Here is a 57,671-nt window from a genome sequence, read left to right as displayed (position 1 = left end):
TACCGGCAGACAGCACCCACTCTTCCGGTAATTGACTCACGACTTCATCGAGCTGCTGTGGCGCTGCAGCTAAATCAATATGCAATCCATTAACAGGCAGATTGACGATTGTATCTAAGGTGTCTGTCACCGAATCGAAGTACGTGGTTAATAACAGTTTCACATCACCTTGAATGACTTGATAAGCCAATTTAAATGAATCGACCCATTGTTTTTCAAGCTCAAGGGCAAGAATCGGCTCATCGATTTGAACCCACTCAACGCCCAACTTGGCTAACTTAGCCAAAATCGCTTGGTAAGCGGTCAACAGGCGAGGCAATAGGGTTAAGCGGTCAAATCCCTCTTCCACCTCTTTCCCTAGATACAAATAAGACAGTGGACCAATAAGGACAGGTTTCACCTTATGCCCTGCTTGAACGGCTTCATTCACCTCATCAAACAATTGAGGCCAGCTCACCTCAAATGAGTCACCTTTACTGAACTCAGGAACGATGTAGTGATAGTTGGTATTGAACCACTTAGTCATGTCAGACGCTGCTGAACCGTTTTTCGTACCTTCAGAAGCGTGTTTCCCACCACAACAAGCGACTTGAACTTGTGATTGCCCACGCCCCACTCGGAACAAGGTATCTAAATCAGGGATAGCTTTTTCCTCTTCGCTACCACCAGCATGACGCTTTGGTACGTGCCCTAAAAGCAAAGTCGTTGTCAGTACATGGTCGTACCATGCGAAGTCACCCGCAGTTGCAAAGCTAAGATTCGCATCAGCTTGTACATTCCAGTTACGATTTCTCAACTCGCTGCCTAGTTGTTTGAGTTCAGATTGATCAATTTCCCCACGCCAGTATTTCTCTAGTGTGAATTTGAGTTCGCGTTTTTCACCGATACGTGGGTAGCCAAGAATATGCGTTGTTGTCGTCATGAACCGATTCCTTATTCAATAATTATTAGTATCTTTTCAGACTGCCTGTTGAAAATTGCGCTTTCTCAAAAAGGCGTCTGGATGGCTAAACTATCTACCGAATCAGCTCAACGAACAACGTCCAAATATTCATCTTGTTTATTAAAAATATTCATCATCAAGCAGTCTGAGATCAATTTAATTAAATCCATCTGGACATCTAGACGTTTACAAATGATAAAAAACCCCGTAGGGTGATTATTAAGAAATATTGAATTGGCTTAGGGAATATGAGGAATACTCATGATAGAGCTTAAACATCTGCGAACATTGACGACCTTAAGAGACAGCGGTTCACTCACCGCAACAGCGACCTCTCTTCATCTGACTCAGTCGGCGCTTTCTCATCAATTGAAGGACCTAGAGGCGCGTATTGGTGGGCAGTTGTTCCTACGCAAAACTCGGCCAGTAAAGTTCACCTCAGAGGGTGAGATCTTGCTAAAACTCGCTGATGAGATTCAACCAAGAATCGCCAAAGCAGAGAATGAACTCGCGAGTCTGAAAGAGGACGTGAATGGTCGCCTACATATGGCGATCGAGTGTCACTCATGTTTTCAATGGTTAATGCCTGCTCTGAAGGAGTATCAAGTTGCTTGGCCAAGCGTGACTCTCGATTTCTCGTCCGGTTTTGGCTTTGAGCCCCTACCTGCGCTAATGGCTGGCGAGTTGGACCTGGTGATCACCTCAGATATTCAGCCTCGCTCCGAGATCCACTATGAGCCACTTTTCGATTTCGAGATGCGATTGATCACAGCAATTAACTCACCTTTGGCTGAGAATCCAAGCATTGATCCACAAGATCTTAGCGATCTCACGATGCTTTCGTACCCAGTTCAAAAGCAACGCCTAGATGTGGTAAAACACTTCTTGCAACCTGCAGGTATAGAACCGAAGAAATGGAAGCAAGCAGACAACACCTTGATGTTAGTGCAAATGGTATCAGCCGGGTTAGGAGTGGCAGCCTTACCAAACTGGGCAATCAGTGAGTTTTCAAGACAAGGGTTGATTGCTAGTAAGCCGCTGGGTAAAGGACTTTCAAGAAGATTGTTTGCTGCGGTGAGAAATTCAGAGAAAGACAAGCGGTACCTGCAAGCATTCTTCAGCACGGCAAGGCAGCAGAGTAAGAGCCACCTGGATGGAATTGAAGTTGTTTAGCTATATAAGCTATTAGAGCTGTACGAAAGTACAAAAACAAAAAAGTCACAGATTACCTGTGACTTTTTAGATTCCGCAGCATTGGTTTCGCGATACCTGTTCATTCACGAAACATAGATTACCTTGCGTATGACTTAAATTGGTTCGTCAGTGGATCGTATTGATAGCCAAGCATGTCTAGCTTACCTACGACACTTTCTATATCCATTTCATACATGCTAATCAGCTCTTCAAAACTGTCGCATTCTAAGCGCAGTTTTTCATTCACTATTCCCAGCAAGATAATACTATCTAGGCTTTTGACGTTACTTAAATCCATCTCGTACTCCTTACGAACACTCTGACTAGAATTAAGTTTAGAACGCTTAACCGCCCCACGCTAAAAAACAGATCACACTTCTTAACACACAGAAATGCTTACAGCGCCCAAATTGGTGTTAGGCCAACGACAGCGGCTAACAACATCAGTAGTGACACCGTAAGTTGGACCTTCTCTGGCGTTTTAACAAACAGTAGGTGCCAACACCACACCACGATTGAAGAGATAAGTAGTGCGAAGCTAAACAACAATGCTGAGATAACAGGTTCTAACTGAGCTTCAGAAAGTGAGTAAACGTTCACAACCGTCGCAAGTACTACCAGCATCCCTGTTAATACACCTACAACTGGCAAAACACGGTGAAACGCTTGTAAGCGCGTTCTTGCGATAGTCAGCAATAGATGAGCAAACGCCGCACCTAACAAAACCACCAACAATAATGTCGCAATAATGCCGACCACCGTTGGTTGTTCAAATGCTTGGATAGCAACGTAAGACAGCGCTAAACCACACGCCAGATACATCACCCAAATCGGACCCGAATCACGTGTTTTCTTAGTCTGAACTTGAGAATAGAAATAAAAGATTGCGAACACGACAAGAAACGCTTCGACCTTGACTGAAGCCACGGCTAACCAAAGTACGCCAATCGCTGGTAGCATTTTGTGGATACGACCACGTTGCCCAGGGCAAATATCACCCTTTACCAGGATCAGAGTTAAGATCAGTTGAGCTCCTAATAACATTGGAGCAAATTGCAGTAATAATGTTTCGACCATTGTGGATCTACTTATCTAGACTTATTTTCGCGAATAATATCAAAAACTGCTGTGAACACTAATCAAAATCACAAATTAGCGACGTTATTCAAGGCTTCAACTATGCTGTTGTTTGACTCTTTTGTCGTTTTTATCAGCAAAATGGAGAAAGACACCAAAACTAACAGGGGCATGTTCTTCTGGCTAGTCAGGGCGCATGCCGCTATAATTCCCGCCTCAAAAATCAGAGGTCGAAATATGTACAGCGATATCACTCCTATTCACGAACACAAAAAATACTGGGCCGAGTGCTACGGAACAGCACCCTTTTTGCCTACCAGTAGAAAGGAGATGGATGCTCTTGGATGGGATAGCTGTGACATTATTATTGTAACTGGTGACGCTTATGTTGATCACCCGAGCTTTGGTATGGCTATCATCGGCCGTCTTCTTGAAGCTCAAGGTTTCCGCGTGGGCATCATCGCTCAGCCAAAGTGGGACAATAAAGATGCCTTCATGAAGCTAGGCAAACCTAACCTATTCTTCGGCATCACTGCGGGCAACATGGACTCCATGATCAACCGCTACACCTCTGATCGCAAATTACGTCACGATGATGCATACACACCAAATAACGAAGGTGGTAAGCGTCCTGATCGTGCAACTCTGGTTTACTCTCAGCGTTGTCGTGAAGCCTACAAAGGCACACCTATCGTATTGGGTGGTATAGAAGCGAGCTTGCGTCGTGTAGCGCACTACGACTACTGGTCGGATAAAGTTCGTCGCTCTGTACTGTTTGATGCAAAAGCGGACATCCTACTATTTGGTAATGCAGAGCGTGCTCTAGTCGAAGTAGCACACCGCCTTGCTGATGGCGAAGATATCTCTAACCTAACCGACATTCGTGGTACAGCAATCAACCTGCCTGCTGCACCTGAAGGGTACAAGATCATCGACTCTTCTCGTATCGAAAAGCCAAACAAAGCTTACGTACCAGTAAACCCGTACGAAGTGGAAACGCAATGCGATACCAAAAAAGACGAAGAACCAAAAGCGCAGCCAATTACTATTCGTCCTTCTCGTCACGATGCGAAGACGACAGCAGTGCGTATTCCAGCGTTTGAAAAGCTTAACAACGACCGTATCCTTTACGCTCACGCAAGCCGTATCTTACACCTAGAGACAAACCCGTATTCAGGTCGTGCTTTGATTCAACGTCACGGTGACCGCGAGCTTTGGGTTAACCAAGCACCAATCCCTCTAGCTACAGAAGAGATGGATTACGTGTTTGGTCTTGCTTACAAGCGTGTGCCTCACCCGATGTACGGCAAAGCAAAGATTCCAGCCTACGAGATGATCAAAACCTCGGTCAACATCATGCGTGGCTGTTTTGGTGGTTGTTCTTTCTGTTCAATCACAGAGCACGAAGGTCGTATCATCCAGAACCGTTCGAAAGAATCTATCTTGGATGAGATCGAAGACATCAAAGATAAAGTACCTGGCTTTACTGGTACCATTTCTGACTTGGGCGGCCCTACTGCGAACATGTACCGTTTAGGTTGTTCAGACCCGAAAGCAGAAGTGAACTGTCGTCGCCCATCGTGTGTGTTCCCGAAAATCTGTGAGAAGCTAAACACAGACCACAAACACACCATCGACCTGTACCGTTCAGCGAGAAAAGTACCAGGCGTTAAGAAGATCATGATCGCTTCTGGTGTTCGTTACGACTTGGCGATTGAATCACCAGAGTACGTGCGTGAGCTTGTAACGCACCACGTAGGTGGCTATTTGAAAATTGCTCCGGAGCATACTGAAAAAGGCCCTCTGGATCTGATGATGAAACCGGGTATGGGCACTTACGATCGTTTCAAAGAGATGTTCGAGAAGTACAGCGCTGAAGCCGGTAAGAAACAGTACCTAATTCCTTACTTCATCTCAGCTCACCCGGGCACAGAAGATGAAGACATGCTTAACCTGGCATTGTGGCTGAAAAAGCACAACTACGAGTGTGACCAAGTACAGAACTTCTACCCATCGCCAATGTGTAACGCAACGTCGATGTACTACTCAGAGACAAACCCTCTGAAACGCGTTAAGTACAAAAAACGTGAAGATATTCCTGTGCCAAAAGGTGACCGTCAACGTCGTCTGCATAAAGCACTGCTTCGCTACCACGATCCAGAGAACTGGAAACTGATTCGTGAAGCACTGATCGACATGGGCAAAAAGCATCTAATCGGTGATAAACCAGGTTGCTTGGTTCCTGAGGATGACTTTGATGCTCAAACACCAGCGCAGCGTCGCAAGTCTGGTCGCCACGGCTCACAACGTTTTGCTACTAAGCACAGCAAATCTCAACCAGGATTAGGCGGCGAGAAGCCACGTAACCACTCTAAATCTGGTGGCAACAAACCTAAGCCAGGTGGCAAGAAACCTACTGGTAACAGAAATGGTGGCCAAGGTAACGGTGGCGGTAATGGAAACTCTCGTAAGCCAGCAACGGGCTTCATCAAGAAAGGACCGGGCGGTCAATCGCAAGGCAATGGCAAACCAAACCGCAATAAAGGTGGTAATGGCCAAGGTGGAAAACCAGCAGGTAACGGAAAGAACCGTCAACGTGCCGCACAACGCTAATCTTATAAGCCGATACCATTAGCGAACACAAAAACACAAAGCGCAGCTAATTAGCTGCGCTTTTTAATGTCTGTTATCCATAACTAATCAAGGTTTCACTTGGCTATATGATTAGAAGGGGTTTAACGAGTAAATACCCAATATTGACTAAACAGGTAGTTAGTCACCATACCGACCAAGATACCAACTGCCATTGCGATAAACACAGCGCCAGTAAACACTGGTAGTAGTTCTACCATCAACTTAAAGCAAATTAGGTTAGGTACCGCTGATATCGATGCGGAGAACATGAATTTTTGCCACTGAATCAGTTTATCAGACCAACGCCCCTGCCCCTTGAACCCAAAAGTCAGCACGCGATTACCAAACCACGTTGTCGTTGCAGCAGCAATGAACGAGCCTATTCTCGCCGTCATTAGAGGCAAACCAACAATGTAATGCAGCAAGGCAAATACCGCACAATCAACAACAAACCCACCAACACCAACCACAGCAAATCGAACCATCTTGTGATGGGATTGGAGCTTTTGACTGTGTGCCTGAAGCTTGTTGTTGACCATTTGCAGTCCTGAGTTAACGCTGAACATCACTTTCACTTCGGATGTGGCTCAACGACAGATTGGGTTTGATGTTTTGGCTATGACAAGTGAATAAAGCACGCTTTATTTTCACCGTTGGTTCCAAAATACAGGTCAACGCATTTTCTTTTATCTTGGTTTCTACTTCTGCCCTTTTACCAATCAAGTAGAACTTGTCGATGCCATCTAGTTGCTCGATATCAAGCAGTTTCTTCGCTTGCCCGTGGCTATAAAATTGACCGGAGAATGGTCGCTTCCCCACATAGAAGCTTGGCGCAGAATCCGTAATCTGTTCAAAGATGATACGGTCACTCTTCTCGTTCGCCTTACCTAGGTTTAAGTAAACCATCGCAATCATCAGCAACACTGGAAGAACTAAGGCCACGCTCGAGAACCACTTCTTGTCTTTTTCCACCACTAACATCGCCACTAGCAAACCAAGCGCCGGGATCCCCGGGAGAACATACGCAGGAAGAATGTTACCTGCCATGGTAAATAGAATCAGAGGTGAAATTAACCAACATACAAGAAATGAAAACAGCCCACGATTCTCAATGTTGATTTGAGCGATTTTCTGACGGCGAACGAACGCTAATATCGGTAAAACAATCGACCAAGGCGCCGCGGCTTGAATCCAGAATACCCAAATCATGCCTCGCGTCTGGTCGTGTGCAGAGCCATAAAGATCCCCTTCCCAGCCACTCACAACAAAACGCTTAAAGTGTTCGCCAACAATAAAGTAATCAATAAAGCCCGGTGTCGCCATTTCTGCCATGATGTACCAAGGCAAGGCAATCGCCAGCATCACACCTAATCCAGACAACAGTGGAAAGCGTTGCCATAACACTTTGAATGCACCAAATAAGCCATGTTGTAATACTAACCAAGGAAAAACTGCGATACCCATAATGACAACGGCCACAGGGCCTTTTGCAAGTAAACCTAATGCCAAGCCAATGAAACCGATATATCCCCAATTTCTATTGGTCTTGTCACTGCCTTCTCCCTGCCAACACAAATAAAACCCCAGCATCGCAATCGTCATAGATAAAGTTAGCGCCATATCCGTCATTACAGCACCGGCAGCAATCGAGAAAATGCCACAGGTCGCCAATACCACTGCCGCAACCAGAGCACTTTGTCCGGTACGCTTTGCCATATACGCGACCAATAAAATTGTCGCGAAACCTGCCAACCAATGCGGAGCACGGACAGCGAACTCGCTTAATCCAAAAAGCTCAATGCCAATCGCACTCATCCAGGTAAACATCGGAGGCTTACCCCAGAAAGGGATTCCGTAATCGAACTGAGGGGTTAACCAATTGCCGGTTTCCACCATTAGGCGTGCCATTTCCCCATAGCGAGCCTCAGTGGTATCCATCAACGGATATGTCGCCAAAGACAAGAGCCTCAGAACCAATGCAAAAGCCAATAAATACCATAGGTGTGTTCTATTCAGGCTCATGCCGATTCCTCTAATTTAAAGTGTGTTTTTAATGCGGGTGTATCAACCACAGACTGGATCAAATACAAAGGACGATTCTTGGTTTCAATGAAGATACGACCTATGTATTCCCCCATTAAACCGATACTCAGAAGTTGAATGCCGCCGAGGGCAAGTTGAACCACCATCATGGATGGGTATCCTGTGATTGGCTCACCAAACATCATAGTTTTGAAGACAATAACCATCCCGTAGATAAACGCGCTCAGTGCGACCAAGCCACCGACTGCCGTAGCAATACGCAATGGTCGGATAGAGAATGACGTAATGCCATCCATCGCCAACCCGATCAGCTTAAGGTAATTCCACTTCGTCTCCCCACAGAAACGCGCATCACGATTAAATTGAATGGTCGCTTGGCGGAAGCCCGGCCATGAAAAAATGCCTTTCATGAAGCGATTACGTTCTGGAAGTTGGTTAATATGGTCGACAACTTCACGGCTCAGCAGTCGGAAATCCCCCACATTCTCTGGAACGTCAATCTTGGCAGCCGCATTCATCACTTTATAAAAGCTCGCCGCAGAGAACTTCTTAAACCAAGTTTCTCCGTCACGTTGGCGACGTTGCATGTTCACCACGTCATAGCCTTCACGCCATTTGGCAATAATCTGAGGAATTAACTCAGGGGGATCTTGCAAGTCTGCATCTAATAAGATCACCGCTTGCCCGCGACAATGCTCTAAGCCAGCACTCATCGCCGACTCTTTACCGAAGTTACGGCTCAGTCCGATAACAGAAATAGAACTATTGATAGAGGTAAATGAGCACACCACGTCTAAGCTGTTATCTTTACTGCCATCATCGACATAAACAATCTCACTGGTAATCGGCAGGCTATCTAACACCTTGGTTAAACGTGAATGAAACTCTTCCAACACCTCTTGTTCGTTATAAAAAGGCACAATGATAGACAAAGATATCGCAGGGTGAATCTGCGAAGGGGAAACTTTAGGTCGGCTAATATGAAGTTCAGACATAATACGTTCTTCTATTTATTAATCTGATTTCAACTTACGCGCCCATAAGTGAAAGTTATGTTATTGACATATTTTTCACGCTCACCCAGGATAATGTTACTGTCTATTGCTGTATGAGAATCAAAATGAAACGAGTTCTATTAGTCGAAGATAACCGTGAAATTGCAGGTGTCTTGTTTGATTATTTTGAGTGTATTGGGATGGAACTCGATTATGCAGACAACGGGGAGCTTGGACTGCAACTCGCAATGGACAACTCATTTGATATCATTATTTTAGATCTCATGTTGCCACGAATGGATGGCCTTACCGTTTGCAACAAGCTGCGAAAGCAAGGTAACTCAACGCCTATCCTGATGCTGACTGCACTCGATAGCCGTGAAGATATGTTGAAAGGCTTTGACCACGGTGCGGATGACTATCTCACCAAGCCCTTTGACTTAGATATTCTAGAAGCAAGAATGAATGCACTGGTTCGCCGTTACCGAGGAAAAGTGGCGTCCTCTAAACTTCAATTTGACGAGCTCACCATCGACCAGAAAACCCGCAAAGCTTACCGTCAAGACAAGCTGCTGGCACTCAACCCAACCACCTATACTATTCTTGAGATGCTATGCCAGAAGGCACCTGAAGTGGTAACGCGTGAAGACATCTCGTACAAGCTATGGGAAGAAGACGAACCGAACAACGATGTGCTACGTAGTCACATCTACCAACTGCGTAATCAACTCGATAAGCCCTTTGATACCCAGATGCTAATTACGGTTCCTAAGGTTGGATTCCGCCTGGAGTCTTACAATTGATTCTCAATGTTCTCACTAGTACAAAAACCCTAACAGGCCGCTTAGCGCTTTTCTTTGGCTTAATGGCGGTGATTGTGACGGCATTTGTCTATGTGGTCTTTATATCAGCACTGTTTTTATCTGAAGACAGCGTCGGCGAAAGGCGAATCCTGATTGACCGCAACTACGCCATCAGTCAGTTTCAAGCTGGGGAGAATGGTGAATTAAGAATAGATGAACTGACCACGGCCTATAATGACCCAACCCTCATACCGGAAGAATACTCTAAATTTATAAAAGGCAGAGAAAACTTCCTTGGCGAAGTGGGTCAAGAACCAAACTCGCGCATGGTCTATGTTGGTGAGTACACACACCAAGGAAAAACCTATCCTATTATTCTACTGTCTGAAATAGACCTTATCGAACTGGACCAAACAGAATCAGTGTACGCGACAATGTTTATACTCACGTTGCTCTCTATCCTAATTTTTTGTTTTGGTTCAATACTTTATCGATTATCCAAACGGCTTATTGAACCATTTAACTCTCTCTCTGCACAGCTTGAGTCGAACAAACTCAACCTCAACGAAGAATTTGGAGTAAGTGACGATGCTGCGATTGAATTCCGTCAACTGACCGATCAACTCAATCAATATCGACGTGAAATCAACTCTCTCGTTAAACGTGAGCAAGCCTTTGCACGCTACGCAAGCCATGAATTGAGAACACCATTAACGGTTGCTCGTGGCGCCAATAAACTTCTGATCCGAAGTGAAACGACCGAGTTTCAATCTCGTCAGGTTGAGCGTATTGATGACGCCATCGTGCAAATGTCTGAGATGGTCGATGCCTTGCTTGGCCTTGTGCGATATGAAAGAAACAGTGACGACGCACCACTGCGCTTATTTAGCCAACAAGAATTAGAAGCTATTGTGTCAAAAAGCACGTCGCAGGCCTCTGAAAAAGAGGTCGAGATATCGTTAATCGTTGAGTCAGAGCCAACCATTCAAGCCACCAGCGCTATCATGAACATGTTGATTGGCAACCTGCTAAGAAACGCTATTGCGGCAACTAATCTCGGCACTGTGACCATTACTCTGTCTCAAAACAGCATCACGATTGAAGACCAAGGCGAAGGCCTACAAGATCAATACAACCCTAACGGCCACGGTTTAGGGCTATTGATTGTCGACGACCTGTGTCAACGCTATCACTGGGACTTCAAACTGTTCAACCGAAGTTGCGGTGGATGCACGGCTCAAATCACCTTTTAGAGCGATCGATATTCACTAGGGCGCGTTGACCTTTCATGGTTAAATTTTGTTCGAGATAAAAGCGTTTTAATCGCGGCGAGGGGGAAGTAGCCTAGTCATTCTAAGCAAATCTCCCTCAACAAAGAGTAAAACGCTTTTTGCGGGGGCGCCCAGCTCGAACCCTTCGGGCAGCGTTTGCTGGTCATTTCTACTGCGTTATCGGCTTCTCATGTAGGCTAGCTACACATCAAAGCCTCTGCCTTGTATAAATACTCAGCAACTCGCTGCAAAAATCAGCTCGAAAGATCAACACGCCCTAGTATCTATTGGACTCAATATCGAGTGAAAACTTGATGTAGTTGGTTTACATAGCTAATAACCTGCTAGATACTCGTTAGTCCAATTTGATTTTAAAATGCTGGCTTTTTAGTCAGCATTTTTACTAAGCGCGATGAAACTAAATAATAGCCCTGTAACTCAGCATCAATACAACGACCACACCTTTTTCTTAAAGCGTGATGACCAGCTACACTCCCACTTTTGTGGCAATAAAGCTCGCAAATTTATGAAGCTGCTAGAAGACGATCATCCGAATACTACCACCCTAATCAGCTACGGCTCCGCACAAGCGAACTCTCTGTTCTCGCTCGCGGCATTGGCAAAGATTAAAGGTTGGACGCTGGAGTTTTACGTCGACCACCTACCTCAATGGTTACAAGAGCGCCCAATCGGCAATTACCGTGGTGCTATTGACCTAGGCGCTAAAGTCATTTCAGTTAAAGAAACAGGCTCAGAACTTCATCCACAACAGTATATTGATCAAGTGAGACAACCAGACTCACAGTGCATCGTGTTACCTGAGGGTGGTCGCTCTCAACTTTCCGAATATGGTGTGAAGCAACTGGCAATGGAAATACTCAGCTGGACGCGCTTTGAAAACCAATACGACTTTGTTGTGGCACTACCCGCAGGGACTGGCAGCACTGCACTTTATCTTCATAAGCACCTAAAGTTACACAATATTCCTGTGCTAACCTGTGCTTGTGTCGGTGGCAGCGACTATTTGGCGCAGCAATTTAATGAGCTAGGTGAAACCGAACATCCACAGATATTGCCTCTCCCCAAAAAGCATCACTTTGGTAAACTGTACAAGCAAGACTATCAGACATGGCTAGATCTTCAGGAGCAAACTGACATTGAATTCGATCTGCTTTATGACCCATTAATGTGGCAATGTTTAAAGCAATGGCAGGCAGATAACCCGACCAAAACCATTATCTATATTCATCAAGGTGGCATCTTAGGAAACGAGTCGATGTTACCGCGCTACCAACGCAAGTATCCTGATATCAGAACAAGTCGTTCTAGCAGCGATAACAGCACAGCCCCTGCTTGGTAACTGTTTAAACCTCCTAAACGTGTTATTCGAACAATCACAGTGACGGTTTACTGTGATTGTTTCTTCCGTATAAGTTTCTTCCGTTTAATACAGCAATCCTTCTTGCTTTACCCATCAAAGCCAAACTGACAATCTGGCGAGAATCATAACGTTATCTATACTTTCCATTGGATTGCCACTCGTCACCTGAAGGATTAATGTATGCGAGCACTTACTACACTAGGTCTGTTTTCGGTTTTGCTTCCTTTTTCTGCACACTCTGGAGAAAACGTCATCTACCAGGTGGATGGCATAGAGTATGAAGGTTATTGGAGTGAAGCCAGCGATCAAGCCCCCCTAGTACTTCTAATACACGATTGGGATGGTTTGACCGACTACGAGAAAAAGCGTTCTGAGATGCTCAACGAACTCGGTTACAACGTGTTTGCTATCGACCTGTTTGGCAAAGACATTCGTCCAACAGAAGTGAAAGATAAAAAGCAACACACGGGCGAGTTGTATAAAGATCGTGAAAAAATGCGCGCACTACTCAATGCTGGAGCTATGGAAGCGCAAAGACTTGGCGGTAACTTAGATAACAATGTGATGATGGGTTATTGTTTTGGTGGCGCTGCCGTATTAGAAGCCGCGAGAGCAGGAATTCCATCCAAAGCTTATGTCACCTTCCACGGCGGTCTATCGACACCGAAAGGACAAGACTACTCACAAACCAAAGCGCCAGTTGTCGTGTTCCATGGAACTGCTGACACCATGATATCAATGCAGGATTTTGGCAGCCTTGCCGCTGAACTGGAATCAGCCAAAGTACCTCATGAGATGATCACCTACAGCGGAGCCCCTCATGCGTTCACCGTGTTTGGTTCCAATAATTACCAGAATGAAGCTGACCAAAAATCGTGGCAGCGATTCACGCATGTGTTAGAAACCACCACCAGATAAACTGAAACACTAAAACCTAGTAGCCCATGTTTATGGTTAAGCATGGGCTAATTGGTCTGTACACGTTTTTTGATGAGTTACATGTAGCGGTGGATGCTCAAGTCGTCTGATTGAATATCGCTATTAGAGCCACTAACTACACTCGCTAACAATTTTCCTGAACCACACGCCATCGTCCACCCCAACGTCCCATGACCAGTATTGGTAAACAAATTCGTAATTGGCGTCTTGCCGATAATAGGCGTGCCATCTGGCGTCATTGGCCTCAAGCCAGTCCAGTACTCTGCTTTAGAGAAGTCCCCAGCCTGCGGGAACAGGTCTTTTATCACCATATCAATCGTCGCTTTGCGCTTTTCAGGAATCATGTAATTGAAACCAGCAAGCTCAGCCGTCCCAGCAATCCGAATCCGATCATCAAAACGCGTCATCGCCACCTTATAAGTTTCATCCATAACGGTTGATGTTGGTGACTTATCCGCACTAACAATTGGCAATGTCAAAGAGTAGCCCTTCACTGGATAAACAGGAATCGACAAGTCGACTTGTTTAAGCAGATCTCGAGAATAACTTCCCGAAGCCACCACGTAAGCGTCCGCTCTAAACTCTCCTTGAGTCGTGGTAATGCTCTGAATATCTTGATTTTTACGGTGCAGCTTGAGTACTTCCGTATCAAACACAAACTGAACACCAAGCGCCTTAGCTTTCTCTGTCAAAGCTAAACAGAATTGGTGACAATCTCCCGTTTCATCATGAGGTAAGTATAAGCCGCCCACCAGCTTGTCTTTCACGTCAGCTAATCCCGGTTCAACCGACAAACACTGGTCAACACCAAACAGCGAGTGCTCAATGCCGCTTTCTTTTAATAGCTTCATATCCTGCTGAATCGCATCCAGTTGTTTCTCGCTTCTGAAGACCTGCAAGGTACCTTGCTGCCGGCCCTCATATGCCAAATTTTCACTGGCTCGAAGGTGGGTTAGACAGTCTCGGCTGTAGTTTGCCACTCTCAACATGCGAGACTTATTCACAGCGTATTTGGCTTCGTTACAGTTAGCGAGCATCTTAGTCGCCCAAGCCACCAACTCTGGAGAAAGTGATGGCTTCACTTTCAAGGGAGCATGTTCTTGAGTGAGCCATTTCATCGCTTTCAACGGAATACCCGGCGCTGCCCAAGGTGAAGAATAGCCATAAGAAATTTGTCCGGCATTCGCGAAACTGGTCTCTTTAGCACTGCTATCTTGGCGGTCGATAACCGTTACTGAGTGACCCTCTTTCGCCAGATACCAAGCACTGGTCAAGCCAATAACACCGCTGCCAATTACAATTACTTCCATTCTATATTCCCCTTCACTCGCCACACAGCCGAGCCTTACTGCCTGTTTGAAACATCTGTCGTTAATAGTTTGTAACGTATTCATCAAGCGTTGACTTAACAATCCAACATGCGTTGATAAAAAGTCAATTTAGTGGAAAGTCGGGAGAATGAGTTTTGGAAGTGTGATGTTGAAGGGCTTCCGAGCACAAGACATTGAGTGGACCCACAGAGTAGCCTCACCCAACAAAGAAGCTCACTGGTAGTAACAAGTTGAGCCAAGAGTAGGACTCTGCGTTTCACCAACCCTGATCTATTTAGATATTGTGAGCATCATGACTTAAGAATGTGGCGTTCTCGATGAGAAAGTCTAAAAAGGTTTCGGCTTGCAATGAGAGTGCACGGCCTTTGAGAGATTGAACTTTCACCGTCGCTTTAGAGAAGGTGTCTAGCTCGGTCGCAACCACTTCAATTTGTCCCGATTTGATCTCATCAAGCACAGTGAGCTTAGGCATAAAGGTCACGCCTAGGCCTGCCGAAACAAAGTTAGTGAGTGCGGTAACAGAGTTAGTTTGAAGCTTAGGTTGCAAAGTGAGATGAGAGTTTTGTTCGGCTTGCTTTACTAGCCTCCCCATACCTGTCGAGTTGTCGATCAAAGCAATAGAAGCCTCTCTAATGTCTTGTAGTGTCACCGGTGCTTGTTGGGTCGTTAGTGCGTGCCCTTTGGGAGCGATAAGCTCTAAAGGGTGGCTACGCTCGACGTGTGAATGCAGTTTAGGGTGAGGAGCAGACGCATAGGTAATCGCAAAATCAATCTGTTGATCTTCCAACATTTTCACCGCATCCAATGCACCCGCTATCTCAATCGATAAATTGATATCAGGGTAACGAGCCATGAAAGTCTGCATAGGTTTAGAGACCAAGTTTGTGATAAACCCTTCCCCAATCGCGATACTCACGTTACCACCCTTGAGGTTTTTCAGCTTGGTTAGGCGAGCCAGCACCGCCGTTTCACTGCGAACGATGGAGCGGTAATAGTTCAATAACTCATTGCCCGCCTCAGTCAGCAGAGATTGGCGATTGTTGCGTTCCCACACCTTCATTTCTGCTTGTGCTTCAAGCTGCGTCAGCATTCTACTCATTGCCGCAGGGTCAACGTTCATCATCTTAGATGCTTTACGCAGTGACCCATATTTTGATAACGCATTCAGATACTCAAGCGCACGAAGATTAAAATGGTGCATGCAACTTCCTTGTGATTCGACTGACACAACACAAGCGTCTCATAGTTTTCTCATTTGCCCATCTAGGAATTGAGATACCGACAGAACAAGTTTGCAAGTTGTGGGCTGAGTCACCAACACAAGCCCCTAAAGTGCGATAGGCGTTATATAGAAGAAGTATTTATTCGTCTCTAATAAAACAAAAACACAGCTCAATCCAACGAAGGAAAGAGCTGTGTTTGATATTCACTATGGGCTGTTTGAAGCAGAGAGACAGTCGCTATTTTAAGGCAAGTAGCTTATCGACAAACTCTGAGAATCCATATCCGCCGGGTTTGCTCATAACCACTGATGGGTGATGCTCTAATCGATCCCAGTAATGCTGAATATTGGCCACACCGACACTGTTCGGCAAAATTTCAAACATGTATTGATCGTTCATCGAGTCACCGACATAGCAACTACGCTCGACTATTTCTTGGTCAGACAGCCCCTTCTCTTTGAGAAAAGCGGTCGATGTTGCTTTCTTAGAGTGCTCACCATACCAAGCATTAATGTGAATAGAGCTTGCTGTGGCGTGTGCACCTAACGCGTGAATCTTAGAGACAATCTCTTCAATAATCGCATCGTCGACTTTTGGACGGTTTTGACCGATGTCTATCGCAACTTCACACAAGCGGTACGACTGATCCAGCGTTAAACTGAGCTCTGGATAATCGCTCAAAATAGCTAAGACTTGTTCTTTCAGTTTGCTCTGATTAGCACTAACTTCTGGCAAAGGAATATCTGAGCGCAATGTCAGATAACCGTTTTTCTTTTCCATAATGAAAGCGCCATTCTCGCCGAGAACCGCATCAACAGGCCACAGCTGAGCAATGTGATCACACCAACCAGCACAAGCGCCCGTTACCGCAACCACTTTCTTGCCCGAATCTCGAAGCTTACTTAAAGCGATCAAGGTTTCAGGCGGCAATTGACCTTGCCACGTTAAGGTGTCATCCACATCGGTTAACACCCAATCTATCTTTTTCCAATTTTGGTTCAATTCATTCGATACCGAATTCATTTCTACACCTCTAAATAATCAATCACTAAACAGTGTTAAAGCAAATTCGGTAAAAACATCACTAAGCTTTCAGAGAAAGTCAGCAACATCAGAACCGTGAGTAGTGCTAGCAACAACGGAGCCACTTCTCTTACGAAGTCGACCATACGAACTTTTAAAATCGAGCAAACCGTAAACATCATCGAGCCAAATGGCGGAGTCACACCACCAATCATGATATTCACAATCACAATAATGCCGAAGTGAACCGGGTTAACGCCTAGGTTGAGCACGGCAGGAAGCAGCAATGGCGTGAGTATGATCATTGCAGCACCGCCTTCGATGAACATGCCAACCACTAACAGCAACACGTTAATCAACAACAGCAAGACGAGCTTGTTGTCGGTAAGTTCAATCAAAGCAGACGCAACATTGTGTGGGATCTGCTCTAGCGTCATGTAGTAACCAAACACCATGGCACCGATAATGATGAACATAACGCTACTGGTGCCCTGCACCGTCTCACGCATGATGAGCGGGATGTGTTTCAAACCCAGTTGACGATAAACGAAGATGCCGATAATCGCACAAAGCAATACAGCGATAGCGCCTGCTTCTGTTGGCGTGAATAAACCGAAACGCATGCCCAGAATAATGCCAAATGGGATCAGCAGTGCCGGAATCGCCTTCAGGAAGTAATGAAAACGCTCTTTGGCAGAAGCAGGCTCAGAGCGCGACGGTTTGTAGCGGCGTTTACGAGCGATGAACGCGATCGTCACCATCAGCGACAACGCCATCAAAAAAGCTGGAACGTAACCCGCAATAAACATTTGATGAACCGACACGTTCGCCAATAAAGCAAAGATGATTAAGTTGATACCCGGTGGAATCACAGGGCTGATACTTGATGACGCAGCTGTTACCGCGGCGGTGAATGGCAAGTCATACCCACGCTTAGTCATCTCGGGAGCAAGAATCTTCGACTGCATCGCCGCATCCGCGTTTGCAGAGCCAGAGATACCCCCCATAAGAGTACTCAATGCCACATTCACTTGAGCAAGACCACCGGTTTTATGCCCAATCATTGAATCGGCAAAGGCGAGTAAGCTCTTACTGATCCCCGCATAGTTCATCACCGAACCCACCATGATAAAGAACGGGATGGCCAACAACGGAAAAGACTCCGCAGAACTAATAAAGCGCTGCATCACCAAGCTCACAGGAATAGAGTCATTGATAAAAAGAAAGTAAACCATCGCCGATGCAATCAAAGAAAACGCGATGGGGATGTTCAAAAGAAATAGAACAAACAGAATAAGGATTGGAAGATAGCTTTCCATGAATCGTACCTACTTAGAAGAGCGCTTTAGAGAATCGACATCGTTCGCGATAAATCGAACGGTGTGGATCGCCATCAATGAGAAACAAAACAACAACACGCCATTGATAACAAAATATGATACGCCCATGACTGGCGTTACCTTGTTAGATAGCATGAGATATTGATAACTCAGAACTGCCATTAAAATGTTCAGAGCCAGTAGGAAAACGGAAACACACAATCTAAATGGGATTTTTGCTTTTTCTGGCAACATGGCAACCACCACATCCACACCCATGTGAAGCTTGTGTTTGTAACAGGAGCTAATCCCTAAGTAGACAGCCCAAATGAAGCAAATAACCGACAGCTCTTCACTCCACGGAACAACAAAGCCAAATCCATAACGCAAGACGACGTTAACGATAACAACCAAAACGGTGATCGAAATAGCGATAGAAGCGAGGATTTCTTCAATATTTTTCAATAAAAACAAAAGACTTCTCCAGCGAAATACCTAATACAACGTGGGTATTTCAGGAATAAAACGGCCTAAGAATATTTAGGCCGTAATCATTAACTAATTAATTTATGCAGAACTACTGTGCAGCTCGGATCGTTTCTAGCTCTTTCATGATCGTCGCGTGTATGCCTTCACTCCAGCTTGGGAACTGGTTGTACACATCTGCCGTTAACTGGTTGAACTCTTCAGAGTTCACTTCATTGAAAGTAACGCCTAACTCTTCAAGTTTCTGAGTGTATTCAACATCCAGTTTGACTAGCTCAGCAGTGTTAGATTCAGCACCCGCCTCTAGCTCTTCGTTGATGATCTGCTGTTGCTCTGGCGTAAACTTGTCCCAAAGCGTTGGTGAAATGTAGATACCCACTGTGCCAAGGAAGTGCTTAGTCAAAGACATGTTCTTAGCCACTTCGTAGATCTTGGTTGAGTACATTGTCAGGATAGAACCTTCAAGACCGTCAACAACGCCTTGTTGAACGCCTGCGTAGGTCTCAGGGAATGGAAGAGAAGCTGGAGCTGCACCCATTGCTGAAAGTGTGCTGATGAACAGCTGACTTTGTGGAACACGAATACGCATGCCTTTCATGTCATCAGAGTTAACGATCTCTTTATTGGTGATCATGTGGCGGAAGCCAAACATGTAGTCTGCATTCAATACTTTGATGCCCTTCTCTTCCGCTTTAGCTTTAAGGCCAGCGACGAAATCAGTGTCCATCATTGCTAAATATTCATCGTAGGTGTTGTACAGCATTGGACCTGCCAGTGCAGCAAAGTCAGGCACGTAATCACCTAGATAAGTCAAATCCTCTACGGCAATCCAGTTGGCACCGTTAACCACTTGTTCCAAGTTATCTTTGTAAACAGGCAATTGACCACCAGGGAAAACTTTAATGTTTACCGAGCCATCGGTTCTTTCTCGAATTTTGTCGGTCGCTTTGATTAGCTCTTGCGTAAGCAGCTCATTTTGAGTGAACACAAGGCTCATGTTGATATTGATCGGCTCGTCTTTAGCTTCAGAACCAGCCTTGTCAGCTTCACCACAACCAACAAGCAGCGTTGCCGCCATAATTACTGTACCTAATAGCTTTTTCATTTTTAATCACCTTTATGTGGCTATCGTTTTCTAAATATAGAGGGTGTTATTAAGTTTTCGTAGAGTATGTGAGTGAATTATTACATTCATATGAACATTTATCTTAGCGATTTGAACATAGTGAGTATAAGGTCTCACTATTGTACAAACTCTATCCAACTCTTTTTAACTAGTTCTCATTTAAAACAGCGCAATATGGTGGAGAGTTAATAAATCTGTAATAAAGTGGAGCTACTGTTTCCTGAATTTTCAAATGAACATCGAGATTGAATTATGATCACAGGCCACCGTGGTGCCGCTTCTTTAGCACCTGAAAATACGTTAGTGAGTATTGAACACGCAGCGAAAGCTGGTGCTAAATGGATTGAAATTGATACCCAGTTGAGCGCTGATGGCATCCCTATGGTTTTTCATGACAAGACAGTCAATCGTTGTACTAACGGAACGGGCAATATCGCCGATTTAGACTTAACCACACTCAAGACGTTAGATGCTGGTAGTTGGTTTGGTAGCGAGTTCGCGGGGACCACGATTCCTACTTTGAGCGAAGCGTTCGATAAATGCCTAGAACTTGATGTAACTCTGAACCTTGAGATCAAAATTTATGACGATAAGGCTATTCAGCCACTCGTTGAAACAGTGATCGCACTGATTGAGCAAAAGCAGTTCCCTATTGAAAAACTGCTCATCTCAAGCTTCAAAAAAGAGGCGCTAAGTCTTTGCCAGCAAATGATGCCTGAGGTTAAACGTGGTTTTATCTGCGAAGTGTGGAACGATTTCAGCCTGGAGTCCCTTCAATCACTTGATCTGTACAGCATTCATATTGATCACCGCATCCTTGATGAGAAAACAGCAAAAGCGATTAAAGCTTCAGGCGCAGTTCTGAAAATATGGACCCTGAACGATCCACAATTGGCGGCTAAATATTTCAACCTAGGCGTCGATAACATCATCACTGACGTACCAAACCAATTTTAGTGGGCTTCTATGGAACTGAACCATCGCCAGAAAGAAATACTCGCAACGCTTAAAGCTAACCAAGATATTCAGATCGACCACCTAGCCGAGTTGTTTTCTGTTACCACTCAAACCATTCGTCGTGACGTAAACCACCTGTGTGAGCAAGGTCTAGCGCGCAGAGTGCACGGAGGCGTCAGCTTACCCACTACGCTCACGAACACGAGTTATCGATTCCGCGCTGGCGTTGAGTCAGAAACAAAAGACAGTATTGCTATAGCAGTTGCCGATGCGATACCTGAAGGCTCAACGGTCATGATGGGCATTGGTACGACCGTCACTCGAATCGCACAGTACTTATTAGCAAAGCCAGCGCTGCGAGTGATCACCAATAACCTTCAGGTCGCTCGTATCCTTGAGGCAAATGACCAGATTGAAGTGTATTTGGCAGGTGGTTTGTTCAGACAAGAGCATCAAGATATGGTGGGAAGTAGCGTGGTCCACTTCTTTTCTGACTTTGAAGCTGACATTGGCATTTGTGGTTGTGGCTCAGTAACAGACAGCCATTTCGCTATGGAACATGAACAAGTTGAAGCTGACCTATCCAAGTCAATCATAAAGAACAGCCGTGAAAGTTGGCTAGTCGCAGATGCCAGTAAATGGGGCCGCTTTGCTGCTCTGAAGGTAGCGTCACTGAATGATTTTGACCGCATCTACACCAACAACACTCAGCTGCCATCGGAATTGAACATACATTTGGTCGAAGACGAAGCACATCAATAAAGATGAAAAACATAGATTAAAAAAAGCCTAGCTTCAACGCTAGGCTTTTTTGATTTAACAAGATAGACCAGAGAAATACTACATCCCAACAAAGAAACTGATCACCAGCGCATTAATCAAATCGACAAAGAAGCCACACACTAAAGGCACGACGATAAATGCTTGTGGGCTCGCACCGTAACGATGAGTCACGGCAGTCATGTTTACAATCGCTGTTGCAGTCGAACCTAAAGTGATGCCTCCGAAGCCAGAACATATCACCACTGAGTCGTAGTTTCTTCCCATCAAGTAATAAACCACAAAGATGGTAAACAGCAGTGAAAGTAGAATCTGGATACTCATGATCACCGAGATGTAACCAAACAACCCATCAAGATCCCAGATTCGTAGCCCCATCAATGCCATGGTTAAGAACATGCCCAAGCAGATATCAGAGATCATTGCCAAACCTTTCCGACCTTGGGCGATTTTTTCTTGCGTGCGACGCTTCTTGAACAAAGCCCGGCCAACGTTTCCGATTAAGATACCCGCGATTAAACAGCTCACGAATAACGGCAGTTTTAGACCCATTGAGTCGATAACTTCACTCAAACTATAACCCAGCATAAGTGTCAGGTTTAGAATCAACCATGCCCATAGAACGCCGTAGTGGCTGAGCTCGGTTTTAGTTTCACTCTCTTGGAATGCACCAACCGTCACCTCTTCTTCATTTGAAGGGCTCACTTTGTGTTTATTAAGAAGGTAGTTGGCAATCGGACCGCCAATGACACAGGCTGCAATCAAACCCACCGTGTTGGACGCCACACCCAGTTCCAACGCGTTAGAAATACCAAACTCTTCCACGAACATTGGTGCCCAAGCTAGAGTTGTACCAACACCGCCAATCAAGCTAATTGAGCCTGACAACAAACCCGCTTTCGCATCCATACCAAAACCCGAGGCGACAGCCATACCAACCACGTTTTGAAGAACAATAAAAGTCGACGCGAGACAGAGCAGGATAAACAGCGGCCGCCCACCTTTTACCAGCGTCTTGATGTCCGCTTGTAGCCCAATACCAGCAAAAAAATAGAGAAGCAGAAAGTCTCTGACATCAAGGCTAAAAGTGATCTGGATTTCAAAGAGATAGTAAAGCGCAGCGACGGTAGCGGCACAAACAAAGCCACCAATAACTGGCTCTGGTAGTGAATACTTCCTTAGTACTTCAGAGCGCTCGATTAAGCCTTTACCAATAAACAGTAATGAGATCGCTATAGTAAAGGAGAGCATTGGAGAAACGAGGGTTTCTGTCATGATGCGGTAGATTCCTAAGAGTTAAGATTATTCATAATGTTGCTTACTCTAAATCTTGTAGATTCATGACAATAAATCAAGCGCTTATCGGTGACATCAATCGCTAATCTGGATCAAAATGCTTCAACATAAACAGTGGGGGTGACGAATACTAAAAGGATTTGAGAAAGTAATGTTTCGAAAGGCAGAAGGATATAAAGATTTAAGTGCCCAAGAACGAGAAAACCCCAGCATTTCTGCTGGGGTTTAGAATAGTGGTGGAAGGATGGGGATTTGAACCCCAGATACGCTATAAACGTATACTCGCTTTCCAGGCGAGCGCCTTAAGCCACTCAGCCATCCTTCCACAAATTGTGTTGAGCTCGTCACTCAACGAGGCGCTACTTTATTGATTCTGCTTGCTTTGGTCAAGGGGCATTATCAAAAAAAGTGCCTTTTTAAGTTTGTTCGATTACAAATTAACTCATTAGATCAAAAACAAACCAAATTTGATGCTATCGCTATTTTTAAGCTTGTTGCTTTTCTTAAGCTTGTTGATAGTAACCTGGAACTCTAAACCACTTACGACACATATCTAAGAAGTAACCGTACAATACGCCCATACCACAAGAGATCACCGCGTTACTGGTTACCGCAGTCACGATCTGGTCACTTGAAGCACCAACAGCTAACAAAATACCAGCATACACTGGAGACTGGAATAACACGTAAGCCATTAAGTCAGAGAGGTTTTTCATCAACGAGCTTTGTGAAAGTTTTGCACCATTACGCAAGAACCAATCACGGAACACGCCATAAGGCCATGCAATCGCAATGTTTACCGGAATCGACAGCGTTCGAGAAGCAAGAGATTGCTCGAACGTCATACCAGAGATGAACACTTCTACGATCATGCCGGAGATAAAACAAAAAACTACCATAGCAAATGTATCCGCCGCTGCGTTACGAATACAAAATGGACCACGAGACTTCATTTAGCGTTAAACCTAAAATATATCACTACCTATTTAGTGATTTAGCAACATATAAACAAGGCACTTTTGCACCCCACCAGATAATGTCGCTATTAAAACACAAGATTAGCAGTCATACATTTCAAATTAAAAATCAAGTTGTAAATTAACAACCAAAAACCATTTAAAAACCAGTCACTTCCACTAAAAAATCACAGCAAGGTTATAATTTAGCCATTTCGTCATTAACTTTCCGTAATTAAACAACAACTATGCCATAGGCAGGTTGACAGTAATTATGTTGATCACATCTTGAGTCGGCGGAGCGCCTAAAGAAACCTGTTCTAATGCTTTATCAACTTGGCGAGAAAGCTCAGCATTGTCCATAGGTTCGACATGCTTACGCAGGCTTTCTAACGCCGATTGAATCAGGTCTAGGTTATTGTCTTCTAACGCGACATAGAGTGTCACGAGTAGCTCTTCGGTATTGTCCTTGTTGCGCAGATCAGGCTTCGGTAGTGAGCGGCTTGGGCTCTTATTTTTATGAAGGTTCGCATCGTGACTATTTAAGCTCACAGGCTCCCCCAAAGACCCGTTCTCATTCTGGCTTTTGGTTTCATGATATTGATAGAGCTTGTTAGAGTAACGGAACAAGGCATCATCAAGTTCACGCTCATCAATCGGCTTAGCGATAATATAATCGACCCCAGCCCCAAGCATGCGCTCACGAGTCTCTTTGAAGACATCAGCCGTACAACCAAAAATCAAGACAGAAGACACTTCACCAATTAACGCTCGAATTGCTGTTGTTGATTCTACGCCGTCCATGACTGGCATGTGGTTATCCATTAACACGAGATCAAATCGCTCAGCAACAAGCACCTGTATTGCCAGTTCACCGTTTTCAACGCTCTTGCAAGTAAAGCCCTTGCTATTCATAAAGGTCTCAATGATTACCGTGTTGGTTCGATTGTCCTCAACGATCAGCACCTTCAAGCCAGAGTAATCTAACTTCTTATGTGGCAGGCTCTCTATTTCACCAGGCTGACAAGGTTGAATTTTCAATCTTACATCAAAGCTCGTGCCTATCCCCTCTTCACTAGTGACAGTAATATTGCCATCCATTAGCTGAGTGATTTTCTTTACAATCGCTAGGCCAAGACCTGTACCACCAAAACGCCTTGTCGTCGAAGACTCTGCTTGTTCAAACGGTTTGAAGATACGCTTTTGGGCTTCTTTCGATATACCGATGCCGGTATCACGAACTCGAATGCTGAGGTAAGTATCGCTGCCCTCGACTATCTCTTTAAGGTAAACCTCAACAAAACCACGCGAGGTGAACTTCACTGCGTTATTTAAGAGGTTAAATAGAATTTGACGCAAGCGTGCTTTGTCGGAGAAGTACCAGCGACCGGAAGGCACTTCCGAGTACACCTTAAATTGGAGCCCTTTCTCAGAAGACAATGTGTAATAAACACTATTGATACTGCCGATGATCGAATCCAAAGGGAAGCGCGTCTCATCAAGGTCTAACCTACCCTGTTCAATCTTAGAGAAGTCCAAGATTTCGTTCAGCAAGGTCATCATGTGATCGCCTGATTCATACAGACTCTTGAGGTGCTTCTCTTGTTCAGCATTAAGCGGGGTTTTTAACAGAATTTGCGCGGTACCCAAAACGCCATTCATCGGGGTACGAATTTCGTGTGACAGGGTCGCAAGGAAAGCGGTCTTTGCATTGGTTGATGCTTGCGCTTTCACTTTTTCTGCTTCGAGATATACCGTCTTCTCATTGAAGGTTTTGATCAGGTGGCCGATCTCATCATGACTTGAATAATCAACATCAATCACCTCACCGGCTTTTGAACTGTTGACCTGAGTGGCGATGTTGGTGATTGGAGTGATTAAATAACGGTTAAGTAAGTAGTAACCCGCCATCACACACAGTAGCAACAAGGGCACAATACCACCCTCGATACTCATCACCTGACGAAACACTTCGTCTGCTACCCGCGATTTAGAGTTAACAACATCAACTTGCCAGCCAAACTCACCGAATTGATTGCTACTGATGTAGATCCCTTCGACAAGGTTAAAGTTATGAGAAACCAGCACTTGGTTGAGCTTGTCTCTCAAGGTTATACCAAGGTTGTACTCTTCTGCGTGGTTCTTAATAAAACCCAGCAACTCTTCCAAAGAGAGATCCACCGTCGCGATACCTGCAAAGGTGCCATCGTAGTAATAAGGCGAAGACGCTGTGATCATTCGAACGTGCGTGTAAGGATCGATGTAGACATCACTCCATGAGATGGTTCCCTGAGGTTCATCGACCACCGAGGTATACCAATACTCTTCGTGATAAGGGGCATTTTTAGGGTTGTTGTAAGAAAACAGCTGATCGATGGTTCCATCGTCAGCTTTGTTGAAGAAGTAACTGTTTAAGAGCTTGTCGGAGTCTAACGCATAAGGTTCTGGCCAAATGCCAGCACTGACGATGGTGTCGTCACTCGCGGCCAACATCGACTTAAACAGAGGGATAACATCTTCGCCTTTACGATGCGCCTGAGCAAAACCAACTAGACTATCAACAAAACCTTGAGAGCTGCTGAGTGGCTCTGTAATCAACGAAGACAGTAATTGCGTACGTAGGTCGAGGTTCTGTTGCAGTTTGGCACGCACAGGAGATTCTACGACGTAATAAGTGACGCTACCGACAATAGCGATAAACATTGCAAGGTATAACCCAAGCGCTACCATGCTTTTTTTCTTTAAAGACGACCGTATCTGCATAATTCTTTTATTGTTTTCTTTTCTGTTAAACCTAGTGTTTATCCTCAACGACATCAAGCCTTTTTAGATTGAAGCTTGATTGGCACAAGTTCATTGGTACTATAAGCGCAAATATGTTCCCTTTTACGGTACCTCACTTTGACTTTACAAGATATTCTTGCGCTTCCAGAGTTGGAAGGAAAGCTAATCACAGAACACAAAACCATGGGCTTTGTCACTGCAATGGCTGCAGCGCCTAATGTGTTAACCCCGCATGAGTGGCTACCGTTCCTTTGGGGTGGCGAAGAAGTCGCTCCTTTCACTGATGGCGAGCAACTAGAAAGCTACATTGAAGTAATCATTGCGCTTTGGAACAAAACTCGTCCAGAATTAATCGAAGGCACTTGGGTTTGGCCTGAAGCTTGTCAATTGGACGAAGAGGAAGTGGTTAATACTGCTGCTCGTGATTTCTGTGAAGGCTTACTTCAAGGCTGGCAGATTGCTCGTGATGATTGGGAAACGCTAATGCCTGAAGATAGCGAAGACAACGCTCTGGTTGGCGGCGTTCTACTTTCTCTTAGCATGCTTTACGATCCAGAAACTTCAATCGCAACACTTGCAGAACAAGGTATCGAAGGCCTAGAGCAATTTGAAGAGATCTTCAATGCAGTTCCTGTAATGCTTTGTGGTCTAACTCAGCGCGGTATTGCACTGGCTGAAGCTCAATAAAAGTATTCAACAGAAGCTACGAAACAAACTGCAAAAGGCCTCATGATGAGGCCTTTTTTAATGCAAAAATGCTCAGTAAAGCGAAGTACTCTAATGCCTAGAAGAGCGTTCACGTAAAAAGAGTCGCGACTTAAAAACCTTTCCAATCAAAGTCGTCGATACGCTCATCGGCAATATAGAACAACTTAGTACCGCTACTGACGACTTGATCCAATTCTGGATTGAGCTCAATACCGTTTCCAGAGTCTATCGCAATCAACGTAGCTTGATACTTCTCTTTAAACACAGAGAAAATTGGCGCCACAGTCACAGGTTCGGCATCTTCAGGGTAGTAAGTCGAATACTGCGTCATACCTCTCGTCGAGCTGAGCAGCTCTTGATGCAGCGCACTGGATCCCGGATCGACCGCAGCCTTTGCTAGCATCTCCGCGCCTACCGCAGGAATACACTCAGAGTTCGGGCAATGTTTATGTAGCAGGTCACTCAATGCTTCATCTTTAAAGTAAACCAACAGATGCGCTTCTGGGTTTCGGTTGGCACAGTAAAGTGCAGCCGATAAAGTAATATCATCTTCAGGGTTATCAATCAGAATACAGCTGGCTGATTCAATCCCCGTCTTTTCCATCTCTTTACCATCAGTGTAGCTATTCACCTTAACGAAACTGATTTCACCAGGGAGTGGGTTTTCAATGTCTGAACGCGTACATAACACAATTGGACGCCTACCCGTCTCTTCATGCTGGAGCATACGGATAAGGTGAATGGTTCTTTGCTCATTCCACCCCAACATTAAAATATGATTTTCCACTCGTACTCTCCTTTTTCCTAACAAGCCAGCTCGCCAATATTCAACACCTTCTGTGGCAACCTTACCGAGTAACGCAGCAAACAGACTAAGTCCACCCGGAATCACAAATAGAATGACAATCCATCGACCCGCTTCTGTCGTTGGTGATAAGTCGCCATACCCTACTGTCGAAGCAGTCACCACTAAGTAATACGCGAATGTAGTAAACGAACTGGTTAAGTCCGTCTCCCCCACCAAATACAAACTCGACCATGAAATAAACACATAGCCGAGAAAAGTAAACAGTAGGTTTTTGCCGTTCAAAACAAAGATGTTTGCTTTGATCCAACGTTTGAGTTGCAACCAGATTATCATTCGAGCCTCAAATCCTTCGATCTTACTTACATGCTAGAAAAAATACGCGATATCAACAAGATGAATCATCAGAAAAAGATACATGCTCACAAGATTGATATTAGCAAGCTATCTTTAGGTACAAAAAAACCAGCACTATAGGCTGGTTTTTAATTTAGTCAGATAAGTAAGCCGCTTACGCGTTACCTTTTACCTGCATGTTTAACTGCTCTGCGAAATCTAACATACGGTTCAATGGGATGAGAGATTTAACACGTAGCTCGTCAGAAACGAAGATTTCGTGTTGCTCTCCGCCATTCTCAAGTGCGTTTTCAATTGCCTCAAGACCGTTCATTGCCATCCAAGGACAGTGCGCACAGCTACGACAAGTTGCACCAGCACCCGCCGTTGGCGCTTCAATCAGCTCTTTTTGAGGAACCAGTTGTTGCATCTTGAAGAAGATGCCTTTGTCTGTCGCAACAATCATCTGTGGGTGCGGCAGCTCTTTTGCTTTCTTGATTAATTGGCTAGTAGAGCCAACAGCATCAGCCAACTCAACAACACTTGCTGGAGATTCTGGGTGCACAAGAATTGCAGCTTCAGGGTATACCGATTTCATCTTTCTCAATGCATCTGCAGAGAACTCATCGTGAACGATACACTCACCTTGCCAAAGCAACATGTCAGCGCCGGTTTGATTCGCGATGTAAGAACCTAAGTGACGGTCAGGACCCCAAATGATTGGTTTGCCTTCAGCGTCTAGGCTTTCAACAATTTCCAAAGCAATGCTCGACGTAACCACCCAGTCTGCACGAGCTTTAACAGCCGCAGAAGTGTTTGCGTATACAACCACCGTGTGGTCAGGGTGAGCATCACAAAATTCTGTGAATTTATCAGCAGGACAGCCAAGGTCTAATGAACATTCAGCTTCAAGCGTTGGCATTAGAATGCGTTTTTCAGGAGTAAGGATCTTTGCAGACTCGCCCATAAAACGGACACCAGCGATGATCAAAGTGCTTGCTGAGTGACGGTTACCGAATTTAGCCATTTCTAATGAATCGCCGACGAAACCACCAGTTTCTTCTGCCAGAGCCTGAATTTCAGGATCTGTGTAGTAGTGTGCAATTAGAACTGCATCTTTTTCTTGAAGTAGTTTTTTGATGTTTGCGATGTGGGCCTGTTTCTGAGCGTCGCTCAGTGGAACTGGCTTAGGCGGAAACGGGTAAACTGTATCGATTTTATCTAGTATATGACTCATTGCTCTTGCTCTACGCAACTTCTTCCGAGAATCCGAGTATTCTACACAGGACAGGCATGAGGATCAAAAAGGATTGGTTGTAAGCAAGCACGATTGGGTATTGAAGCGGGTATAAAAAAGAGGCGCCTTAGCACCTCTATTTGATTTTATAAGTGGGTTTGTGCCACTTTGGCCGAAGCACTGTTTGGGTACTCGGTAACGACTTGTTGGTAATATTTCTTAGCTTGCGCCGCATTGTTATTGCGCGCTGCTATGTCACCAAGCTTAACCAGTGCGTCCGCTCGCTTGTTTGAGTCTTTGTACGACACAACAGCGGCAAAGCTCTTCACAGCCTCTTTATCCTGCTTCTTAGCAAAATAAAGCTGACCTAACCAGTAATGAGAGTTAGGTGTGAAGGTGGAATCTGGGAAGTCTTTTTGAAACTGTTGGAATGCAGCAATCGCACCCGTGTAGTCTCGTTGCTTGAGAATCATGTCTACAGCATTTTGATAAGCAGTCTGCTCATCAACATCAGTACTGAACGTACCAGAAGCTTCTTTAGAGCCTTCGCTCGCGGCTACTGCTACTGTTGCGGTACCTGCTGCTTTCACCTCACCTCTTACGCGATCAAGCTCGATAAAGAGTTCACGTTGGCGCTCTAGCATTTGTTTCATATCGTAACTGTTGCGTTCTAGCTCACCACGAAGCTCACTGATTTCCAGTGCCATATCGTCCATTTGCTGTTGCATTTGAAGCTGAACAAGATTGCGATTTTGAAGCAGGCGCTCTAAACGCTCAATATCTGATTCGTTAGATGCTGATCGAGAGGAAGAAGAAGTTGAATTGGTTGCGGTGCTATTGAGATCGGATACTGGAGCTGGTGCAGCGAACGCAGTGTTCGCTGCACTTGCCAGTAACGAAAGCAAAATGACTCGCTTTGTGTTACTGAACATGAGGCAATTCCTCAATTAAATAGCTTACTAGGATTAGTAAACTAGTACTGCGCGACGGTTTTTAGCGTACACATCTTCAGATTGACCTAGAAGAAGTGGCTTCTCTTCACCGTAGCTTACGATAGAGATTTGGTCAGCTTGAACACCTAGAGCTTGTAGGTATTTTGCTACAGCTTGTGCACGACGCTCGCCAAGTGCGATGTTGTACTCTGGAGTACCGCGCTCGTCAGCGTGACCTTCGATAGTTACTTTCATGTCTACGTTCTTAACTAGGTAAGCTGCGTGAGCTGCAAGCATTTCTTCGTAGTCGCCAGCGATAGTAGAGTTATCGAATGCGAAGTAGATTGTTTGAGTTTCACGTAGTGCTTGCTCTTTAAGCTCTTGCTCAGACAGTTGACCGTTAGCGTCAATTGGCGTTACAACAGTTGTATCTACGTTGCCTTCTGAACCAGAAGTAGTTTGGTTGCTTTCAGTACCAGATGTTGCAGATGTTGCTTCATCAGTTGAGCTACATGCCGTTACTGCCATCACTGGTAGTGCAATCATTAAGCCTTTAAGAACTTTATTAAGTTGCATCGTTTTTTCCTTACGTTATCAAACTTAGTTTCTACAGCGACTAAGTGCTATAGATAGTTAAATGCCACAATAGTTAACACTATCAATAGCTAAAAGAATATGTGACTTATCCTAGAGGAACGGAGACCATGCAGGCGCTCTTACACGTCCGTTGGTAGCCGGTAATCTAGCTTTAAAACGGCCATCGATAGAAACCATCGATAGTACGTTCGTCTTGTTGTAAATAGAGCTATAGATAACCATACCTCCATTTGGTGCAATACTTGGAGACTCATCTAACAGTGTTTTTGTTAGTACTTGAACCGCACCAGTTTCCAAATCTTGCTTAGCCAAGTTAAAGCCTGAGTTGCTGCGATTAACCATGATCAGGAATCGTCCATCAGGGGTAATCTGGCCACCTAAGTTTTGGCTACCTTGCCAAGTAATACGAGATGTCGAATTATTTGACAAATTTACATTATATATCTGAGGTTTACCACCACGATCAGACGTAAAGATAAGAGACTTACCGTCTGGATGCCAGAATGGTTCCGTATTATTCGAACGGCCGCGGGTAATTTGAGTCAGCTTACGGCTTGCTAGGTCAAGTGTGTACACCTGAAGGCTGCCTGTTTTCGACAATACTAGCGCGAGCCTTTTACCATCAGGAGAGAATCTTGGCGCACCATTATGACGAGGGTATGACGTCACTTTCTCACGCTCACCCGTGTAAATATTCATGATGAAGATTTCAGCTTGGCCATTCTGGAAGCTCACGTAAGCAAGCTTTTTGCCGTCTGGAGACCATGCTGGAGACATTAGAGGCTGTTTAGAGCGAAGTACTAGGCGCTCATTGAAACCATCGTAGTCTGCTACGCGAAGCTGGTACGGGTATTTGTCTTTGTCGTTCACAACAACGTAAGAGATACGTGTTAGAAACGCGCCTTTCTCACCTGTTAGCTCTTCATATACCAAATCAGAGATACGGTGTGCGTACTCTCTTAGGCGCTTACCTGGTACGGTCGCTTTCTTATTGAACAACACGTGATCTTTTGAAAGTACCAATTGACCTTCATCGCTTAGCGCGCGGCTTTGGCCTTTCGTTAACTGGCCACGAACAATATCGATCAGTTGGTAATTCACCACGTACTGCCCTTCGGCATTTTTTGTGATGCTACCAGTTAATAGTGAATCAACGCCTAGGTTAGTCCAAGCATCAAAGTTTACCTCTGTTTCGCTGTAAGGCGTTTGAGGCATTTTGCTTGTCGCAACTGGGCTGAATTTACCACTACGCTGTAAGTCAGAAGCGATAACCGCTGACACATCGTGTGGTAGTGGCTCAGCACCTTCCCAGCGGAAAGGTACGATAGCGATAGGTCGTGCAGAGTTAATACCATCTGTAATAACCAGCTCCAGTGCTGCATGCGCAAACTGGCTGCTTGTCGCTATTACAAAAACAAAACTCAGTAATAGTTTCTTTAACACAAGTTCGTCCTTTTACTCTGGTGATACCGTTAAATTAATGTCTTTTAGTGATTTCACAATATCAGGGTCTTTAGGCAGTGGGTAAGATTGTACCTGTGCCACCGCGCGTTTGGTTGCTGCACATAGACGGCTATCGCCATCCAATATGCTTAGACTACCCAAGATAGCATTTGATCCTGTTGGAATAAGCTTAAGGTTTACTCGGCATGAGCGGCCTCGGTAGCTGTCTTCTAACAATAGGTTTTGCTGAATCAATTGAGTGTAAATTGCACCGTAACGCTGTGCTTCATCACTAATAAATTGTTGTCTTGCCGAAGAGTTTTGAGTCGCTTCAGTTTCAAGCCCTGCAAAGATATCGTTCAGTGCAGCTTCTTGCTGTTTACGCTCTTTCTCAGCTCTGGCTGCCGCCTCTTTTGTCTTACGGGCTTTCTCTGCTGCAGCGGCTGCTTCTTTCTCTTTCGCTATACGCTGCTTCTCAGCACGTTCAGCGGCTTCTTTTTCTTTACGAGCTTTTTCAGCGGCCTCTTGTGCAGCTTTTTCTTTTGCCACGCGTTCTTGTTCCGCTTTTGCAATCGCTGCTTCTTTCGCTTTACGCTCTTTCTCAGCTTTCACTAGAGCCGCCTCTTTTAACTTGCGGTCTGCTTCTGCTTTAGCGGCTTTCTTCTTCTCTTGCTCTAAACGTGCCTGTTCAGCTTTGCGTTTCTTCTCGTTTTCGACACGTCGCTTTTCTGCTTCTCGTGCGGCTTTCGCATCCTTCGCTTGTTGCTCTTTTAGCTTACGGATGTTTTCTTCTTCGGCCTTGCGATTCTTTTTTAGCCTTTCACTTTCGCGTCGAAGCTTGTCTAGGCGCTCTTGCTCTTTCTTACTCGCCGCTTCACGTTGTTGACGAATTTGTTGAGCTTGTTGACGAACCAATTGAGGGTCAATAACTACAGCCTGCACCATCTGCCCAGTAGGCTTAGGTTCAGACATAGTAAAATCCGCTCCCCATATGAGTGCAACGAATAAGACTACGTGCAGCCCAAGTGAAATTAGAAGCGGCTTTTTGAAACTGTTGGATTTTTTATTATTCGCTTTCATGAATGCTACGGAGCTATTCCCTTATATCCGTTAAAAGGCCAACCTTTGGCACACCTGCACGGCTTAATTCATCAAGTAATAAAACCACTTCAGCATATGGAGTCGCAGCATCGCCACCCACCGCTACTGGAGAATTCGGTTTCAAAGACAGTTCAGCTTTTACTCGAACGATGATGTCTTCCAATGATAGACCTCGCTGTACCTCTTCGTCGTTAACGCTTAGGCCAAGCTCGCCGTCTTTATTCACTTCAACGATAATGAAACTCGCGTTGTCATCACCTAATAAATCTTGCGCTGATTTAGCAGTAGACGCCTGTGGCAGTTCAACATCCACACCTTGAGTTACAAACGGCGACGTCACCATGAAAATGATCAGCAATACGAGCATAACGTCGATATAAGGTACGACGTTAATCTCAGCTGTCATCTTGCGTTTTTTAGGTTGGTATCCAGCCATCTATTATTCCCTGCCAGCCATCGCTTGACGGTGAAGAATGCTGTGGAACTCTTCAGAGAAAGTCGCGTAGTTATGTTCTAGCTTACCAACACTGCTGCTAAAGCGGTTGTATGCCATTACAGCTGGAATCGCAGCGAATAGACCCATCGCAGTTGCGATAAGAGCTTCTGCAATACCTGGTGCTACCATCGCCAATGTCGCTTGCTTCACTTCACCTAACGCGATGAATGAGTGCATGATACCCCAGACGGTACCGAACAGGCCGATGTATGGACTTATAGAACCAACCGTCGCCAAGAAAGGTAAGTTAGTTTCTAGCTCATCCACTTCACGAGCCACTGCTACGCGCATTGCACGGCCAGTGCCTTCCATGATGAAGTCGGGAGATGTCGCATTCGATTTACGAAGGCGTGCGAATTCAGTAAAGCCTGCGTAGAAAATCTCTTCAGTTCCAGAAAGCTCATCTTTGCGCTTGTTGCTCTCTTGGTACAACTTAGCCAAATCAACACCAGACCAGAATTTATCTTCGAAGACTTCTGCTTGTTTAGAAGCTTGAGATAGCACTTTACTTCTTTTTATGATCATTGCCCAAGAAACGACAGACATGCCCATAAGAGTCAGCATGACCATTTTAACTAGTAAACTAGCTTCTAGAATTAGGCCTAAGATTGAGATTTCAGCAGTCACTATTCGTTAGCTCCGTAAGAATAAATGTTGGCATTGCCTTGGGTTTCATTTTTTGATTGTCGATACATGCTACCTTAACCATTGCTTTACACAATGCTTTGCCATCAGGATTTACGATCTCTTGACAGAAGACCAAGGTAGCTCGCTTTAACTCGTAAATATTTGTAATGACTTGTAAAGAATCATCAAGACGTGCGCCTTGAATGAAATCAATGTCCATATGTCTGACTACAAAACCGATGTTTTGTTCTAATAATACTTGTTGAGAAACGCCAATTGAACGCAACATCTCAGTTCGAGCACGCTCGAAGAACTTGAGATAGTTCGAGTGGTACACCACGCCACCTGCATCGGTGTCTTCGTAATATACGGTTACTGGCCACGTAAACGGCTTAGATAATCCCTGCAAATTGATACCACAAACCAAAAATCGATAAAGACATCACTATAACCTAACTCCTTATCATTAATAGTATATGGCAGTGAATTTTTTGATTTAACAGACGAAAAAAAAGGCCATCTGTATAAGATGACCTCTTTTTGACTAAAAACCCAACAAGTATAAAGACTCACGTTGAATGAGAACCTAAAACCACACCTATTTTTATAGAAGGCGTAGCACTGTTAAGTACAGCAGAATGGTAAGTGAAACGTATGGGCTAAACAGCAGTTGCCACATCCAAGCTCTCGGCTTAAACCCAACACCGTAAACCATGCTTGAGCACACAGCCCAGATAAACATAGGCCCGATGATCGCGTTAAAGCCACCGATGCTTGCTGCATACGCTTCAGGATCCCACATCACTAAACCAACATGCATGAAACCCAATATTAGGGACAAAGCTCTTAGGAGAGTCTTGTCCATTGGTCGATGCAGCTTAGCGACTTGTTCTGCGAGATTACTCACTGTCTTTGTCCATCATTTCAGAATGCTCAAGCCATAGAGCATTGATGATGCCGAATGCACATGCTAGAAGTACACCCAAAATCCATGCGAAATACCACATAAAATTTCTCCTAAGTTATTTCACTTCTAGCTTAGTAAGCTGAAACGTCGTTATCTTCGATGTGTTTCTTATCTAGGCGACCGAACATTTTGTAGTATGTCCAAGTTGTGTAGCCAAGAATCACAGGAACCATTACCGCCGCAACTGCAGTCATTAGACCAAGTGTCAGCTCACTCGCTGTTGAATCCCACATAGTCAAACTATGGTCAGGGTTCAGGCTTGATGGCATTACGAATGGGAACATTGCGAAACCAGCCGTTAAGATCACACCAGCGTTAGATAGGCTCGAGAATAAGAAAGCGAAACCACCGCGCTCAAGACGAGATGCAATCACAGCGAATAGTGGCATAACCACACCAAGAATCGGTGCTGCCCACATTGCTGGGTATGTCTCGAAGTTTGTCATCCACGCGCCAACTTGAAGTGATACTTCTTTGTTTAGCGGGTTAGAGTCTGCGAACGTGTCAATCGTGCTTGTAATTACATAGCCTTCGATAGATTGAACCCAGAAGCCACCAATAACAAATAGAACAATTGAGATTAGGCCTGTGATCTGAGCAACGTTACGAGCACGAGCGTGCAGCGCTTCTGTTGTCTTCATTTGTAGCCACGTTGCGCCTTGCGTCACGAACAACATCAAAGCCAATACACCACATAGCAATGCAAATGGATTTAGCAGAGCGAAGAATGTACCGTGGTACTTAGACATCATTAGATCGTTAAGGTCAAATGGAACACCTTGTAGTAGGTTACCAAATGCTACACCAAAGATGATTGGCGGAACTGTGCCACTAAAGCAAAGTGCGTAGTCCCACGTTTTACGCCATTTTGGGTCTTCAATCTTAGAACGGTAATCAAGTGCAAGTGGTCGTAACCAAAGCGCTGCTAACGTCGCGTACATTGCGAAGTAGAAGCCAGAGAACGACGTTGCGTAAACTAGCGGCCAAGCTGCAAACAGTGCACCACCAGCCGTGATCAACCAAACTTGGTTACCATCCCAGTGAGGGGCAATCGTATTCAGCATGATACGACGTTCAGTGTCACTCTTACCGATAACCGGTGAAAGTGCTGCAACACCCATATCGAAACCATCTGTTACTGCGAAACCTACCAGTAGAACACCGATTAGGATCCACCAAATAAGTCGTAAGCTTTCGTAATCAAACATTAATATTCCCTCACTTATACTTCAACTGAACGGCTAACTTTGTCTTCAACAGAGTTATCGTTTTGTTCGAAGTGGTAACGGCCTGTCTTCAAGCTACTTGGACCTTTACGTGCGAATTTCAGCATTAGGTAAACTTCGGCAATCAGGAACACTGTGTACAGTGCCAAGATAGCGAATAGAGAAGTCCAAAGCTGTTCAATAGTCAGTGCTGATGCAGCAACGTTAACCGGTAGGATTTCACCAACCGCCCATGGTTGACGACCAAACTCAGCAACGAACCAACCTGCTTCAATCGCAATCCAAGGTAGTGGGATTGAGAACAGTGCCGCTTTAAGTACCCATGGTTTCTGTTCGATCTTCTGACGACACGTTTGAACAAACGCCGCACCGAATACAAACAGCATGATGAAGCCACAAGCAACCATCAGACGGAATGACCAGAATAGAGGCCAAACTGTTGGGATTGAATCATCCGCAGCCATTTGGATTTGGTCTTCTGTTGCATCAACAACGTTGTCTGTGTAGCGCTTAAGAAGTAGACCGTAACCTAGGTCACCTTTCACTTCATCGAATGCTACCATGTTTTCTTCAGACTTATCGCCCGCACGCAGTTTCTCAAGAAGCTCATATGCGTACATACCTGTACGGATGCGATCAACGTGGTCATCACGTAGGTCACGTAGACCCGTTACTTCTTTATCAAGAGAACGCGTTGCAATGATACCCATTACGTAAGGAATCTTAATTGCGTAGTCAGTATCCATTGTTTCTTGGTTAGGAATACCAAAAACAGTAAATGCTGCTGGTGCTTCTTCCGTGTGCCATTCTGCTTCTACTGCAGCTAGCTTCACTTTCTGAACTTCACCAAGCTCGTAACCAGATTCGTCACCTAGCACGATTACTGACAGGATCGCCGCCATACCGAAAGATGCTGCAATCGCGAAAGAACGACGAGCAAAGGCAAGGTCACGACCTTTAAGAATGTAGTATGAGCTGATACCAAGGATGAACATCGCACCCGTTGTGTAACCAGACGCTACTGTGTGTACGAATTTAACTTGCGCTACTGGGTTTAGTACAACTTCAGCGAAGCTCACCATTTCCATACGCATAGTTTCAAAGTTAAATTCCGCACCCACTGGGTTTTGCATCCAGCCATTTGCTACCAAGATCCAAAGCGCTGAGAAGTTAGAGCCTAGTGCTACTAACCAAGTTACCGCTAAGTGCTGACGCTTTGACAGTCTGTCCCAACCGAAGAAGAAAAGGCCAACAAAAGTAGACTCTAGGAAGAATGCAACAAGCGCTTCGATAGCTAGCGGAGCACCAAAGATGTCGCCAACATAGTGAGAATAGTAAGACCAGTTAGTACCAAACTGGAACTCCATGGTTAAGCCTGTCGCTACACCAAGAGCAAAGTTAATACCAAACAATTTACCCCAGAACTTGGTCATGTCCTTGTAAATTTGCTTGCCAGTCATTACATAAACAGACTCCATGATGGCAAGTAGAAATGCCATACCTAAAGTCAGTGGAACAAATAGGAAGTGATACATCGCTGTAAATGCAAATTGCAATCGCGACAGATCAACAACATCAATCATGGTAACTCCTTTGTGTCGGCTGAATGACACTTGTGTGATTATTCACCTCAAAAATCCATGTTAAAACAATTTGTAAAATTGTTATTACAACTTGAAATTTGTAGCAAAAACGTACCGTTATAGTTAGATTATTGTTAAGCATAAGCTAATATAGCTGGCGCTAATATTACTGGTAAAATCAGTATGTTTCAAAAGGTTTATGGGAGAACCCTGCGTTGATTTGTATCAAATTTATTCGTGCAAATTAGGGTTATTTTTGAACAATTATGATTAAAATCACACCAATTTGGCTTGTCTTAATAACACTGCATGATAGCTGTGACAAAACCTCAGCACACCATCAACATTAGAGTCACAACTACCCATAAAGTATTAACAAGAAATATGACAACTTATTTCAATTTTTGTTAGCTAAATCAAAGCTGAAATCAAAGTTTTCATTTTTGAAGCGCTCTATTTGAGCTTTATAACGACTCGCGCAAAGAGTTGTTATTCAGTAAAACGCAAAAAATCCCAGCGCTTATGCAACTGGGATCTTTAAAAATGAATAATCTAGCGATTGGATGGTCTATCTATTCCAAAGTGTAAATAGGCTCTGTCGGTCGCAATTCGGCCTCTTGGTGTTCTTTGTAGATAACCTTGCTGAATCAGATACGGCTCTAATACATCTTCAATGGTGTCTTTTTCTTCACCAATGGCTGCGGCCATGTTATCAATACCAACAGGGCCACCACCAAACTTCTCCATGATTGCCAGTAGAAGCTTTCTGTCCATATAATCGAAACCTTTAGCATCGACATCAAGCATGTTCAGTGCGCTATCTGCGACCTCTGGGCAAATATGACCATTCCCCTTCACTTCCGCATAGTCACGAACACGGCGCAATAAGCGGTTTGCAATACGTGGTGTACCACGAGCACGACGGGCAACTTCTAATGCACCTTCCGCTTCCATCGATAAACCAAGGCAATCGGCACTGCGCTGCACGATGTTTTGCAAGTCTTCGACTTTGTAATACTCAAGACGTTGAGTGATACCAAAACGGTCACGAAGTGGAGAAGTCAGTGAGCCAGCACGAGTGGTTGCGCCAATCAAAGTGAAAGGTGGCAGGTCAATTTTAATTGAACGTGCCGCAGGGCCTTCACCGATCATGATGTCCAACTGATAATCTTCCATAGCTGGATACAACACCTCTTCAACCACAGGGCTTAAGCGGTGGATCTCATCTATGAATAGCACATCATTTTCTTCAAGGTTAGTTAGCAGCGCCGCCAAGTCACCAGCTTTCTCTAATACAGGGCCAGAGGTAGTGCGAATGTTCACATCCATCTCATTGGCAACGATATTCGCTAGTGTCGTTTTACCAAGACCGGGAGGACCGAATATCAACAGATGATCAAGCGCTTCATTACGCAACTGTGCCGCTTTGATGAAAATCTCCATCTGGTCACGAACGTGGTCCTGACCTTGATAGTCGGCGAGTGCCTTTGGTCGTATTGCACGATCGATAACATCTTCATCTTTAAAGACCGGGTTGTCAGGAGCAATAAGGCGATCTGCTTCAATCATAGAGAGTTCCAATTTAAGAGTGTTAACTCTGTTATCTTTCAATTCTTGTTAAAAGTATCACCGACGTTAAAGAAAGCGAAGGTAAACACTCGTTTGACCTAACGTCGAGGCATAAGAGCCGACACGCTAGGTACAAGTATCTTTTATCAGCCACACCTCAACCTTTTCGATTGAACTGGAGCTGTATTATCAAGTTCGATTAGACCATCGATTTTAAGGCTTCGCGAATAAGCTGTTCACTTGTCATGCCGTCTTTCGCGATTTGAGAAACCACCTTAGAAGCTTGGGTTGGTTTGTAGCCTAGTGCAAGTAGCGCACTTACCGCTTCTTCTTCAGCATCATGAACCGTTGGCATAGAGTCAATCGGTGCAGCGTCTGTCGCAGGAGTAAACAGGTCGCCTGCACCCCACCCTTTCAAGCGGTCTTTCATTTCGACAACAAGACGTTCCGCGGTTTTCTTACCAACACCAGGAAGTTTCACTAGCGTAGAAATGTCTTCGCGTTCAACACTCTGAACAAACTGGCTCGCCGTCATACCAGAAAGGATACCAAGGCCAAGTTTAGGGCCAACACCGTTCGCTTTGATCACTTCGCGGAATAGCGCACGCTCTTTAACTGTGTTGAAGCCATAAAGGAGCTGCGCATCTTCGCGAACTACAAAATGTGTGTAGATAATTGCCTCTTCGCCTACATTCGGTAGTTCATAAAAACAGCTCATTGGCATTTGTACTTCGTAACCAACACCACTGACTTCAATCAATAATTCTGGTGGCTGTTTTTCTATTAATGTACCGCGTAGACGTCCGATCACAATTCACTCTCTTGATGGAATTTAATTTGAGGGACAGAATATAAAAGAACTGGATGCTTATCCAGTTCTTTGTGGGTTTTCGAGGGAATTATTTAAGCCTGTTTAGCTTGGGAGACCACGCGATTTAAGCTTTCAACCAATTCCTTAACTGAAGTGACATGCCCTGTCAGTTCAGAGCCATAGTTAGCCACCAAACCCGACACGGATTTGGTTTCAGCAACGCTCTGCGCCACTTCAGAGCTGGCAAGATCGAGCTCTTTTAAAGAGTCCATCTGCATCGCCATAATATCGGTCAATTGGTTCACATCAGTAGAGATAGTCTGAACCTCTGAAATAATGCCGTTCATTTCATTGGCCGTAGTTTCGATGATCGCTCTGCCATGCTCCACTTCCACTTTACTGCGATCCAACAAGCTTCGGATCTCGATGGCTGAATGACTACTTTTTGCTGACAGCTCCCTTACCTGGTCGGCTACCACAGCAAAGCCTCTCCCCTGCTCGCCTGCGCGAGCCGCCTCTATTGCGGCATTCAGCGCGAGTAAGTTGGTCTGTTCTGCTACCGAAGTGATTAAGTCAGCCACCTTCATGATCTCTTGATTACTTTGTATGATTTGACTGATAGCTCCGGTCGAGGCCTCAAGAGACTCAGAACTCTTTTGCGCTTTAGTACCAACGGCTTCACTGCGCTCTTTGAGTTCACCGACAAACGAATTCGACTCTTCGATACCTTGCGTCATCTGGTGCAGTTGCTGGCTCATCTCCTCAGCTGCACTCGCCTGAGATTCACAATTGATGTTCAATACTTCAACTTGCGCATGTAAATCTTGTGACTGTTGTTCTAGATGCACAGAGACACCCTGTAAGCTTTCTGAATTCGAGTTGGCTTGGTCGAGCACAACTGACAAGCGCCCTTCACTTTGTGTCGCTTGGTTGGCGACCTGCTGACTCTCTGAAATCGCTTCTTCTGCCATCTCGATAGCGACTTCTTTTTGCATGGCTGTAAATGCTTGGGCAATGCAGATCACCACCAGCGGCATAATGACACCCGACCATGTTTCGACAACCACAGCTTCCGGAGTAAGCACTAACTGTGGAAATGTGAATCCGTTTAGATGAGCGGACGTCATCACCAAGGAGACACCAATCACCAACCCACTCCACACCAGAGCGACAATGCGTGTTCCTGATAAAAAGAAAGCAACCACTAACAAAGGCACCCAATAAGCCTGCGTCGAGTCCACCACACCGCCACTTTGATAAATGATATTCAGTGCGTGTACCGCCATACCCACAAAACCAAAGTTAAGTGCCAAACTTGGTTTCCCGGTAACGCGGAGTAACGTGGCTGAGAGCAGTTCAAAGACGATAAGGAACACAGAAGTAGCAACAAGCAACTGCTCTCCATGTTTTGTCCATTTGATTAAGCTGTAGATACCGACAAAGAAAGCGATGAAAGTGAAAAGTAATAAGATGTCGGCTTGTCTGGTTTGATTGTTGTTCCATTCGCGAGTTTTGGGCAGAAATAGCACGCGCCACAACTTGATAGGGTTCATCAGTGATCATCCTTGATTAACTTATAAGACCTCCGACCAATGTTAATATCATGTTAAATGGGACGCAATGTTATGATCTAGGTTCTGTTCGAAAGATCTCATTTCGTCAGGGATTTAGCGGCATATTGCTTTGATCTGAGCCTAACCAAACGCAAGGCTCATCAGTATAACGAGGGGAAGTGATATATGAAGGAAGCTAACTGGCGGAGAGAGTTAACGATAGCGCCCTTTTCTCGCTCCTGTCGCTTTACCTGCCAGCGCAATCAAGGTTTTGTTGGTGTTGGCGTGGGTAATCGCTACGCCTAACGCATCGGCAGCATCGGCTTGTGGTCTCGCTGGTAACTTGAGCATGCTCATTACCATGTTTTGAACCATAGACTTATCAGCACCACCATTACCTGTCACCGCCTGCTTAATCAAACGAGCGGCGTATTCATGAACCGGCAAATCTGCATTTACAGCGGCCACAATTGCGCTACCACGAGCCTGACCTAACTTAAGTGCCGAGTCCGCATTCTTTGCCATGAAGACCTGCTCAATGGCAAACACATCCGGCTGAAACTGAGTAATGATTTCACTTACCCCAGCGTAGATCTGCTTGAGTCGGCCGGGAAGCTCTTTTTCCGAGGTACGGATGCACCCACTGCCTAAGTAATGCAGATGGCGACCATTTTGACGAATCACACCGTAGCCGGTAATGCGAGAGCCGGGGTCAATCCCCAAGATAATAGACATAACTTCTAGTACTGATTATTTATACATGCTTTATCAGCTTAGTATATCGAACGATAAAAAAAATGCCCGTTAAATTAACGGGCATTTTTATTTACTAAACAAAAAGTCACTCCAATAAAGAGTCACTTAAAAGATAGAGTACTTAGCTTATTCAGCCGACTCTTCTTTTTGTGCTGCTTTAACTGTGATTGCTAGCTCTTCCAAAGATGCTGGGTTTGCTAGGCTTGGCGCGTCTGTTAATAGACATGCTGCAGCTGTTGTTTTCGGGAATGCAATAACGTCACGGATGTTCTCAGTACCACAAAGTAGCATTGCTAGACGGTCAAGACCGAATGCTAGACCAGCGTGTGGTGGAGTTCCGTATTGAAGAGCATCTAGTAGGAAGCCAAACTTCTCTTGTTGCTCTTTCTCTTCGATACCTAGGATACCGAATACAGCCGTTTGCATCTCTGCGTTGTGAATACGAACAGAACCACCGCCCACTTCGTAGCCGTTGATTACCATGTCGTATGCGTCAGAGTTTGCCGCTGCTGGGTTCGCTTTTAGCTCTTCCGCAGTCACACCTAGTGGAGATGTGAATGGGTGGTGCATTGCGTGTAGGTTACCTTCGCCGTCTTCTTCAAACATTGGGAAGTCAACAACCCACAGTGGAGCCCATGCAGATGTATCTGTTAGCTCTAGGTCTGTACCTAGTTTAAGACGAAGTGCGCCCATTGCTTCAGCAACGATGCCTGCTTTGCCTGCGCCGAACAGAATGATATCGCCAGATTCAGCTTCAGTACGGTCTAGAATACCGTTGATTACGTCTTCGCTTAGGAATTTAGCAACTGGAGATTGGATACCTTCCATGCCTGCTGCACGGTCGTTAACCTTCATCCAAGCTAGACCTTTCGCACCGTAGATGTTTACGTACTCTGCGTAACCGTCGATTTGCTTACGAGTTAGCTTAGCACCACCTGGAACACGGATAACCGCTACACGACCTTTTTCGTCGTTAGCTGGGCCAGAGAATACTTTGAATTCAACGTCTTTAACTAAGTCAGCAACGTCAACAAGCTCTAGTGGGTTACGTAGATCTGGCTTATCAGAACCGAAACGACGAATCGCTTCAGAGAAAGGCATTACTGGGAATTGACCTAGTTCTACATCTAGAAGCTCTTTCCACATATCGTGAACTAGCTTTTCAGTGATGTTACGTACTTCTTGAGAAGACATGAACGATGTTTCGATATCGATCTGAGTAAATTCAGGCTGACGGTCAGCACGTAAATCTTCATCACGGAAACATTTAACGATTTGGTAGTAACGGTCAAAACCAGACATCATCAGCAGTTGCTTGAACAGCTGAGGAGATTGAGGAAGCGCGTAGAAGCTGCCTTTGTGAACACGGCTTGGTACTAGGTAGTCACGAGCACCTTCTGGAGTCGCTTTAGTTAATACTGGTGTTTCGATATCTAGGAACAGGTTCTCGTCTAGGAAACGACGAACGAAGCTAGATGCACGAGCACGAAGCTTAATGCGATCGCTCATTTCTGGACGACGAAGATCGATGTAACGGTACTTAAGACGCTGTTCTTCAGAGTTCGTTTGGTTGAAGTCTAGTGGAAGCGCTTCTGAACGGTTGATGATCTCTAGACCAGTCGCGTAAAGTTCTACTTCACCAGTAGCCATGTCTTTATTTACTTGGCTGTCAGGACGAACACGTACTTCACCAGTAAATTTGATACAGAATTCATTACGCAGTTGGTTAGCGATCGGGAAGATATCTTTCATATCTGGATCGACAACAACCTGAACGATGCCTTCACGATCACGCATATCAATAAAGATAAGACCGCCTAAATCACGGCGACGGTTTACCCAGCCGCACAATTCTACAGTTTGTCCCGCCAGGGACTTGTTCAGGTTACCACAGTAATGGGTACGCATAATGAATTTCCCAATCTCTTAATAATTTACTAATTTCCAAGCTGTAGGTGTCAAAATAGCCCTACAGAGCTTTTTACCTAACAAAGCAAGGAATCATTTATACGCGGAAACTCGGTTAAAATCGACCTTCCACACTCGAATTTATTGTGTTTTATCTGGCTTTGCTGCTTTTTAGCTCATCAAACGCGCAAAGATTCACCAAAACCAAAAAAATTGCGATAATTATATCTCGAAAGTACCTTAATCAGCAAAAGTCTCGTACAGTAGATTTTCATTTCGATTAAAAGCAGTAATGTGATGACTAATGGTGCAAAAACGATGGACACTTTACCTCTAAGACTTGGATTAACCATGTGGTCTCATTCTGAGTGGCAAAGTCAGTTCTACGGTAAAGGCACCAAGCCCGCAGAGCGCCTTGAAAAGTACACTCAAGTTTTCCATACCGTAGAGGGCAATACGACCTTTTACGCGACGCCGAGTATGACTACGGTGCATAACTGGAAAGCGGCAAGCCACGATGACTTCAGGTTCACCTTTAAACTGCCCAAATTCATCACGCACCAGCAACAACTTAGACATTGCCAAGCCGAGCTCAAAGAGTTCTTAATGACGATGTCACCTCTTCACGATCGCATAGGTCAGTGGACCATACAGCTACCACACGCTTTTGAACCGAGCATGCTTCCTGCTCTGCAAAAATTCTGTACCTTGTTTCCAAAGGAGATGCAGCTCGGCGTTGAAGTTCGCCATTTGGGTTTCTTTGATAAAGGCGATGCTGAAAAGCGCTTTAACCAATGGCTTGTGGAGGAAGGTATTAACCGCATCATTATGGATAGTCGCCCTGTTTTTTCTGCGCCGCCAACCACAGAAGCGGTAATCGATGCCCATCAGAAAAAACCACGCGTGCCTGTTCATGCCATTGCGACGGCCAATAATCCAATGATTCGATTTATTGGTCACCCTGACCAAGCGCCAAATATCGAGTTTTTCAAACCTTGGTTTAGCAAAATCCCGCAGTGGTTAATTGACGGCAAACAACCGTACTTAATGATCCACACCCCAGACAACAATCATGCGCCGGAACTCGCGAGCGCCATCTATGAGTTATTGCAAAAACAAGTGTCTGAAAATACGTCACTATTACTACCTGACCTGGAGCAATTTCCAGCTCAAAAAGGCAATCATCAAATCTCGATGTTTTAAGGCTTCTTGTACATACAACAGTAATCCTCATCAGTAATCTGAGTTTTCGTGACAGCAGTCCTATTTTTTCGTAAAATACGCCCCCTTTTATTTGGTACGAGCTTTGTACCAATAACGCTGACTGTCGAGAGAGAATGCCATGAGCAACAAAGACAACATCTTTTCCGCTCCTATTGATAAAATTGGAGACTTCACCTTTGATGCAAGGGTCGCAGAAGTATTCCCGGATATGATTCAACGCTCAGTTCCTGGCTACAGCAACATCATCTCAGCTATCGGTATGTTAGCGGAGCGTTTCGTAAAACCGCATTCAAACGTTTATGACCTGGGTTGTTCTCTTGGCGCTGCAACACTTTCCATGCGTCGTCACATCCAGCAAGAAGGCTGCACAATTTTCGCTATCGATAACTCAGAAGCGATGGTTGAGCGCTGCAAATTGCACGTTAACGCTTACCGCAGCGACACGCCTGTAGAAGTCATAGAAGCCGATATCCGCGAAGTCGAAATCAAAGATGCTTCGGTAGTGGTGCTTAACTTCACGCTGCAGTTCCTATCGCCAGACGATCGCTACGCCCTACTTGAGAAAATTCATGCTGGCCTGCGCCCAGGCGGAATTCTAATTTTGTCTGAGAAATACGTATTCGAAGATGAAAGCTCGAACGATCTGCTTATCGATCTACACCATGATTTCAAACGTGCTAACGGATACAGCGAACTTGAAGTGAGCCAAAAACGCAGCGCGATTGAAAACGTGATGCGCCCAGACTCTATCCCTGTGCACAGAGAGCGCTTTGATAAGATTGGCTTCTCAAGCAGCGAAGTATGGTTCCAATGCTTTAACTTTGGTTCAATGTTCGCGATTAAGTAGCGCACAAACCCGTTTAGCTCGCACTAGAACGTCATCCTCACTGTAGTGAATGACACGATAACTTTTACACCACCAATTCAGTGAAAAACTATGTTTAATTTTGCCAATTTTTATCAACTTATTGCCCAAGATACTCGCCTACAGCCGTGGCTTAATGTTTTGCCACAGCAACTGACGGATTGGCAAAATGCAGAGCACGGTGATTTCGATCGTTGGTTACGCGCGTTAAACAAAATTCCACAAGACGTACCAGATCAAGTTGACCTGAAAAATTCAGTGACGATTGGTAGTTCTACGCCATACCACTCAGGTGAACTGAAAAAGCTAGAAAGCTTATTGAAAACGTTCCACCCATGGAGAAAGGGTCCTTATACCGTTCACGACATCCATATCGATACAGAGTGGCGCAGTGACTGGAAATGGGATCGTGTGCTTCCACATATTTCTCCATTGAAGAACCGCTCGGTGCTAGATGTTGGCTGTGGTAACGGCTACCACATGTGGCGCATGCTAGGTGAAGGGGCACGCTTAACTGTGGGTATTGATCCTTCTCACCTATTCTTGATTCAATTTGAAGCTATTCGTAAGTTAATGGGCAACGATCAACGTGCTCATCTTCTACCTTTGGGTATCGAACAGCTACCAAAACTTGAAGCCTATGACACAGTATTCAGCATGGGTGTGCTGTACCACCGTCGTTCTCCACTGGATCACCTTATTCAACTGAAGGACCAATTAGTGTCTGGCGGTGAATTAGTGCTTGAGACTCTAGTGATTGAAGGCGATGAGAACGCAGTATTGGTTCCTGTTGATCGCTATGCACAGATGAGAAATGTGTACTTCTTCCCTTCTGCTCGTGCACTGAAACGCTGGCTTGAACAAGTTGGCTTTAAAGATGTACGCATCGTGGATGAGAATGTCACAACAATTGGTGAACAGCGCACCACTGAGTGGATGACCCATAACTCTCTGCCGGATTACCTAGATCCGAACGACCCAAATAAAACTGTTGAAGGTCACCCTGCGCCGAGACGCGCTATTCTTATCGCAACCAAGCCATAAACTAAATATTCAAAAGCCAAAATTGCATCGTAACAAAATTTGTCTCTAGAGCTCATTTATTTTCTAAAACAGATCAATGTTTAATAAATGAGCTATTTCAAATAGCAATAATTGGCGTAGCGCTCACATTGCGATTCAATATGACCAGACTCTTACAATAGGATGCTTCACGCATCCTTTTTTGTGGGCTAAACTTCTAAATAGTCTGAACTATTCTCTAATTTCCCAAAGGTTTTTTTTATGTTTAAGCGATTATCGCCAATTGTGGCGGTTGGTTTGCTCTCTGGTTGTACCCTAACTAATGGTGCGGCCTACCACCAAGAAACTCTCGACGCTATTGCCCGCTCAGAGACAAACATCGCAAATAAGGTTCAAAATCTTGAACTGCAACTAAGCAATCAAAGTGATTACATTGAAAGCTTAGAAGACGAAATAACAACCCTTTCCCAACAGCTTGATGTCCACCTAACCAGCATGGAACACAAAGTGATTGAAGAACTGGAAGAAGAAGAGCCAGTCGCTGTTGCAGCGGCTCCTGTTGCTCCAACTTCACAGCCTACAATCCTTGGTGGCATCGAAAAAGTCTCTATCGACTCTATCAAACAAAGCTTCGATGCTCGTGTTGATACGGGTGCAACAACATCCTCTTTGAATGCTGTCGATATCAAAGAATTCGAACGTAATGGCAAAGATTGGGTGCGATTCCACCTAGCTGATAAATCACAAGCGACAGAAGATCAAAAATGGATTGAAGCGCCTGTCGTACGTTATGTGAAAATCCGTCAGTCAACGACCGACCAAGCAGAACGTCGAGCTGTGATCGAATTATGGGTTAAAGTTGGAAAAATCCATGAAAAAGCGCAATTTACATTGGCGGATCGTTCTCAAATGAGTCACCCTGTATTACTAGGGCGCGAATTTATCAAAGACATCGCGCTAGTAGATGTAAGTAAACAGTACGTACAAACGGAAGCCAAATAACAATAGTAGGGTAAGCTATGACGTCACGAATTCCATTTTATATCTCTATTTTCCTGCTCATTGCAGCAGGTATAGCACTGAGTATGTTCAGACATACGACCTATGGTGTTCCTTGGACCCCAGGGGAAACCAGACAGGTGTGGGACATTGAAGCTCGTATCGAATTCAATGCAGTAGGCAAAGAAGCGAAGGTTTCATTAGCGGCTCCTCATACTCAGTCTAACTACACTCTAATCAGCGAGTCAGCTTCATCACCAGGCTACGGTATCTCTTACTTGAATACCGAATCAGGTCGCCGTGCTGAATGGTCTATACGCTATGCTGATGGCCCACAAACCATCTACTACAAAACTCAATTCTTAGTCGATAGCCAAGCAAAAGTTACTGAGAACCCACCAGAAGGTGAAGTTGCTCAACCAAGCTTCGATGGACCAGAAGAAGCAGCATCGATTGCTTTGATTGACCGCGCAACCAAGCGTTCAGCGGACAACCTAACCTTCACTCGTGAGCTCATCAAAACGCTAAACGATCCAGACAGCCAAAACTCAGCGCTGCTTCTGAACAACATGACCAAAGTAGAAGCGACACACAAGCTACTTTCGGCAGCAAAAATCCACAACAAAGTGGTTGGTGTTATCGAGCTAGAAGATGGTCGCCGTCGTCAATCCATTCAGAACATGATCCAAGTTTGGGATAACGATCAGTGGATTCTGTTCTCCCCTGAATCAAGCGAACAACAAGTTCAACCAAACCTACTTATCTGGGACGAGTCGAACGTATCTCTGTTAGATGTTGTTGGTGGTCAAAACAGTAAAGTTCACTTCTCTATGATTGCTCAAGAGATTACTCCTACTGAAGCAACCAACAGCAAAGTCTCTGCAGACCAATTGTTGAACCTATCGATTCACAGCCTACCGTTAGAAGAGCAAGCGATGTTTAAAACCATCATGCTAATTCCAATCGGTGCTCTGATTGTTGTGTTCTTGCGCGTTATCATCGGTTTGAAGACATCTGGTACTTTCATGCCTGTTCTGATAGCAGTAGCCTTTGTTCAAACACAATTGGTTACGGGTATTGTCGGTTTCTTACTGATTGTCGGCACAGGCCTTATTATTCGTAGCTACTTATCCAAGCTCAACCTGTTACTGGTGGCCAGAATATCCGCGGTGATTATCACGGTAATCATGATTATTTCTGTGTTTACCGTGGTTGCTTTCAAAGTGGGTCTAACTGAAGGTCTTTCTATTACGTTCTTCCCAATGATCATCCTATCTTGGACAATCGAACGTATGTCTATCCTATGGGAAGAAGAAGGCGCGAAAGAAGTGGTTCTTCAAGGTGGTGGCTCACTATTGACTGCCGTACTTGTTTACTTAGCAATGACTAACCCGTTTATTCAACACCTAACATTTAACTTTATCGGTCTACAACTGATTGTCCTAGGTGGTATTTTACTACTAGGTACTTACACTGGTTACCGCTTAACTGAGCTACGTCGCTTTAAACCGCTAGCGGAGGATTAAGTTATGTTTGAACAGTTTACTTCGCCGTTTAAGTTGAAAGACAAAGGCATCATGGGGATGAACAAGCGTAACCATAGCTATATTGGTCGCTACAATGATCGCTCCAAGTATCCGTTAGTAGATGACAAGCTAAAGACTAAAATCATTGCGGAACAAGCAGGCGCGACAGTGCCTAAACTTATCGGCGTGATCAGTCACCAAGCTGAAGTAAAGACAATCCACAAGATGGTTAAAGAGTGGCCGGGTTTTGTAATCAAGCCAGCTCAAGGGAGTGGTGGTAAGGGCATCCTTGTCATCACCTCACACAAGGACGGCGTTTACACTAAGCCGTCTGGCTCAACCATTAACGAAGAAGATGTAGAGCGTCACATCAGTAACGCTCTTGCAGGTCTTTTCTCACTAGGTGGTAAGAACGACGTTGCCGTAGTAGAAAACCTGATTAAGTTTGACGAATGTTTTGACGGTTTCAGTTACGAGGGCGTGCCTGATGTACGTATCATCGTATTCAAAGGCTACCCTGTTATGGCGATGATGCGTCTTTCTACTTCAGCTTCTGATGGCAAGGCTAACCTTCACCAAGGTGCTGTTGGTGTAGGGATTGACATTGCAACGGGCAAAGCGGTACGCGCGGTTCAATTTGACCAACCAGTGACGCATCACCCAGACACAGGTAAAGAACTGGCACTGCTACAAGTTCCTCACTGGGAAAAGCTACTGATTCTTGCTTCAAGCGCTTGGGAAATGACTGGCTTGGGTTACATGGGTACGGACATGGTTCTAGACCAAGAAGAAGGCCCAATGGTACTTGAGCTTAACGCTCGTCCAGGTTTGGCTATCCAAATCGCCAACGGAGCAGGTCTACTTCCTAGATTACAGCATATTGAAAACCTTGGTACACCCGCTGAATACCCAAAACCTGCTGAGCGTGTTGCTTACGCTGCAAAACAATTTGGTGTTCACAGTAATGAGATTGTTTCAAGCTAAGCCTACAACTGAACTTAGAACTCTATCAGTTGCTAGCTTGCTAACTCAATAATTACCAAGCTTAATAAAAAAGCCGCATAACTCTCAGAGTTACGCGGCTTTTTAATGCCTGCTATTTCATTCTAAGCAATTCAGCTAGGCTTCTGCCTGTGCTGTTTTAACTTCAGGCTCACACACTGGATCAATGCGTACTGCCGCCACCTTGAATTCTGGGATCTTGGCATGTGGATCGGTCGCGGTTATCGTCAAGCGGTTCACTGGAGACTCTACAAAGTGGAATGGAATAAACACCACCCCTTTTTGCATTCGCTTCGTCACAAACGCTGCAATCTCAATCTCACCACGACGTGTTGATACCCTAAGCATTTGACCATTGGAAACCCCTAAGGCCTCGGCATCATGAACACTGACCATCGCTCTCGGCCCCGCTAGGTTATCCAATCCTTTGGTTTTACGTGTCATGGTTCCGGTATGGAACTGCTCTAAAATACGCCCTGTCGTGAGCACCAACGGGTACTCTTCGTCCGGAAGCTCAGCGGCATAACGAAACGGAATTGCCTCCATTTGGCCACGTCCACGAGTAAACTGAGTCTGGTGCATGATACGTGTGCCGTCTGGATTGTTCTTATTGCTTGGCCACTGCACACCATTCACCGTAATGTTATCCCAACGCAAACCTGCGTACTGTGGTGTTACACAAGCAATCTCGTTAGTGATATCAGCTACCGACTGGTAGTTCCAGCCACCACCCATGGCATTCGCCAGCATTTGAATGATGGCCCAATCTTCCTTCGCTTCCCCCGGAGGTAATACCGCAGGATTGATGCGCTGCACGCGTCTCTCAGTATTAGTGAAGTGACCTGACTTTTCTGCAAATGAGCAAGATGGCAAAACCACATCCGCATATTGCGCCGTTTCCGTTAAGAAGATGTCTTGCACAATAAGGAAATCCAACGCCTCAAGTCCTTCAATCACGTGCGCTTGATTTGGGTCACTCAATACTGGGTTTTCACCCATCACGTACAAGGCTCGAACCTCTCGGTTACATGCACCGTCAATAATTTCGGTGAGTGTTAGTCCGGTCTCCGCTGGTAAATCAGTAATACCCCACTCCATCGCAAACTTCTGACGCACCATTGGGTTATAGACCTTCTGATACCCAGGTAGGTTATTTGGCAATGCCCCCATATCACACGCACCTTGAACATTGGATTGACCGCGTAACGGGTTGATACCGCCCCCTTCAATGCCAATGTTGCCACACAGAAGTTGCAGGTTAGCAATAGAGCGAACGTTATCGTGCCCTGTCGTGTGTTGCGTAATGCCCATGGAGTAATAAACCGCCGTGCGCTTTGCGGTACCAATCAAGCGCGCCATCGCGAAGATATCTTCAGCTTTAACGCCTGTCACCAGTTCTACTTTGTCTAGTGAGTAACTTGGCGACATCACCTCTTGCAACAAGGTATCAAAGCCTTCCACACGTTCATCAATGTAATCTTGGTCATACCAACCATGTTTGATAATTTGCTGCATCACACCGTTGATTAGCATCACGTCTGTACCCGGTCGATGTGCTAAGTAAAGCTCAGCATGATCGGCAATATCGATTCTTTTTGGGTCTGCGACAATCAAACGCGCACCGTTATGTCTTACCGCCTGCTTTATGTGCGAGCCGATAATCGGGTGTGCGGATGTAGTATCAGAGCCAATGATGAAGATGACATCCGAGTGTTTGATGCTTGGGATATCATTAGTCATCGCCCCACTACCCAGCGAAGCCTCAAGTCCAGTCACTGTCGAGGCATGACAAAGGCGAGCACAATGGTCGACGTTGTTGGTACCAAGCTCACGGCGAATGAATTTTTGGAACGCATAGTTATCTTCATTGGTGGTTTTAGCCGATGAGAAACCTGCTAATGCATTACTGCCAAAGCCTTGTTTAATCGCAGTGAACTTATCGGCAATCAGCGTGATGGCTTCTTCCCAACTCGCAGGTTGCAACCAACCATCTTTACGAATCAATGGGGTTGTGAGGCGAGCATCACTACTCACGAAGTCAAAACCAAAGCGCCCCTTAACACACAGCATGCCTTCGTTAACCGGAGAGTCACCACCTTCGATATAACGAATCTTATTCTTCGCTTCATCGACATGCATGGTTAGCTTACAGCCCACACCACAGTAGGTACAGATGGTATCGACCTTCTTGAGAACGTCGGTGTCACCTTGCTTTCTATCACGAGCATCCACCATTGCACCGGTTGGACATGCTTGAATACAAGAACCGCATTGAACACAGTTCGAGTCGCCCATTAAGGTCTGGTTCACCCCGAAATTTGGACGACACTCAGGCCTTGAAGCTGGCTTGCCATCAGTCTGATTCATGAAACTTAGGACGCCATGAACATTCTGTTCGCGACATGCTTGAATACACTGCCCACAACTAATGCAGCGGTTAGCATCGAAAATAATGAATTCAGAGCTATTGTCGACAGCAAACTTCTGTCTTGTTGAACCCACTTTCGCTTCTTCTGCGCGAATCGCTTGCCAGCTTTCATTTGAAGCAATATCGATTTTGTATTCAGGATGCGTTTGAGTTGCCTGGTACTCAGTCGAGTAATCACGTAGGTCACACTTCGTGTTGGCTTGGCAACCACATTCTAAACACCTTGCCGCTTCTGCAATGGCATCGGCATTATCAAAGCCAGTTTCGACTTCTTCAAAGCTTTGCTCACGCTGCTCTGGAGTCAGCTCCGGCATAATTTTTCGAGCCATACGTTGTATCGATTTATATTGCTCAGGATCGACCGCTTTAAGCTGCTTATGCTTTCTTGAGTTAAACGGTTTAACCGGAATATTTTCCATATCACCATTGAAGAATCGGTCGATCGCTTGTGCAGCAATACGTCCGTCTCCTACTGCTTCTACTGCAGTCGCTGGACCACGTCTGAAATCACCGATACTAAATATGTTACCGGTACCTGTATGCATGGTTTGCGGATCAGCGTCCGCGGTGTTCCAACGTGTCAGTGGGATATCAATCTCTTCGTTATCCATGAAGCTTAGGTCTGGCTTTTGCGAAACAGCTGCGATGACCGTATCGAATGCTTCAACAAAAAACTCACCTGTTGGTTTAGGACTGCGACGGCCAGACGCATCAGCAGGTCCAAGCGCCATGCGCTCTAATCGAATTTCTGATACATGGCCATTTTCATCAGCGATATTCTCAGCTGGGTTAGTCAAGAAGTGGAACTTAACGCCTTCGTGTTCAGCCTCTTCGATTTCGTAATCTTCAGCTGGCATTTCATCTCGCGTGCGACGATAGATGAGTGTGGTATCAGCACCATCACGAACCGCCGTTCGTGCGCAGTCAATTGCGGTATTACCACCGCCAATAACCGCCACTTTTTTACCCGTAGTGAACTGTTTGTCGGTGACATAATCTTTCAGGTAATCAACACCTAAATAACAACCGCCAAGGTCGCTACCTGGATAATTCATTTCAACGGCTTGTGATGCACCGACAGCTAAGCAGACCGCATCAAAATCACGACTAAGATCTGACAAGGTAAAATCGACACCGAGCTTCTTGTCACACTCTACAACCATTCCGTTACGACACATCAGTTCGATTTCTTTATCTAGAATCGACTTTGGTAAGCGATATTCTGGGATGCCATAGCGCAACCAACCACCAGCTTTAGGCATCGACTCATATACACTGACATCATAACCCTCATTCGATAGGTAATAGCCCGCTGTTAAGCCACCAGGGCCACTCCCAACTATCGCTATACTTTTGCCTTTGCTCGCCTTCTTCGGCGGCATATAGCTCTCTTGAGCTGCTAAATCAGCATCGGCTGCGTGTCGCTTGAGTTGGCGAATCGCAATCGAATCATCGACTAAGTTTCTTCGACACTCGGTTTCACAAAAGGCCGGACACACACGACCAATCGATAGTGGCATCGGCAGTGTTTTCTTAATGACTTCGATCGCTTTGGTATGATCATTTTGTGCAATATGATGTAGGTAAGACTGGATATCTACTCCCGCCGGACAAGCAGTTTGGCACGGCGCTTCACAGTCAGCATAGTGGTCTGCCATGATTCGATTCAACGCGTCCTGTCTGTGAGAAGTTAGCTGTTTAGATTGAGTTGTGATGTTCAAGCCGTTGGACACTTCAAGCTCACAGGAACGAGTCATACCCACACCATCCACTTCAACCACACACAGATCGCACGGGACTTTGTCCCCTGTCTTATTCAAACCGCATAGAGATGGGATCTCTAGACCACATGTTTTTGCCGCCTCAAGCACGGTCTGCCCTTGTTCGACGATTCGAAATTTCCCATCAATAACGATCTGAATCATATTGAGTCCTACCTTCAAGTTTGCGTACGAGTCACGCTCAAAAAATAATTATCGGCACGGTATTACAAGCGTGCCGCCACTCATTACCATACATTAATTGTGGTTTTGTGCGTGTGACTTCAAACAAGTTCTATTGAGATTAACCACAAGGTATGAGTGGTCTTATCAGTTATTCAAAAAGGCTAGATTCGAGGCATAAAAAAAGGTTCATCGCGGCTTTCCGGGGAAAGCCGCTTTTATCTTCAAGAAGAAGTAGTCTGTATCTCGATACCCATACCCCATTCGCTTGATTAACTTTATTTTGTTGTTTATCCCTTCCAATGTGCAGGTGTTGAGCGGATAACTTGCCGATCCAATAATACCGTGAAGATAAGGCCTCAGTTTTCGTGCGAACTCTTTCAATGGCTTAATTCCACTTTCTTGCACTTGTGCCCACCATACCTCCCCTTAGCATGTGCTTCTGATTCACAATACCAAAGCTCTTTGAGTTGTGAACCGAGTATATAAGTGGTCATTAAGTCCTTATTGATATTCAATATTTCGGTAAGGTAACTATCTTGCCGTGGATTTAAGTTGCTTCTATTTTTCAACAATACCCAGCGTGAACGCTTGACCCATTGCCTCGCTTTTTTATCTTGCTTGAGTTTGTTGGCTTGGTCGACTCTGACTCTATCCATCACCTCACGACCGAACTTAGCAACAACATGGAATAAGTCGTAAACGATTTTTGCGTTCGGGCAGTGCTCTTGAACTTCAAGATCAAAAGCCGTATTCATGTCCATTGCGACCGCTTCGATATTGTTGCCATGCTTGCCTAACTGCTCGAAGAACGGTCGTATGTCCTTGCGGCTACGGCCTAACCCTATCCAAATGACTTGGTGAGTCTTAGCATCAGCGATGACTGTGGCATATCGGTGCCCTTTAAAGATGGCGAACTCGTCCATGACGAGTTGCGTTAACTCCTCCCATTTCACCGAAGGTACAACTTGGCGAAGTCGACGTTTATCTATCTCTTTAATGGTGTGCCAATGAACGCTCGTTAACTGGGAGATATGCTTAATTGGAAGAAGAGGCAGTAATTGTTCTATATAGCTTTTTAGGCGTTTCGTTATACGAGCATAAGGCTCCAACCAAGATAGAGACTCTGTTTTTATGCCGCAGTCACGACACTTAATCCTTCGAGTTTGAACGGAAAGTTCAACAGGAACACTGAACAACATGGCCTCTTTCACATGACGCCATTGATACTCATGGATAGCCTCGGCTTCAAGACCGCAAAGGCATTTAGCCTCAGAGTTAGGTTTAAGAGTCAGTGTAATAAGTGATGCTGTCTGGTGAGACTTTACTATTTTAAAGCCTTCCCAGAATGAAGATAGGAAAGTATGATTCGGCATGAAAACGGTAGTTTGTGTATGATTTTTGTTTGGCGACTAAACCATATCACTTACTACCGTTTTTGTTTT

The 57,671-nt window shown here is 45.0% G+C and carries 49 protein-coding genes, 1 tRNA gene and 1 pseudogene (1 of these 51 running past the window's edge); 15 read left to right on the top strand and 36 right to left on the bottom strand.

What is annotated here, in order from left to right:
• On the bottom strand, window positions 1-922 hold the 5' portion of the coding sequence (gene metE / locus L1D55_RS04250) for a 5-methyltetrahydropteroyltriglutamate--homocysteine S-methyltransferase (RefSeq protein WP_239916622.1). The gene continues 1,424 nt to the left of window position 1, outside the view; 922 of the gene's 2,346 nt are visible here — the first part of the coding sequence; it begins with the start codon at window positions 920-922; its stop codon lies beyond the left edge, outside the window.
• A 282-nt stretch (window positions 923-1,204) separates the two neighbouring features.
• On the opposite strand from metE, the gene L1D55_RS04245 reads away from it, so the two are divergent.
• Window positions 1,205-2,116: a LysR substrate-binding domain-containing protein gene (locus L1D55_RS04245; protein WP_239916621.1), complete on the top strand. Its 912-nt coding sequence runs from the start codon at window positions 1,205-1,207 to the stop codon at window positions 2,114-2,116.
• A gap of 118 nt (window positions 2,117-2,234) precedes the next feature.
• Here the strand turns inward: L1D55_RS04245 and L1D55_RS04240 are convergent, their stop codons facing one another.
• Both L1D55_RS04240 and L1D55_RS04235 read right to left on the bottom strand, forming a co-directional pair.
• The gene (locus L1D55_RS04240; protein ID WP_004741624.1) at window positions 2,235-2,435 is read right to left on the bottom strand and encodes a DUF4250 domain-containing protein; all 201 of its coding nucleotides are present in this window, start codon (window positions 2,433-2,435) and stop codon (window positions 2,235-2,237) included.
• 98 nt (window positions 2,436-2,533) lie between these two features.
• Window positions 2,534-3,214 carry a hypothetical protein gene (locus L1D55_RS04235; RefSeq protein ID WP_004741623.1) on the bottom strand — a complete coding sequence of 227 codons (681 nt, stop codon included), beginning with the start codon at window positions 3,212-3,214 and terminating at the stop codon, window positions 2,534-2,536.
• A gap of 237 nt (window positions 3,215-3,451) precedes the next feature.
• Between L1D55_RS04235 and L1D55_RS04230 the strand changes: the two genes are divergently transcribed.
• The gene (locus L1D55_RS04230) at window positions 3,452-5,827 is read left to right on the top strand and encodes a YgiQ family radical SAM protein (protein ID WP_239916620.1); all 2,376 of its coding nucleotides are present in this window, start codon (window positions 3,452-3,454) and stop codon (window positions 5,825-5,827) included.
• 122 nt (window positions 5,828-5,949) lie between these two features.
• Here the strand turns inward: L1D55_RS04230 and L1D55_RS04225 are convergent, their stop codons facing one another.
• Genes L1D55_RS04225 through L1D55_RS04215 form a run of 3 tightly spaced genes read right to left on the bottom strand, consistent with a single transcriptional unit; the run spans window position 5,950 to window position 8,886 of the window.
• Entirely contained in the window at window positions 5,950-6,414 is a 465-nt protein-coding gene (locus L1D55_RS04225; protein ID WP_239916619.1) for a GtrA family protein, read from the bottom strand.
• Complete coding sequence (locus L1D55_RS04220; RefSeq protein ID WP_239916618.1) at window positions 6,401-7,870, bottom strand: glycosyltransferase family 39 protein; 1,470 nt, start codon at window positions 7,868-7,870, stop codon at window positions 6,401-6,403. The genes L1D55_RS04225 and L1D55_RS04220 overlap by 14 nt, the downstream gene beginning before the upstream one ends.
• Window positions 7,867-8,886, bottom strand: a complete 1,020-nt coding sequence (locus tag L1D55_RS04215; RefSeq protein WP_239916617.1) for a glycosyltransferase family 2 protein — start codon at window positions 8,884-8,886, stop codon at window positions 7,867-7,869. The genes L1D55_RS04220 and L1D55_RS04215 overlap by 4 nt, the downstream gene beginning before the upstream one ends.
• A 125-nt stretch (window positions 8,887-9,011) precedes the next feature.
• On the opposite strand from L1D55_RS04215, the gene L1D55_RS04210 reads away from it, so the two are divergent.
• The 4 genes from L1D55_RS04210 to L1D55_RS04195 all read left to right on the top strand — a co-directional run bounded on the left by L1D55_RS04210 (window position 9,012) and on the right by L1D55_RS04195 (window position 13,259).
• On the top strand, window positions 9,012-9,689 hold the full coding sequence (locus tag L1D55_RS04210; protein ID WP_239916616.1) for a response regulator transcription factor: 678 nt from the start codon (window positions 9,012-9,014) through the stop codon (window positions 9,687-9,689).
• Window positions 9,686-10,942: a HAMP domain-containing sensor histidine kinase gene (locus tag L1D55_RS04205; RefSeq protein ID WP_239916615.1), complete on the top strand. Its 1,257-nt coding sequence runs from the start codon at window positions 9,686-9,688 to the stop codon at window positions 10,940-10,942. The genes L1D55_RS04210 and L1D55_RS04205 overlap by 4 nt, the downstream gene beginning before the upstream one ends.
• Before the next feature lie 430 nt (window positions 10,943-11,372).
• Window positions 11,373-12,320, top strand: coding sequence for a pyridoxal-phosphate dependent enzyme (locus L1D55_RS04200; RefSeq protein ID WP_239916614.1), 948 nt, complete (start codon window positions 11,373-11,375; stop codon window positions 12,318-12,320).
• Between the two features lie 201 nt (window positions 12,321-12,521).
• Complete coding sequence (locus tag L1D55_RS04195; RefSeq protein WP_239916613.1) at window positions 12,522-13,259, top strand: dienelactone hydrolase family protein; 738 nt, start codon at window positions 12,522-12,524, stop codon at window positions 13,257-13,259.
• A 77-nt stretch (window positions 13,260-13,336) separates the two neighbouring features.
• On the opposite strand, the gene L1D55_RS04190 is transcribed toward L1D55_RS04195, so the two are convergent.
• The 6 genes from L1D55_RS04190 to L1D55_RS04165 form a co-directional block, all read right to left on the bottom strand.
• Window positions 13,337-14,590 (bottom strand): D-amino acid dehydrogenase, encoded by a 1,254-nt coding sequence (locus L1D55_RS04190; protein ID WP_239916612.1) that lies wholly within the window; start codon window positions 14,588-14,590, stop codon window positions 13,337-13,339.
• 295 nt (window positions 14,591-14,885) lie between these two features.
• Complete coding sequence (locus tag L1D55_RS04185) at window positions 14,886-15,812, bottom strand: LysR family transcriptional regulator (RefSeq protein WP_239916611.1); 927 nt, start codon at window positions 15,810-15,812, stop codon at window positions 14,886-14,888.
• Between the two features lie 259 nt (window positions 15,813-16,071).
• Complete coding sequence (locus tag L1D55_RS04180) at window positions 16,072-16,857, bottom strand: HAD-IIB family hydrolase (protein ID WP_239916610.1); 786 nt, start codon at window positions 16,855-16,857, stop codon at window positions 16,072-16,074.
• Window positions 16,858-16,892: 35 nt separating this feature from the next.
• A complete protein-coding gene (locus tag L1D55_RS04175; protein ID WP_239916609.1) occupies window positions 16,893-18,176 on the bottom strand; it encodes a TRAP transporter large permease in 1,284 nt (427 codons plus the stop codon).
• Between the two features lie 9 nt (window positions 18,177-18,185).
• The gene (locus L1D55_RS04170) at window positions 18,186-18,650 is read right to left on the bottom strand and encodes a TRAP transporter small permease (RefSeq protein WP_239916608.1); all 465 of its coding nucleotides are present in this window, start codon (window positions 18,648-18,650) and stop codon (window positions 18,186-18,188) included.
• Between the two features lie 103 nt (window positions 18,651-18,753).
• Entirely contained in the window at window positions 18,754-19,767 is a 1,014-nt protein-coding gene (locus L1D55_RS04165; protein WP_086713664.1) for a C4-dicarboxylate TRAP transporter substrate-binding protein, read from the bottom strand.
• A gap of 273 nt (window positions 19,768-20,040) precedes the next feature.
• Here L1D55_RS04165 and L1D55_RS04160 point away from each other — a divergent pair, with 273 nt between their 5' ends.
• Entirely contained in the window at window positions 20,041-20,745 is a 705-nt protein-coding gene (locus tag L1D55_RS04160; protein ID WP_102426471.1) for a glycerophosphodiester phosphodiesterase family protein, read from the top strand.
• Between the two features lie 9 nt (window positions 20,746-20,754).
• Window positions 20,755-21,507: a DeoR/GlpR family DNA-binding transcription regulator gene (locus tag L1D55_RS04155; RefSeq protein ID WP_239916607.1), complete on the top strand. Its 753-nt coding sequence runs from the start codon at window positions 20,755-20,757 to the stop codon at window positions 21,505-21,507.
• 78 nt (window positions 21,508-21,585) lie between these two features.
• Here the strand turns inward: L1D55_RS04155 and gltS are convergent, their stop codons facing one another.
• The 4 genes from gltS to L1D55_RS04135 all read right to left on the bottom strand — a co-directional run bounded on the left by gltS (window position 21,586) and on the right by L1D55_RS04135 (window position 26,507).
• Window positions 21,586-22,800 carry a sodium/glutamate symporter gene (gene gltS, locus L1D55_RS04150; protein ID WP_239916606.1) on the bottom strand — a complete coding sequence of 405 codons (1,215 nt, stop codon included), beginning with the start codon at window positions 22,798-22,800 and terminating at the stop codon, window positions 21,586-21,588.
• Window positions 22,801-23,055: 255 nt separating this feature from the next.
• A tRNA-Ser gene (locus tag L1D55_RS04145) sits at window positions 23,056-23,146 on the bottom strand.
• 178 nt (window positions 23,147-23,324) lie between these two features.
• A complete protein-coding gene (locus tag L1D55_RS04140) occupies window positions 23,325-23,774 on the bottom strand; it encodes an L-alanine exporter AlaE (RefSeq protein ID WP_102423554.1) in 450 nt (149 codons plus the stop codon).
• A gap of 249 nt (window positions 23,775-24,023) precedes the next feature.
• Window positions 24,024-26,507: a hybrid sensor histidine kinase/response regulator gene (locus tag L1D55_RS04135; RefSeq protein WP_239916605.1), complete on the bottom strand. Its 2,484-nt coding sequence runs from the start codon at window positions 26,505-26,507 to the stop codon at window positions 24,024-24,026.
• A 171-nt stretch (window positions 26,508-26,678) separates the two neighbouring features.
• Here L1D55_RS04135 and L1D55_RS04130 point away from each other — a divergent pair, with 171 nt between their 5' ends.
• Window positions 26,679-27,248, top strand: a complete 570-nt coding sequence (locus tag L1D55_RS04130; RefSeq protein ID WP_008219918.1) for a UPF0149 family protein — start codon at window positions 26,679-26,681, stop codon at window positions 27,246-27,248.
• Window positions 27,249-27,378: 130 nt separating this feature from the next.
• On the opposite strand, the gene L1D55_RS04125 is transcribed toward L1D55_RS04130, so the two are convergent.
• The 18 genes from L1D55_RS04125 to aspS form a co-directional block, all read right to left on the bottom strand.
• On the bottom strand, window positions 27,379-28,410 hold the full coding sequence (locus L1D55_RS04125; protein WP_239916604.1) for a potassium channel family protein: 1,032 nt from the start codon (window positions 28,408-28,410) through the stop codon (window positions 27,379-27,381).
• Window positions 28,411-28,585: 175 nt separating this feature from the next.
• A complete protein-coding gene (gene nadA, locus L1D55_RS04120; RefSeq protein ID WP_239916603.1) occupies window positions 28,586-29,647 on the bottom strand; it encodes a quinolinate synthase NadA in 1,062 nt (353 codons plus the stop codon).
• A 146-nt stretch (window positions 29,648-29,793) separates the two neighbouring features.
• On the bottom strand, window positions 29,794-30,579 hold the full coding sequence (gene ybgF / locus L1D55_RS04115; protein WP_004741081.1) for a tol-pal system protein YbgF: 786 nt from the start codon (window positions 30,577-30,579) through the stop codon (window positions 29,794-29,796).
• Window positions 30,580-30,612: 33 nt separating this feature from the next.
• Window positions 30,613-31,155, bottom strand: a complete 543-nt coding sequence (pal, locus tag L1D55_RS04110; RefSeq protein ID WP_004741083.1) for a peptidoglycan-associated lipoprotein Pal — start codon at window positions 31,153-31,155, stop codon at window positions 30,613-30,615.
• Between the two features lie 111 nt (window positions 31,156-31,266).
• A complete protein-coding gene (tolB, locus tag L1D55_RS04105) occupies window positions 31,267-32,619 on the bottom strand; it encodes a Tol-Pal system beta propeller repeat protein TolB (RefSeq protein WP_239916602.1) in 1,353 nt (450 codons plus the stop codon).
• Between the two features lie 12 nt (window positions 32,620-32,631).
• Window positions 32,632-33,699 carry a cell envelope integrity protein TolA gene (gene tolA, locus L1D55_RS04100; RefSeq protein ID WP_239916601.1) on the bottom strand — a complete coding sequence of 356 codons (1,068 nt, stop codon included), beginning with the start codon at window positions 33,697-33,699 and terminating at the stop codon, window positions 32,632-32,634.
• Window positions 33,700-33,712: 13 nt separating this feature from the next.
• Window positions 33,713-34,156: a protein TolR gene (gene tolR / locus L1D55_RS04095; RefSeq protein ID WP_004741086.1), complete on the bottom strand. Its 444-nt coding sequence runs from the start codon at window positions 34,154-34,156 to the stop codon at window positions 33,713-33,715.
• A 3-nt stretch (window positions 34,157-34,159) separates the two neighbouring features.
• Window positions 34,160-34,843, bottom strand: a complete 684-nt coding sequence (tolQ, locus tag L1D55_RS04090; RefSeq protein WP_008219926.1) for a protein TolQ — start codon at window positions 34,841-34,843, stop codon at window positions 34,160-34,162.
• Entirely contained in the window at window positions 34,833-35,270 is a 438-nt protein-coding gene (ybgC, locus tag L1D55_RS04085) for a tol-pal system-associated acyl-CoA thioesterase (RefSeq protein WP_061032861.1), read from the bottom strand. Before ybgC ends, tolQ begins: the two co-directional genes overlap by 11 nt.
• Before the next feature lie 177 nt (window positions 35,271-35,447).
• Window positions 35,448-35,750, bottom strand: a complete 303-nt coding sequence (gene ybgE / locus L1D55_RS04080; protein ID WP_032498481.1) for a cyd operon protein YbgE — start codon at window positions 35,748-35,750, stop codon at window positions 35,448-35,450.
• The gene (gene cydX / locus L1D55_RS04075; protein WP_000270284.1) at window positions 35,743-35,850 is read right to left on the bottom strand and encodes a cytochrome bd-I oxidase subunit CydX; all 108 of its coding nucleotides are present in this window, start codon (window positions 35,848-35,850) and stop codon (window positions 35,743-35,745) included. The genes ybgE and cydX overlap by 8 nt, the downstream gene beginning before the upstream one ends.
• Window positions 35,851-35,881: 31 nt before the next feature.
• Window positions 35,882-37,018, bottom strand: coding sequence for a cytochrome d ubiquinol oxidase subunit II (gene cydB / locus L1D55_RS04070; protein ID WP_081229852.1), 1,137 nt, complete (start codon window positions 37,016-37,018; stop codon window positions 35,882-35,884).
• 14 nt (window positions 37,019-37,032) lie between these two features.
• Window positions 37,033-38,619, bottom strand: a complete 1,587-nt coding sequence (gene cydA, locus L1D55_RS04065) for a cytochrome ubiquinol oxidase subunit I (protein ID WP_239916600.1) — start codon at window positions 38,617-38,619, stop codon at window positions 37,033-37,035.
• 552 nt (window positions 38,620-39,171) lie between these two features.
• Window positions 39,172-40,188: a Holliday junction branch migration DNA helicase RuvB gene (gene ruvB, locus L1D55_RS04060; protein ID WP_004741092.1), complete on the bottom strand. Its 1,017-nt coding sequence runs from the start codon at window positions 40,186-40,188 to the stop codon at window positions 39,172-39,174.
• A 199-nt stretch (window positions 40,189-40,387) separates the two neighbouring features.
• Window positions 40,388-40,999: a Holliday junction branch migration protein RuvA gene (ruvA, locus tag L1D55_RS04055; protein ID WP_063523072.1), complete on the bottom strand. Its 612-nt coding sequence runs from the start codon at window positions 40,997-40,999 to the stop codon at window positions 40,388-40,390.
• Between the two features lie 92 nt (window positions 41,000-41,091).
• Window positions 41,092-42,552 (bottom strand): methyl-accepting chemotaxis protein, encoded by a 1,461-nt coding sequence (locus tag L1D55_RS04050; RefSeq protein ID WP_239916599.1) that lies wholly within the window; start codon window positions 42,550-42,552, stop codon window positions 41,092-41,094.
• Window positions 42,553-42,765: 213 nt separating this feature from the next.
• A complete protein-coding gene (gene ruvC, locus L1D55_RS04045; protein WP_004741095.1) occupies window positions 42,766-43,287 on the bottom strand; it encodes a crossover junction endodeoxyribonuclease RuvC in 522 nt (173 codons plus the stop codon).
• Window positions 43,288-43,434: 147 nt separating this feature from the next.
• On the bottom strand, window positions 43,435-45,216 hold the full coding sequence (gene aspS / locus L1D55_RS04040) for an aspartate--tRNA ligase (protein ID WP_239916598.1): 1,782 nt from the start codon (window positions 45,214-45,216) through the stop codon (window positions 43,435-43,437).
• A gap of 318 nt (window positions 45,217-45,534) precedes the next feature.
• Between aspS and L1D55_RS04035 the strand changes: the two genes are divergently transcribed.
• The 6 genes from L1D55_RS04035 (at window position 45,535) to L1D55_RS04010 (ending at window position 51,837) form a co-directional block, all read left to right on the top strand.
• Window positions 45,535-46,419 carry a DUF72 domain-containing protein gene (locus tag L1D55_RS04035; protein ID WP_239916597.1) on the top strand — a complete coding sequence of 295 codons (885 nt, stop codon included), beginning with the start codon at window positions 45,535-45,537 and terminating at the stop codon, window positions 46,417-46,419.
• 139 nt (window positions 46,420-46,558) lie between these two features.
• On the top strand, window positions 46,559-47,287 hold the full coding sequence (gene cmoA / locus L1D55_RS04030; RefSeq protein ID WP_239916596.1) for a carboxy-S-adenosyl-L-methionine synthase CmoA: 729 nt from the start codon (window positions 46,559-46,561) through the stop codon (window positions 47,285-47,287).
• A 90-nt stretch (window positions 47,288-47,377) separates the two neighbouring features.
• Window positions 47,378-48,349, top strand: a complete 972-nt coding sequence (gene cmoB, locus L1D55_RS04025; protein ID WP_239916595.1) for a tRNA 5-methoxyuridine(34)/uridine 5-oxyacetic acid(34) synthase CmoB — start codon at window positions 47,378-47,380, stop codon at window positions 48,347-48,349.
• A gap of 240 nt (window positions 48,350-48,589) precedes the next feature.
• The gene (locus L1D55_RS04020; protein WP_004741100.1) at window positions 48,590-49,330 is read left to right on the top strand and encodes an ATP-dependent zinc protease; all 741 of its coding nucleotides are present in this window, start codon (window positions 48,590-48,592) and stop codon (window positions 49,328-49,330) included.
• A gap of 17 nt (window positions 49,331-49,347) precedes the next feature.
• Window positions 49,348-50,853 (top strand): inactive transglutaminase family protein, encoded by a 1,506-nt coding sequence (locus L1D55_RS04015; RefSeq protein WP_239916594.1) that lies wholly within the window; start codon window positions 49,348-49,350, stop codon window positions 50,851-50,853.
• 3 nt (window positions 50,854-50,856) lie between these two features.
• Window positions 50,857-51,837 (top strand): alpha-L-glutamate ligase-like protein, encoded by a 981-nt coding sequence (locus L1D55_RS04010; protein ID WP_102424593.1) that lies wholly within the window; start codon window positions 50,857-50,859, stop codon window positions 51,835-51,837.
• Between the two features lie 135 nt (window positions 51,838-51,972).
• Here the strand turns inward: L1D55_RS04010 and fdhF are convergent, their stop codons facing one another.
• Complete coding sequence (fdhF, locus tag L1D55_RS04005; RefSeq protein WP_239916593.1) at window positions 51,973-56,208, bottom strand: formate dehydrogenase subunit alpha; 4,236 nt, start codon at window positions 56,206-56,208, stop codon at window positions 51,973-51,975.
• Between the two features lie 207 nt (window positions 56,209-56,415).
• Window positions 56,416-57,602, bottom strand: a pseudogene (locus L1D55_RS04000) (ISL3 family transposase).
• Window positions 57,603-57,671 lie beyond the last annotated feature (69 nt).

Source organism: Vibrio sp. Isolate22 (genome assembly GCF_022398115.1).
Taxonomy (GTDB): Bacteria; Pseudomonadota; Gammaproteobacteria; order Enterobacterales; family Vibrionaceae; genus Vibrio.
The sequence above is the reverse complement of the archived record's forward strand: the minus strand, read 5'-3'. Positions and strand labels throughout refer to the sequence as shown.

Excerpts from the sequence above, each read along its gene's own strand:
- L1D55_RS04245 (WP_239916621.1), top strand. The coding sequence starts at position 1,205 with ATGATAGAGCTTAAACATCTGCGAACATTGACGACCTTAAGAGACAGC.
- L1D55_RS04240 (WP_004741624.1), bottom strand. The coding sequence starts at position 2,435 with ATGGATTTAAGTAACGTCAAAAGCCTAGATAGTATTATCTTGCTGGGA.
- L1D55_RS04235 (WP_004741623.1), bottom strand. The coding sequence starts at position 3,214 with ATGGTCGAAACATTATTACTGCAATTTGCTCCAATGTTATTAGGAGCT.
- L1D55_RS04230 (WP_239916620.1), top strand. The coding sequence starts at position 3,452 with ATGTACAGCGATATCACTCCTATTCACGAACACAAAAAATACTGGGCC.
- L1D55_RS04225 (WP_239916619.1), bottom strand. The coding sequence starts at position 6,414 with ATGTTCAGCGTTAACTCAGGACTGCAAATGGTCAACAACAAGCTTCAG.
- L1D55_RS04220 (WP_239916618.1), bottom strand. The coding sequence starts at position 7,870 with ATGAGCCTGAATAGAACACACCTATGGTATTTATTGGCTTTTGCATTG.
- L1D55_RS04215 (WP_239916617.1), bottom strand. The coding sequence starts at position 8,886 with ATGTCTGAACTTCATATTAGCCGACCTAAAGTTTCCCCTTCGCAGATT.
- L1D55_RS04210 (WP_239916616.1), top strand. The coding sequence starts at position 9,012 with ATGAAACGAGTTCTATTAGTCGAAGATAACCGTGAAATTGCAGGTGTC.
- L1D55_RS04200 (WP_239916614.1), top strand. The coding sequence starts at position 11,373 with ATGAAACTAAATAATAGCCCTGTAACTCAGCATCAATACAACGACCAC.
- L1D55_RS04195 (WP_239916613.1), top strand. The coding sequence starts at position 12,522 with ATGCGAGCACTTACTACACTAGGTCTGTTTTCGGTTTTGCTTCCTTTT.
- L1D55_RS04190 (WP_239916612.1), bottom strand. The coding sequence starts at position 14,590 with ATGGAAGTAATTGTAATTGGCAGCGGTGTTATTGGCTTGACCAGTGCT.
- L1D55_RS04185 (WP_239916611.1), bottom strand. The coding sequence starts at position 15,812 with ATGCACCATTTTAATCTTCGTGCGCTTGAGTATCTGAATGCGTTATCA.
- L1D55_RS04180 (WP_239916610.1), bottom strand. The coding sequence starts at position 16,857 with ATGAATTCGGTATCGAATGAATTGAACCAAAATTGGAAAAAGATAGAT.
- L1D55_RS04175 (WP_239916609.1), bottom strand. The coding sequence starts at position 18,176 with ATGGAAAGCTATCTTCCAATCCTTATTCTGTTTGTTCTATTTCTTTTG.
- L1D55_RS04165 (WP_086713664.1), bottom strand. The coding sequence starts at position 19,767 with ATGAAAAAGCTATTAGGTACAGTAATTATGGCGGCAACGCTGCTTGTT.
- L1D55_RS04160 (WP_102426471.1), top strand. The coding sequence starts at position 20,041 with ATGATCACAGGCCACCGTGGTGCCGCTTCTTTAGCACCTGAAAATACG.
- L1D55_RS04155 (WP_239916607.1), top strand. The coding sequence starts at position 20,755 with ATGGAACTGAACCATCGCCAGAAAGAAATACTCGCAACGCTTAAAGCT.
- gltS (WP_239916606.1), bottom strand. The coding sequence starts at position 22,800 with ATGACAGAAACCCTCGTTTCTCCAATGCTCTCCTTTACTATAGCGATC.
- L1D55_RS04140 (WP_102423554.1), bottom strand. The coding sequence starts at position 23,774 with ATGAAGTCTCGTGGTCCATTTTGTATTCGTAACGCAGCGGCGGATACA.
- L1D55_RS04135 (WP_239916605.1), bottom strand. The coding sequence starts at position 26,507 with ATGGTAGCGCTTGGGTTATACCTTGCAATGTTTATCGCTATTGTCGGT.
- L1D55_RS04125 (WP_239916604.1), bottom strand. The coding sequence starts at position 28,410 with ATGATAATCTGGTTGCAACTCAAACGTTGGATCAAAGCAAACATCTTT.
- nadA (WP_239916603.1), bottom strand. The coding sequence starts at position 29,647 with ATGAGTCATATACTAGATAAAATCGATACAGTTTACCCGTTTCCGCCT.
- ybgF (WP_004741081.1), bottom strand. The coding sequence starts at position 30,579 with ATGTTCAGTAACACAAAGCGAGTCATTTTGCTTTCGTTACTGGCAAGT.
- pal (WP_004741083.1), bottom strand. The coding sequence starts at position 31,155 with ATGCAACTTAATAAAGTTCTTAAAGGCTTAATGATTGCACTACCAGTG.
- tolA (WP_239916601.1), bottom strand. The coding sequence starts at position 33,699 with ATGAAAGCGAATAATAAAAAATCCAACAGTTTCAAAAAGCCGCTTCTA.
- tolR (WP_004741086.1), bottom strand. The coding sequence starts at position 34,156 with ATGGCTGGATACCAACCTAAAAAACGCAAGATGACAGCTGAGATTAAC.
- cydX (WP_000270284.1), bottom strand. The coding sequence starts at position 35,850 with ATGTGGTATTTCGCATGGATTTTGGGTGTACTTCTAGCATGTGCATTC.
- cydB (WP_081229852.1), bottom strand. The coding sequence starts at position 37,018 with ATGTTTGATTACGAAAGCTTACGACTTATTTGGTGGATCCTAATCGGT.
- cydA (WP_239916600.1), bottom strand. The coding sequence starts at position 38,619 with ATGATTGATGTTGTTGATCTGTCGCGATTGCAATTTGCATTTACAGCG.
- ruvB (WP_004741092.1), bottom strand. The coding sequence starts at position 40,188 with ATGATTGAAGCAGATCGCCTTATTGCTCCTGACAACCCGGTCTTTAAA.
- L1D55_RS04050 (WP_239916599.1), bottom strand. The coding sequence starts at position 42,552 with ATGAACCCTATCAAGTTGTGGCGCGTGCTATTTCTGCCCAAAACTCGC.
- ruvC (WP_004741095.1), bottom strand. The coding sequence starts at position 43,287 with ATGTCTATTATCTTGGGGATTGACCCCGGCTCTCGCATTACCGGCTAC.
- aspS (WP_239916598.1), bottom strand. The coding sequence starts at position 45,216 with ATGCGTACCCATTACTGTGGTAACCTGAACAAGTCCCTGGCGGGACAA.
- L1D55_RS04035 (WP_239916597.1), top strand. The coding sequence starts at position 45,535 with ATGGACACTTTACCTCTAAGACTTGGATTAACCATGTGGTCTCATTCT.
- cmoA (WP_239916596.1), top strand. The coding sequence starts at position 46,559 with ATGAGCAACAAAGACAACATCTTTTCCGCTCCTATTGATAAAATTGGA.
- cmoB (WP_239916595.1), top strand. The coding sequence starts at position 47,378 with ATGTTTAATTTTGCCAATTTTTATCAACTTATTGCCCAAGATACTCGC.
- L1D55_RS04020 (WP_004741100.1), top strand. The coding sequence starts at position 48,590 with ATGTTTAAGCGATTATCGCCAATTGTGGCGGTTGGTTTGCTCTCTGGT.
- L1D55_RS04015 (WP_239916594.1), top strand. The coding sequence starts at position 49,348 with ATGACGTCACGAATTCCATTTTATATCTCTATTTTCCTGCTCATTGCA.
- L1D55_RS04010 (WP_102424593.1), top strand. The coding sequence starts at position 50,857 with ATGTTTGAACAGTTTACTTCGCCGTTTAAGTTGAAAGACAAAGGCATC.
- fdhF (WP_239916593.1), bottom strand. The coding sequence starts at position 56,208 with ATGATTCAGATCGTTATTGATGGGAAATTTCGAATCGTCGAACAAGGG.